The organism is Streptomyces sp. NPDC055254 (genome assembly GCF_053606025.1).
Map to the genome: position 1 here is coordinate 89,567 of NZ_JBSGQV010000016.1, position 51,259 is coordinate 140,825.

General features: G+C 73.1%; 47 protein-coding genes. 36 read left to right on the plus strand and 11 right to left on the minus strand.

The window, feature by feature from the left end; all coding sequences use genetic code 11:
• The first annotated feature begins 170 nt into the window (after nt 1-170).
• The 3 genes from ACWFQ8_RS17870 to ACWFQ8_RS17880 all read left to right on the plus strand — a co-directional run bounded on the left by ACWFQ8_RS17870 (nt 171) and on the right by ACWFQ8_RS17880 (nt 2,587).
• A complete protein-coding gene (locus ACWFQ8_RS17870) occupies nt 171-644 on the plus strand; it encodes a hypothetical protein (RefSeq protein ID WP_453787180.1) in 474 nt (157 codons plus the stop codon).
• A gap of 120 nt (nt 645-764) precedes the next feature.
• The gene (locus ACWFQ8_RS17875; RefSeq protein WP_453787181.1) at nt 765-1,355 is read left to right on the plus strand and encodes a hypothetical protein; all 591 of its coding nucleotides are present in this window, start codon (nt 765-767) and stop codon (nt 1,353-1,355) included.
• 233 nt (nt 1,356-1,588) lie between these two features.
• Complete coding sequence (locus ACWFQ8_RS17880) at nt 1,589-2,587, plus strand: serine/threonine-protein kinase (RefSeq protein ID WP_453787182.1); 999 nt, start codon at nt 1,589-1,591, stop codon at nt 2,585-2,587.
• Between the two features lie 10 nt (nt 2,588-2,597).
• Here ACWFQ8_RS17880 and ACWFQ8_RS17885 read toward each other — a convergent pair whose 3' ends face one another.
• Nucleotides 2,598-5,060: a SpoIIE family protein phosphatase gene (locus ACWFQ8_RS17885; RefSeq protein ID WP_453787183.1), complete on the minus strand. Its 2,463-nt coding sequence runs from the start codon at nt 5,058-5,060 to the stop codon at nt 2,598-2,600.
• A 191-nt stretch (nt 5,061-5,251) separates the two neighbouring features.
• Entirely contained in the window at nt 5,252-8,434 is a 3,183-nt protein-coding gene (locus ACWFQ8_RS17890) for a type I polyketide synthase (protein ID WP_453787184.1), read from the minus strand.
• Nucleotides 8,435-8,622: 188 nt separating this feature from the next.
• On the opposite strand from ACWFQ8_RS17890, the gene recQ reads away from it, so the two are divergent.
• From recQ to ACWFQ8_RS17945, 11 genes are all read left to right on the plus strand, one after another.
• A complete protein-coding gene (gene recQ / locus ACWFQ8_RS17895; RefSeq protein WP_453787185.1) occupies nt 8,623-10,626 on the plus strand; it encodes a DNA helicase RecQ in 2,004 nt (667 codons plus the stop codon).
• Between the two features lie 122 nt (nt 10,627-10,748).
• On the plus strand, nt 10,749-11,138 hold the full coding sequence (locus tag ACWFQ8_RS17900) for a hypothetical protein (protein ID WP_453787186.1): 390 nt from the start codon (nt 10,749-10,751) through the stop codon (nt 11,136-11,138).
• A 68-nt stretch (nt 11,139-11,206) separates the two neighbouring features.
• The gene (locus ACWFQ8_RS17905) at nt 11,207-12,172 is read left to right on the plus strand and encodes an LLM class F420-dependent oxidoreductase (RefSeq protein WP_453787187.1); all 966 of its coding nucleotides are present in this window, start codon (nt 11,207-11,209) and stop codon (nt 12,170-12,172) included.
• A gap of 13 nt (nt 12,173-12,185) precedes the next feature.
• Nucleotides 12,186-12,857 carry an HAD family hydrolase gene (locus ACWFQ8_RS17910; protein ID WP_453787188.1) on the plus strand — a complete coding sequence of 224 codons (672 nt, stop codon included), beginning with the start codon at nt 12,186-12,188 and terminating at the stop codon, nt 12,855-12,857.
• Between the two features lie 61 nt (nt 12,858-12,918).
• Nucleotides 12,919-14,022, plus strand: coding sequence for a carboxylate-amine ligase (locus ACWFQ8_RS17915; RefSeq protein WP_453787229.1), 1,104 nt, complete (start codon nt 12,919-12,921; stop codon nt 14,020-14,022).
• Nucleotides 14,023-14,102: 80 nt separating this feature from the next.
• Nucleotides 14,103-14,744 (plus strand): 2Fe-2S iron-sulfur cluster-binding protein, encoded by a 642-nt coding sequence (locus ACWFQ8_RS17920; RefSeq protein ID WP_453787189.1) that lies wholly within the window; start codon nt 14,103-14,105, stop codon nt 14,742-14,744.
• On the plus strand, nt 14,741-15,748 hold the full coding sequence (locus ACWFQ8_RS17925; protein ID WP_453787190.1) for an FAD binding domain-containing protein: 1,008 nt from the start codon (nt 14,741-14,743) through the stop codon (nt 15,746-15,748). The genes ACWFQ8_RS17920 and ACWFQ8_RS17925 overlap by 4 nt, the downstream gene beginning before the upstream one ends.
• Before the next feature lie 33 nt (nt 15,749-15,781).
• Nucleotides 15,782-17,872 (plus strand): xanthine dehydrogenase family protein molybdopterin-binding subunit, encoded by a 2,091-nt coding sequence (locus ACWFQ8_RS17930; protein WP_453787191.1) that lies wholly within the window; start codon nt 15,782-15,784, stop codon nt 17,870-17,872.
• A 171-nt stretch (nt 17,873-18,043) separates the two neighbouring features.
• Entirely contained in the window at nt 18,044-18,586 is a 543-nt protein-coding gene (locus ACWFQ8_RS17935; protein ID WP_453787192.1) for a hypothetical protein, read from the plus strand.
• A 1-nt stretch (nt 18,587) separates the two neighbouring features.
• Nucleotides 18,588-19,184 (plus strand): hypothetical protein, encoded by a 597-nt coding sequence (locus ACWFQ8_RS17940; RefSeq protein WP_453787193.1) that lies wholly within the window; start codon nt 18,588-18,590, stop codon nt 19,182-19,184.
• A gap of 180 nt (nt 19,185-19,364) precedes the next feature.
• The gene (locus tag ACWFQ8_RS17945; RefSeq protein ID WP_453787194.1) at nt 19,365-20,330 is read left to right on the plus strand and encodes a glycosyltransferase family 2 protein; all 966 of its coding nucleotides are present in this window, start codon (nt 19,365-19,367) and stop codon (nt 20,328-20,330) included.
• Nucleotides 20,331-20,337: 7 nt separating this feature from the next.
• Here the strand turns inward: ACWFQ8_RS17945 and ACWFQ8_RS17950 are convergent, their stop codons facing one another.
• The 5 genes from ACWFQ8_RS17950 to ACWFQ8_RS17970 all read right to left on the minus strand — a co-directional run bounded on the left by ACWFQ8_RS17950 (nt 20,338) and on the right by ACWFQ8_RS17970 (nt 25,529).
• Entirely contained in the window at nt 20,338-21,564 is a 1,227-nt protein-coding gene (locus ACWFQ8_RS17950; RefSeq protein ID WP_453787195.1) for a hypothetical protein, read from the minus strand.
• Between the two features lie 270 nt (nt 21,565-21,834).
• Nucleotides 21,835-22,797 (minus strand): Gfo/Idh/MocA family protein, encoded by a 963-nt coding sequence (locus tag ACWFQ8_RS17955; RefSeq protein ID WP_453787230.1) that lies wholly within the window; start codon nt 22,795-22,797, stop codon nt 21,835-21,837.
• 47 nt (nt 22,798-22,844) lie between these two features.
• Nucleotides 22,845-23,954, minus strand: a complete 1,110-nt coding sequence (locus ACWFQ8_RS17960) for a DegT/DnrJ/EryC1/StrS family aminotransferase (RefSeq protein ID WP_453787196.1) — start codon at nt 23,952-23,954, stop codon at nt 22,845-22,847.
• Between the two features lie 48 nt (nt 23,955-24,002).
• Nucleotides 24,003-24,713, minus strand: a complete 711-nt coding sequence (locus ACWFQ8_RS17965) for a class I SAM-dependent methyltransferase (RefSeq protein WP_453787197.1) — start codon at nt 24,711-24,713, stop codon at nt 24,003-24,005.
• Nucleotides 24,714-24,749: 36 nt separating this feature from the next.
• On the minus strand, nt 24,750-25,529 hold the full coding sequence (locus tag ACWFQ8_RS17970; RefSeq protein ID WP_453787198.1) for a cyclase family protein: 780 nt from the start codon (nt 25,527-25,529) through the stop codon (nt 24,750-24,752).
• Nucleotides 25,530-25,724: 195 nt separating this feature from the next.
• Between ACWFQ8_RS17970 and ACWFQ8_RS17975 the strand changes: the two genes are divergently transcribed.
• From ACWFQ8_RS17975 to ACWFQ8_RS17985, 3 genes are all read left to right on the plus strand, one after another.
• Entirely contained in the window at nt 25,725-26,162 is a 438-nt protein-coding gene (locus ACWFQ8_RS17975) for a nuclear transport factor 2 family protein (protein WP_453787199.1), read from the plus strand.
• Nucleotides 26,163-26,217: 55 nt separating this feature from the next.
• Nucleotides 26,218-27,153, plus strand: a complete 936-nt coding sequence (locus ACWFQ8_RS17980) for an NAD-dependent epimerase/dehydratase family protein (RefSeq protein ID WP_453787200.1) — start codon at nt 26,218-26,220, stop codon at nt 27,151-27,153.
• Between the two features lie 80 nt (nt 27,154-27,233).
• Entirely contained in the window at nt 27,234-27,491 is a 258-nt protein-coding gene (locus ACWFQ8_RS17985; RefSeq protein ID WP_453787201.1) for a phosphopantetheine-binding protein, read from the plus strand.
• Nucleotides 27,492-27,517: 26 nt separating this feature from the next.
• Here ACWFQ8_RS17985 and ACWFQ8_RS17990 read toward each other — a convergent pair whose 3' ends face one another.
• Nucleotides 27,518-28,237, minus strand: coding sequence for a class I SAM-dependent methyltransferase (locus ACWFQ8_RS17990; RefSeq protein ID WP_453787202.1), 720 nt, complete (start codon nt 28,235-28,237; stop codon nt 27,518-27,520).
• A 220-nt stretch (nt 28,238-28,457) separates the two neighbouring features.
• Between ACWFQ8_RS17990 and ACWFQ8_RS17995 the strand changes: the two genes are divergently transcribed.
• The 4 genes from ACWFQ8_RS17995 (at nt 28,458) to ACWFQ8_RS18010 (ending at nt 34,028) form a co-directional block, all read left to right on the plus strand.
• Entirely contained in the window at nt 28,458-29,711 is a 1,254-nt protein-coding gene (locus ACWFQ8_RS17995) for an aromatic ring-hydroxylating oxygenase subunit alpha (protein ID WP_453787203.1), read from the plus strand.
• Nucleotides 29,712-29,796: 85 nt separating this feature from the next.
• The gene (locus ACWFQ8_RS18000; protein ID WP_453787204.1) at nt 29,797-31,014 is read left to right on the plus strand and encodes a methyltransferase domain-containing protein; all 1,218 of its coding nucleotides are present in this window, start codon (nt 29,797-29,799) and stop codon (nt 31,012-31,014) included.
• A 46-nt stretch (nt 31,015-31,060) separates the two neighbouring features.
• On the plus strand, nt 31,061-32,383 hold the full coding sequence (locus ACWFQ8_RS18005) for an activator-dependent family glycosyltransferase (protein ID WP_453787205.1): 1,323 nt from the start codon (nt 31,061-31,063) through the stop codon (nt 32,381-32,383).
• Nucleotides 32,384-32,408: 25 nt separating this feature from the next.
• Nucleotides 32,409-34,028, plus strand: a complete 1,620-nt coding sequence (locus ACWFQ8_RS18010) for an FAD-binding oxidoreductase (protein WP_453787206.1) — start codon at nt 32,409-32,411, stop codon at nt 34,026-34,028.
• Between the two features lie 37 nt (nt 34,029-34,065).
• On the opposite strand, the gene ACWFQ8_RS18015 is transcribed toward ACWFQ8_RS18010, so the two are convergent.
• A complete protein-coding gene (locus ACWFQ8_RS18015) occupies nt 34,066-35,184 on the minus strand; it encodes a nucleotide disphospho-sugar-binding domain-containing protein (protein WP_453787207.1) in 1,119 nt (372 codons plus the stop codon).
• 193 nt (nt 35,185-35,377) lie between these two features.
• Between ACWFQ8_RS18015 and ACWFQ8_RS18020 the strand changes: the two genes are divergently transcribed.
• The 4 genes from ACWFQ8_RS18020 to ACWFQ8_RS18035 all read left to right on the plus strand — a co-directional run bounded on the left by ACWFQ8_RS18020 (nt 35,378) and on the right by ACWFQ8_RS18035 (nt 39,449).
• A complete protein-coding gene (locus ACWFQ8_RS18020) occupies nt 35,378-36,148 on the plus strand; it encodes an NAD-dependent epimerase/dehydratase family protein (RefSeq protein WP_453787208.1) in 771 nt (256 codons plus the stop codon).
• Nucleotides 36,145-37,380: an acyl-CoA dehydrogenase family protein gene (locus ACWFQ8_RS18025; protein WP_453787209.1), complete on the plus strand. Its 1,236-nt coding sequence runs from the start codon at nt 36,145-36,147 to the stop codon at nt 37,378-37,380. The genes ACWFQ8_RS18020 and ACWFQ8_RS18025 overlap by 4 nt, the downstream gene beginning before the upstream one ends.
• Complete coding sequence (locus ACWFQ8_RS18030) at nt 37,377-38,489, plus strand: methyltransferase (RefSeq protein WP_453787210.1); 1,113 nt, start codon at nt 37,377-37,379, stop codon at nt 38,487-38,489. Before ACWFQ8_RS18025 ends, ACWFQ8_RS18030 begins: the two co-directional genes overlap by 4 nt.
• 66 nt (nt 38,490-38,555) lie before the next feature.
• The gene (locus ACWFQ8_RS18035; protein ID WP_453787211.1) at nt 38,556-39,449 is read left to right on the plus strand and encodes an alpha/beta fold hydrolase; all 894 of its coding nucleotides are present in this window, start codon (nt 38,556-38,558) and stop codon (nt 39,447-39,449) included.
• Nucleotides 39,450-39,479: 30 nt separating this feature from the next.
• Here ACWFQ8_RS18035 and ACWFQ8_RS18040 read toward each other — a convergent pair whose 3' ends face one another.
• Together ACWFQ8_RS18040 and ACWFQ8_RS18045 are read right to left on the minus strand one after the other, a co-directional pair.
• A complete protein-coding gene (locus tag ACWFQ8_RS18040) occupies nt 39,480-40,112 on the minus strand; it encodes a mycothiol-dependent nitroreductase Rv2466c family protein (protein WP_453787212.1) in 633 nt (210 codons plus the stop codon).
• Nucleotides 40,113-40,152: 40 nt separating this feature from the next.
• Nucleotides 40,153-40,587 (minus strand): SnoaL/DnrD family polyketide biosynthesis methyl ester cyclase, encoded by a 435-nt coding sequence (locus ACWFQ8_RS18045; RefSeq protein ID WP_453787213.1) that lies wholly within the window; start codon nt 40,585-40,587, stop codon nt 40,153-40,155.
• Nucleotides 40,588-40,817: 230 nt separating this feature from the next.
• Here ACWFQ8_RS18045 and ACWFQ8_RS18050 point away from each other — a divergent pair, with 230 nt between their 5' ends.
• From ACWFQ8_RS18050 to ACWFQ8_RS18100, 11 genes are all read left to right on the plus strand, one after another.
• Nucleotides 40,818-41,168 (plus strand): antibiotic biosynthesis monooxygenase family protein, encoded by a 351-nt coding sequence (locus tag ACWFQ8_RS18050; protein WP_453787214.1) that lies wholly within the window; start codon nt 40,818-40,820, stop codon nt 41,166-41,168.
• Entirely contained in the window at nt 41,168-42,448 is a 1,281-nt protein-coding gene (locus ACWFQ8_RS18055; RefSeq protein ID WP_453787215.1) for a beta-ketoacyl-[acyl-carrier-protein] synthase family protein, read from the plus strand. Before ACWFQ8_RS18050 ends, ACWFQ8_RS18055 begins: the two co-directional genes overlap by 1 nt.
• Nucleotides 42,445-43,665: a ketosynthase chain-length factor gene (locus ACWFQ8_RS18060; protein ID WP_453787216.1), complete on the plus strand. Its 1,221-nt coding sequence runs from the start codon at nt 42,445-42,447 to the stop codon at nt 43,663-43,665. The genes ACWFQ8_RS18055 and ACWFQ8_RS18060 overlap by 4 nt, the downstream gene beginning before the upstream one ends.
• A gap of 8 nt (nt 43,666-43,673) precedes the next feature.
• On the plus strand, nt 43,674-44,459 hold the full coding sequence (locus ACWFQ8_RS18065; RefSeq protein ID WP_453787217.1) for an SDR family NAD(P)-dependent oxidoreductase: 786 nt from the start codon (nt 43,674-43,676) through the stop codon (nt 44,457-44,459).
• A gap of 31 nt (nt 44,460-44,490) precedes the next feature.
• Nucleotides 44,491-45,441, plus strand: coding sequence for an aromatase/cyclase (locus ACWFQ8_RS18070; protein ID WP_453787218.1), 951 nt, complete (start codon nt 44,491-44,493; stop codon nt 45,439-45,441).
• Nucleotides 45,441-46,778: an activator-dependent family glycosyltransferase gene (locus ACWFQ8_RS18075; RefSeq protein WP_453787219.1), complete on the plus strand. Its 1,338-nt coding sequence runs from the start codon at nt 45,441-45,443 to the stop codon at nt 46,776-46,778. Before ACWFQ8_RS18070 ends, ACWFQ8_RS18075 begins: the two co-directional genes overlap by 1 nt.
• Nucleotides 46,771-47,544, plus strand: a complete 774-nt coding sequence (locus ACWFQ8_RS18080) for an SDR family NAD(P)-dependent oxidoreductase (protein ID WP_453787220.1) — start codon at nt 46,771-46,773, stop codon at nt 47,542-47,544. The genes ACWFQ8_RS18075 and ACWFQ8_RS18080 overlap by 8 nt, the downstream gene beginning before the upstream one ends.
• A gap of 52 nt (nt 47,545-47,596) precedes the next feature.
• On the plus strand, nt 47,597-48,883 hold the full coding sequence (locus tag ACWFQ8_RS18085) for a cytochrome P450 family protein (RefSeq protein ID WP_453787221.1): 1,287 nt from the start codon (nt 47,597-47,599) through the stop codon (nt 48,881-48,883).
• Nucleotides 48,884-49,061: 178 nt separating this feature from the next.
• Nucleotides 49,062-49,946, plus strand: a complete 885-nt coding sequence (locus tag ACWFQ8_RS18090) for an ABC transporter ATP-binding protein (RefSeq protein WP_453787231.1) — start codon at nt 49,062-49,064, stop codon at nt 49,944-49,946.
• Entirely contained in the window at nt 49,943-50,797 is an 855-nt protein-coding gene (locus ACWFQ8_RS18095; RefSeq protein ID WP_453787222.1) for an ABC transporter permease, read from the plus strand. The genes ACWFQ8_RS18090 and ACWFQ8_RS18095 overlap by 4 nt, the downstream gene beginning before the upstream one ends.
• Nucleotides 50,798-50,822: 25 nt before the next feature.
• On the plus strand, nt 50,823-51,191 hold the full coding sequence (locus ACWFQ8_RS18100; RefSeq protein WP_453787223.1) for a helix-turn-helix transcriptional regulator: 369 nt from the start codon (nt 50,823-50,825) through the stop codon (nt 51,189-51,191).
• Nucleotides 51,192-51,259 lie beyond the last annotated feature (68 nt).

Here is a 51,259-nt window from a genome sequence, read left to right on the forward strand (position 1 = left end):
CTGGGTGGGGGGGGGGGCGGGGGGGGGGGGGGGGGGGCGGGGGGCGCCAGATATTTCTCCGCGCGCCGCTTCCCCGGCGGGGTTGTTGCCCTCCCCACCACCCCCCCCCGGCCCCCCACCCCCTCAGCGCCCCCATCGACACTCTTGGCTCACGGATACGGAGAACCCCCATGTTCACAAGCACCTGGCAGCGTCCGATCGTCCTGGTCGCGGCCTCCCTGGCCCTGGTCACCGGTACCGCGTGCGCCGCGCAGGCGTCGGAGCCGCAGGCTCCGGCGGGCAGCACGTCCCCGGTCCTGTCCGGCTCGCCCTCCCACTGCGTCGGCTTCGGCCGGGGCGGCGAAGGCGGCAAGGGCGGCGAGGGCGGCAAGGGCGGCGAGTCCGGTAAGCCCGGCGAACCCGGCAAGCCCGGCGGGGTGGGGTGCTTCCGCTTCGAGGACCTGCCCGACAAGACCAAGGCGGAGCTGACGGCCGTGGACAAGGTGCAGATCGTGATGGCTGTACTGGCCGACGACTCGGACGGGATGAAGAAGAAGATCGCCGACAAGTACAAGATCTCCACCGACGAGATCGACACCTGGAAGCAGCAGTACACCGAGGGCGACTGGTGCGCCCTGATGGGAACCGGGCTCCCCTTCTGCTGAGGAGCGCGGCGGGCGGCAGGAGCTGAAGGACCGAACAACGAGGCCGGCGGGCCGGCAGTCCGCCCACCGGCCTCGTTTTCCGTAAATCTGGGCGTCAATTTCTCGGCAAGGGAGAATCTCATGCGTGTGCGATCTTGGAAGTTCCGTCTCGGTTTCGTCATCTCGACGACGCTGATCGGCGGGGGCGCGATGGTCCCCGCCGCCACCGCGGCGCCGGCCCCGGCGGCAGTGAGCCAGGCGGCCCCGGCGCTCGGCGGCCAGCAGCAGGGACCCGCACCCGGCGGTGGTGACAGCCGCCCGGCCGGCAACCGGTTCGGCAGCGGCTCGGTACTGGGCGGCGTGAAGGTCGGCAACGGCAGCGTCCGCGTCGGCGACAAGGTCTGTGCGGGCAAGTGCGACGGGTCGGTCAACGGCACCAACGGCGGCAAGGGCGGCATCTGCGCCGGACTGTGCGGGGGCAGCGCCAACGGCGGCACCGGCACCACCGGCCGGCCCGGCGGCACCGGCGGTACCGGCGGCAACGGCGGGGTCTGCGCCGGGGTGTGCCACGGCAGTGCCAACGGCGGCACCGGCGGCACCGGCGGGAACGCGCCGGCCGCGGGGGGCGACGGAGGCAAGGGCGGCACCGGCGGCACCGGCGGAATCTGCGTCGGCGTCGGTTGCCAGACCGGCGGGCAGGGCGGCCGCGGCGGCACCGGCGGCCTCGGCTGACCGGCCACCCGGGCCGCCACCGGCCGGGGCCCCGGAGGTCCCCGTGCGCACACCGCGCACGGGGACCTCCCACGACATCGGGCCCCGCCGCCGGCACCGCACGCGGACGGGCACGCGCAGGGACCACTGGATAGACTTTCAAAGGATGGAGCCGTCATGACCGGCACCTTCGCCCACGGGCACCGCGACGGCGCCGAGCCGCCGCCCGGCCGGCCCGGTGAGAGAGGCCCCTGATGGGCACGGCATCGAACCTGAGCCTGTACGCGGGCCGGCCTTCCGGCCTGATCGGCAAGCAGATCGCGGGCTACCGGGTCGAGCGGATGATCGGCCGCGGCGGCATGGCCGTCGTCTACTGCGCGAAGGACCTGAGGCTGGACCGTACGGTCGCGCTCAAGCTGATCGCTCCGGAACGCGCCCGCGACGACACCTTCCGGCGCCGCTTCACCCACGAGTCGCGCGTGGCAGCCAAGATCGACCACCCGCACATCGTCCCGATCTTCGAGGCCGGTGAGACCGACGGCGTCCTCTACATCGCCATGCGCTACGTTTCCGGCCTTGACCTGCGCGGCCTGCTGGACCGCGACGGCCCGCTCCCCGTCGCGACCGCCCTGCGCATCGCCGCCCAGGTGGCGTCCGCGCTCGACGCCGCACACGAGCACGATCTGGTGCACCGGGACGTGAAACCCGCCAACATCCTCGTCGCCGCGGGCACCGACAGCGACCACCCCGAGCACGTCTACCTCACCGACTTCGGCCTGACGAAGAAGTCGCTGTCGCTCAGCGGCTTCACCACGGCCGGAGAATTCGTCGGCACCCTCGACTACATGGCGCCGGAGCAGATCACCGGCCGACCGGTGGACGGCAGGTGCGATCTGTACAGCCTCGCCTGCGTGGTCTACGAATCCCTCACCGGCGGACCGCCGTTCGAGCGGGACGAGGACGTGGCCCTGTTGTGGGCGCACCAGTACGACCAGGCGCCTCCCGTGACCGAGCGGCGGCCGGAGGTCCCGCATGCCGCCGCCGACGTCCTGGCCAAGGCCCTGGCGAAGGTCCCCGAGGACCGCTACGGCTCCTGCCTGGAGTTCGTCGCGGCCCTGCGCGCCGCCACCGGGAACGGCGTCGCCCCGCACGGTCCGCCCCTGCGCCCTCCGGGTGCGGGGAGCGCCGTGCCGCCACCGGAGCCGCCGGCCTGGGCCCGGCCGGTCTTCGGCCCGCCGTCCACCTGGACGTAGAGCGGACGTATCAGAAGTCGACGAGGGACTGCTCGGCCCAGATGGTCTTGCCGACCGGCGCGTGCCGGGTACCCCAGCGCTGGGCCAGCTGGGCCACCAGGAGCAGGCCCCGCCCACCCTCGTCGAAGATCCGGGCCCGCCGCATGTGCGGGGCGGTGCTGCTCGCGTCGGAGACCTCGCAGATCAGGGTGCTCTTCTCGTGGATCAGTCGCAGTTGGACGGGCGGCTCGCCGTAGCGGATGGCGTTGGTGACCAGTTCGCTGACCAGCAGCTCGGTGACGAAAGAGGCCTCGTCGAGACCCCACTCGGTCAGCTGCTCGGTCGTCCGCCGACGGGCCAGCGAGACCACGGAGGGGTCGGACGGCAGGTCCCAGACGACGACCTTGTCGGCGTGGAGGGCCCGGGTCCGGGCGACGAGGAGGGCGACGTCGTCCTCGGGCGGGTGCGTCAGCAGAGCCGTCAGGACACGGTCGCAGACCGTTTCCAGCGTGGAGGACGGCCGGCTGAGCGCGGCGAACATGCTGTCCAGGGCCTCGTCGATGTCGTGCTCGCGGGCCTGCAGCAGACCGTCGGTGTAGAGGGCGAGGACGCTGCCCTCGGCCAGTTCCACCTCGGCGGTCTCGAAGGGCAGGCCGCCCAGCCCCAGCGGGGGGCCGGCCGGGACGTCCAGCAGGTACACCGCGCCCTCCGGGGAGACCACGGCGGGCGGCGGATGGCCGGCCCGGGCGACGGTGCAGCGGCGGGTCACCGGGTCGTAGACCACGTACAGGCAGGTGGTGCCGATGCCCCCGACGGATTCCCCGGCGGCGTCCTGGTCCGACTCGTCGGCGGACAGGTGGATGATCAGGTCGTCGAGATGGGTGAGCAACTCGTCGGGCGGCAGGTCGACATCGGCCAGCGTGCGTACCGCGGTACGCAGCCGCCCCATGGTGGCGGCGGCCCGGATGCCGTGTCCGACGACGTCGCCCACGACCAGGGCCACCCGGGCGCCGGACAGCGGGATCACGTCGAACCAGTCGCCGCCCACGCCGGCCGCGGTACCGGCGGGCAGGTAGCGGGAGGCGATCTCCAACGCCGCGTGATCGGGCAGCGTGTGCGGAAGCAGGCTGCGCTGCAACGTCATCGTGCTGGTGTGCTCCCGCGGCTGCTGCCTGCGCGCGGTGTGCAGGCCCACGGCCACGCGGGCCGCGAGCTCCTCGGCCCGCCACAGGTCCTCCTGCCGGAAGGGCTCCGCCCGCCGGTGACGGCCGAGGAGGGCCACGCCGTACGTGGTCCCGCCGGCCCGCAGCGGCACCAGCAGCACCGCGTGTGTCCCGTGCTCGCCGATCCAGGCGGCCTCGGGGTCCTGGGCCGCCCATGCGAGAACGGCCGGGTCACTCGTCCCGTACACGGTGCCGCGGCCCACGGCGAGGCAGGCCGCGGGAGGCGACTGCGGCGGATACACGGTCGTCCCGCCGACCGACACCCGGGACTCGGGGCTTCCTGCCAGGACCGACCGCATTGCGGTACGGCACACGGTGACCGGCCCCGCCGGGATGCCCGGGGCCGGCGCGTCGCCGCGCGGGGGAGGCTCCAGCAGATCGACGACCGCGAAGTCGGCGAGCTCGGGGACGGCGGCGTCGACCAGCCCCTGCGGCGTGAGGGCGCTGTCCGGACCGCCGGCCGGGGCGTGGTCCGGGGCGGCGGCTCCGGCGAGGTCCGGCAGGAGCAGCCGCTGCCCGACCTCGCCGCCCGCGGCATCGGCCCGGCTCCGGTCGTGCGCGGTCAGGCACACGGCCCGCACCCGGCCGTCCGGGTCCCGCAAGGGGGCCAGTGACGCCGCCCAGCCGTGCCCCGGGGCCGCGTCCGCGGCGCGGACGAAGGAGTCCACGTACTGCGGCTCACCGGTCTCCAGTACCAGGCGCATCCTGCGCTCGGTCTCGTCGCTCACGGGATCCGGCGCGATGTCGGTCAGGCGCAGCCCGCGCACCTCGGCCTCCGCGAGGGCGAGCGTCCGCTCCATGCCGGCGTTCGCCCGCACCAGCCGCAGGTCCGCGTCGAAGACGGCCAGGAAGCAGGGGGACTGGGTGAACGCCCATCGCTCCAGGAGTTCGCCGTCCGCCGCGGCGGGGCGGCCCGGCACGGCGGACACCACGAACCACTTGGTGGCACCGCCGGTGGATGTCCAGCGGTGCGCGAGGAGCCCCACCTCCAGGCGCCGGCCGTCCTGGTGCCGCAGGGCCACGGTGCCGCTCCAGCGCGCCTGCCCGGGCGGGGTCCGCCGTACGGTGTCGCCGGCGCCGTCGGCGAGCAGACGCCCGGCGGGCAGCCCCACGACCTCGGAGGGCGGGTAGCCGAGCAGGCGACGGGCGTCGTCGCTCCACTCGGTCACGATGCCCTGCCCGCTGATGGTGGCCGTGGCCGTGTACGCCGGCTCGTCAGGGGCGTTCGCGTCCGTCGGCCGCTCATCAGGAGAGGTGGGAAGTCGCTCCATCGCCGTTCATCTCGCCCTCGCTAGTCCTTCGCCGCTGCTCCACGGCAGCCCGCACGGCCAGGGGTCCTCTGACAAGCATGATCCGGCCGGGCAGTGAGCACCAACGCAGTGCCGTCCCCGCGGGCGCGGCCGAGGGCCGGGTCGGGCCGCGGGGGCCGCGTCCAGGCACCGGAGCGCGTGCTCCAGCGCGCTCACGGTGTGCCGGATCTGGTCGGGCGAGTGCGCGCGGGTGACGACGGAGCGCGCTCGCCGGTGGCTACTTCGGGCGGAGGCGGCTCGACGGGGGCGGAGGAAACGGCAGTCCCGGCGGGGGCTACGGGGGCGGCGGGTGCCGCGGGCGGTACGGCGGGCTCCCCGTGGAGCGCCTCGGTGAGCCGGGTCATCAGCGCGACCTGCTGCTGGATCAGCCGGAGCAGGTCGTTCATCGGGTCGGACGCCGCGCCGTTCATCGGGTCGGACGCCGCGCCGTTCGTGGGGTTCCGCATCGAGGTCTCCTCGGGACGTGTGGGCGGGGGCGGGACGCAAAGGGAGGAAGGGGCGGCGGGGGCCTTCGGCACGGGGCGCCCGCCGGGGACCCGGTAGGAACGGGTGTCGAGCTTCGCCACCGGCAGGTCCAGCAGACGGCGGTCCTCCTCGGGGACCAGGGCGCGCGGGTCGACCGGGGCACCCAGGACGGCGAGCCGGGCGAGGGCCAGGACGAGGCCGCGCCCGTTGTCCGGCGCCGGGCCAGTGACGGGGACGAGGTGCAGGTCGACGCGGCCGGCGAGGCTGCGGCGGACCGAGCTGAGGAGCGAGCCGCCGCCGGTCACTTGGAGGAAGACGCGGGCCCCCTGGCCGTAGGCGACGGCGACGGCGTCGGCGAAGTGGACGGGAGTCGACGCGTGCCGGGCCCACAGCTCGCGCAGCCGGGCGGCGTCGGTGCAGACCTCGGCGTTCACCGTCGAGACGAACGGCAGGACCGGGCTGCTGACGGGGTGGGCGGCGAGGTCCGCGCGCACGGCTTCCTCGGCGGAGGCCAGCCGCGGCGAGTGGAAGGCGCCCGACACGTCGAGCGCGACCGTGACGATCCCGGCGTCGGCGCAGGCCCGCCGCATGGCGGCGAGCCCGTGCGGCGTGCCGCTGACCACGACCTGGTGGGGCTGGTTGAAGCAGGCGAGCCACACGTCGTCGATGCCGTTGCTGAGCCGGCGGCAGGTCTCCTTGTCGCTCTGCACGGCGAGCATCCCGCCCCGCAGGCCGTTCTCGGCCTGCCGCAGGGCCGCGCCCCGGCGGACCAGCAGCTGGATGGTGTCCTCGCCGGTGAGCGCTCCGGCCGCCGAGGCCGCGGCGAACTCGCCGACGCTGTGGCCCAGCGCGAGGTCGGGCGTGACCCCGCACTCGGCGAGGAGCCGGGTGGCGGCCAGTTGGACGATACCGAGCAGGGGCTGGCACAGGTCCGTGGCGGCGAGCCGCCGCCCGATCTCCTCCCGTGCGTCGCCCCGGGCGGTCGCGGACTCGCCGTAGAGCAGGTCGGCGAGGTCGACGCCGGTGTCCTGCCGGGCCACGGCGGCGAGCGCGGCGACGGCCGCCCGGAATCCGGGGAACCTCTCGTGGAGGTCCCGCATCGTGCCCGGCAGCCGGCTGCCCTGACCGGGGAAGAGGAAGGCGATGCGGCGCTGCGCGGGGGGCAGGGGAGCGTCCGCGGCGAAGGCGCCGTCGCCCAGATCGCCCCCGGGGCCGTCGCCGAGTTCGCGTCCGGCGCAGTCGCCGAGCTGCCGGTGGGCGTGGCGCAGCCGCTGCGTGAACTCGTCCGTGTCGCGGGCCACGATCGCGAGCCGGGACGTCAGCGGTTCCCGCCCGCCGAGGGTGTGGGCCAGGGCCGCGAGCGGCACCCGGGGTGCGTGGTCCAGCGCGTCGAGCACCTCCCCGATGTGCCGGTCCAGCAGCTCGCGGCTGCCGGCCGAGAGCAGGACGAGCTGGGGCCCGGCGCTCTCGGTACGCACCGGGAAACGGCCGGCGGCCGGGGCGGGCCGCTCCTCCAGGACGACGTGGACGTGGGTGCCGCCGAAACCGAACGAGCTGACGGCGGCGCGCCGCGGGGCGCCGCCACCGGGCCAGGGCCGCACGGTGTCGGCGAAGCGCAGGCCGGCCGCGGAGACGCCCAGGTCGGGGTGCGGGGTGGTGTCCGGCTGGGGCACGATCGTGCGGTGGTGGACGACCAGGGCCGTCTTGATCAGCCCCGCGATGCCCGCCGCGGACAGGGAATGCCCGATCAGGGCCTTGCCCGAGGCGAGGTAGCACAGACCGGGGTCCTCGTCCGGGTGCTCGGTGCGCAGCCGGCGCAGCGCCTCCACCTCGGCCCGGTCGCCGACGGCGGTGCCGGTGCCGTGGGCCTCGAGGAAGCCCACGGACGAGGGGGCGAGTCCCGCGTCGTCGTAGGCGCGGCGCATGGCCCGCACCTGGCCTTCGGCGGTCGGGGCGAGCGGCCCGGGGGAGGCGCCGTCGTGGGCCGTGCCGATGCCCCTGATCACGGCGTAGACGCGGTCGCCTTCGGCGAGCGCGTCGGCGAGCGGCCGTACGACGACGGCGCCGGCGCCCTCGCCGAGGACGAAGCCGTCGGCCTCCTCGTCGAAGGGCCGGCACACCCCGGCGGCGGACAGGGCGCGGATCCTGGCGAAGCCGACCAGGGTGTCGGGGGTGAGGTCGACGTACACGCCGCCCACGACGGCGATCGTGCAACTGCCCTGGCGCAGGTGCGCGATCGCCTGGTCGAGGGCGACGAGCGAGCCGGAGCAGGCGGCGTCGACGGCGAAGCTGGGACCGCCGAGGTCGAACTGTCGGCTGACGGTGCCGGCGGCCGTGTCGAGGAGGCTCCCGGTCAGGGCGAAGGCCGGCGGGGCGGCGAAGGGTTCCGCCGGGTCCTCGGCGGCGCCCGGGCCCTCGCTCCCGTCGGCCGCCCGGGACCCGTCGGCAGGGGCGACGGCCCGGACGGCGGCCCTCATCAGGTCCTTGTGGCCGGACAGCGACATGCCGACGAAGACCCCGGTGTTCTCCCGGTCGAAGTCCCCGCGGCCCAGCCCCGCGTCGTCGAGGGCCTCACGCGCGACGTCGAGCATCAGGCGGTGCTGCGGGTCCATGGCCCGGGCGCGAGCGGGCGGCACCCCGTAGTGCCGGGCGTCGAAGCGGTCCACGTCCGGGAGGAAGGCGACCCGGTCGGTGTACGAGGCACGAGGTGCCGACGGGCCGCCCGGTTCGGGGAGGGTCTCGTGGTGTCGGCGCTCCGCCGGGACCGGGGAGAACTGCCGCTGCCCGCTCAGCAGGAGCTTCCAGTAGGCGCGGATGTCAGGGGCCCCGGGAAAGCGGCAGCCGAGTCCGGTGATGGCGATGTCACTCATGGGGGCTCCCTCGTCGTCGTGACCCGGGCGGACGGCTCCCGCTGAACGGTCGGATTCCACCGTGCCCGGCGCGGCGGGAGGGACGTAGTCCCGGCTGTTCGTCACTTGACAGGCGCCGGCGCGGCTGCCCGTCCACAGGCCCGGGCCGGTGGAGCCGGGGTGTCGGCGGGTGCCGATAGGCTTCGTGGATGGCCCTTCCCGACGCTTCCCCCGAGATCTCCGACGCTTCGCGAGTACTGCACCGCGTGTTCGGGTACAGCTCCTTCCGCGGCGAGCAGCAAGAGATCATCGAGCAGGTCGTGGGCGGCGGCGACGCTCTCGTGCTGATGCCGACCGGCGGCGGCAAGTCGCTCTGCTACCAGATCCCGGCGCTGGTCAGAGAAGGCACGGGCGTCGTGATCTCGCCGCTCATCGCGCTGATGCAGGACCAGGTGAACGCGCTCACCGCCCTCGGCGTGCGGGCCGGATTCCTCAACTCGACGCAGGACCCGTACGAGCGGCGGGCCGTCGAGGAGGCCTTCCTCGCCGACGAGCTCGACCTGCTCTACCTCGCTCCCGAGCGGCTGCGCACGGAGGGTACCCAGCGGCTGCTCGACCGGGGGAAGGTCTCGCTCTTCGCCATCGACGAGGCGCACTGCGTCGCCCAGTGGGGCCACGACTTCCGCCCCGACTACCTCGCGCTGTCCATGCTGCACGAGCGCTGGCCGAAGGTGCCGCGGATCGCGCTGACGGCGACGGCCACCGAGGCCACCCACGCCGAGATCGTGGCGCGGCTCGGCCTGGAGGACGCCAGGCACTTCGTCGCCAGCTTCGACCGGCCGAACATCCAGTACCGCATCGTCGCCAAGGACAATCCGCTCAAGCAGCTGCTGGAGCTGATCCGGACCGAGCACGACGGGGACGCCGGAGTGGTCTACTGCCTCTCGCGGGCCTCGGTGGAGAAGACCGCGGCGTTCCTGGTGGAGCAGGGCATCGACGCCGTGGCCTACCACGCCGGCATGGACGCCCGTACGCGTGCGGCGAACCAGGCGCGCTTCCTGCGGGAGGACGGGGTCGTGGTGGTGGCCACGATCGCCTTCGGCATGGGCATCGACAAGCCGGACGTCCGTTTCGTGGCCCACCTCGACCTGCCGAAGTCGGTCGAGGGCTACTACCAGGAAACGGGCCGGGCCGGCCGCGACGGCGAACCGGCCACCGCCTGGTTGGCCTACGGCCTGCAGGACGTGGTCCAGCAGCGCAAGCTCATCGACGGCTCCGAGGGCGACGAGGCGCACCGCCGGTCGCTGGGCATGCACCTGGACGCCATGCTCGCGCTGTGCGAGACGGTGAACTGCCGCCGTACGCGGCTGCTCGCGTACTTCGGGCAGTCGGGCGAGCCGTGCGGCAACTGCGACACGTGCCTCACCCCGGCCGAGTCCTGGGACGGGACGGTCGCCGCGCAGAAACTGCTGTCCACCGTGTGGCGCCTCGCGAAGGAACGACGCCAGAAGTTCGGCGCCGGACAGGTCATCGACATCCTCCAGGGGAAGAAGACGGCCAAGGTCATCCAGTTCGACCACGACGGGCTGTCCGTGTTCGGCGTCGGTGCGGAGCTGAGCACCGCGCAGTGGCGCGGGGTCGTGCGCCAGCTGCTGGCGCAGGGGCTGCTCGCGGTGGAGGGCGACTACGGGACGCTCGTGCTCACGGACGCCAGCGGCGAGGTGCTGGCAGGGCGCCGCAGCGTCTCGATGCGCAAGGAGAAGGCGGCCGTCGGCTCGCCCCGCAGGGAGTCCGGGTCGCGCTCCGGGAAGGGCGCCCGCGTCCCGGTCGACCTCCCGGCCGGGGCCGAACCGGTCTTCCTGGCCCTGCGCGCCTGGCGGGCGGAGACGGCGCGCGAGCAGGGCGTACCGGCGTACGTCGTCTTCCACGACGCGACGCTGCGGGAGATCGCGACCCGCCTCCCCGCCACGGTGGAGGAGCTGGCCACCATCGGCGGAGTCGGCGAGGCCAAGCTCACCAAGTACGGCCGGGGCATCCTGGACACCCTGACGCAGCGCGACCCCGCCGACCCCGCGCCCGCCCCGGCCCCCGCGGTCGTCCCCGCGCCGGCATCGGCGCCCGCGTCGGCGGCACGCCACGCGGACCCGGATCCGGACGAACCGCCCTTCGACCCGGACGACGAGTCGGTCCCGCCGTGGGACGACCGGCAGTAGCCGGTCCGCAGGCCCTTCCGGACCCCGCGCCCGCCCGGGCGCCGTCCCGCGTCGCCCGTCCGGCCCGCGATCGCGTGACCGGGCGCTGTCTGGACCGGCGCCCTCGGGGCAGGCGGGTGGGCATGACGGATTCGGATGCAAAGACGCCCAGCAGCTACTACGTCACCGTGCGCGGTGAGCGGTTCACCTGTGGAGAGGTCACCGGCCTCGGCCCCCAGGGCGACCTCGGCCTGCCCGGGCAGGAACTCACCCTCACCCTGGACGACTGCGTCCTCACCGATGTGCCGAGCGCGCAGGAGTGGGCCCTGTCGGCCGAGGGTTCGGTCATGCCGCGCCATGTCAAGATCGAGGAGGTGGAGGCCGGGGCGGGCACCGCGCGCACCACCTGGTACCTCCACGACGCGCGGCCGCAGAGCGTCGCGGACTGCAGCGCGACGGCGTCCAACCACGAGACGCGCATCGGACGGCTGGTCGTGCACGCCGGGAGGATCGCGCCCACCCTGCCCGAGTGAGGTCCGCCTTCCGGGTGACGCCCGGACGCGGAGGGTTTCGCGCGCGCCGGAACGGTTAGGCGGGCCATATGGTGCGAATCGGATACACGATGATGACCGAGCAGGCCGGCCCCCGTGAGCTGGTGTCCCACGTGGTGGGGGCGGAGCGGGCCGGGTTCGACTTCTCGGTCATCTCGGACCACTCCTTCCCCTGGCTGGCCTCGCAGGGACACGCTCCCTACGCCTGGAGCGTTCTCGGCGCCGCCGCCCAGGCGACGTCGCGGATCCCGCTCATGACGTACGTGACCTGCCCGACCTTCCGCTACCACCCCGCCGTGATCGCGCAGAAGGCGGCCACCCTCCAGATCCTGTCCGAGGGCCGGTTCCGGCTCGGGCTGGGCTCGGGCGAGAACCTGAACGAGCACATCATCGGCGCGGGCTGGCCCGCCGCCCACGTACGCCTGGAGATGCTGGAAGAGGCAGTCGAGATCATCCGGCGGATGTTCACCGGCGAGTACGTGAGCCACCACGGAGCCCACTTCGACGTCGAGAACGCCAAGCTCTGGGACCTCCCGGACGAGCCGCCGCCGCTCGGGATCGCCGTCTCCGGGGCCCGTTCCTGCGAGCTCGCCGGACGCCTCGGGGACCTCGTCATCGCCACGGAGCCGAAACCGGAGCTCCTGCGGCAGTTCGACGCGCACGGCGGCGCCGGCAAGCCGCGGGTGGGCCAGCTCCCCGTCTGCTACGACCCCGACCGGGGCGCCGCGGTCACCCGGGCGCACGACCAGTTCCGCTGGGCGCTCGGCGGCTGGAAGGTCAACGCCGAGCTGCCCGGCCCCGCCTCCTTCGACCAGGCCGCGCAGTTCACCCGGCCCGAGGACGTCGCCGAGGCCGTCCCGTGCGGCGACGACGTGGACGAGTTCGTCGACGCCGTACGCCCCTACGCGGAGGCGGGCTTCACCGAGATCGCCCTGGTCCAGATCGGCGGCGGCCACCAGGAGCCGTACCTGGAGTGGGCCGAGGCGAAGCTGCTGCCCGCCCTGCGGAACCTGTGAGGACGTCCCCGCCATGAACCGCGCCGCCCTGTTCGATGTCGACGGTACGCTCACCGACACCAACCACCTCCACGTCACGTGCTGGTGGGAGGCCCTGCGCCAGGCGGGGCACCGCGTGCCCATGCACGCGGTGCACCGGGCCATCGGCCTGCCCGGTGAGGACCTCCTCGCCCACCTCCTCGGCGAGGACCGCGACCGCTCCGCCGACGAGCGCATGAGCGCCGCCCACGACACCCTGTACGCGACGTACTTCGACCGGTTCCTCGCCTTCGACGGGGCCGCGGACCTGCTGCGGGCGCTCGCGGGGGCCGGCTGGAAGGTCCTCCTCGTCACCTCGGCCCAGGACCGGGAGCTGGCCGCCCTGCGCAAAGCCATCGACGCGGACGACGCCCTCACCGACACCGCGACCTCCGACGACGTCGAGCGGGGCAAGCCCGCCCCCGATCCCGTCCTGCACGCCCTCGAACTGGCGCACGTACCGCCCGGGCGCGCGCTGTTCGTCGGGGACTCGGTCTGGGACATGAAGGCGGCCACCCGCGCCGGTGTGACCCCTGTCGGCCTGCTGTGCGGCGGTATCCCCCGGGCGGACCTGGAGGATGCGGGAGCCGTCGCCGTCCACAGCGACCCGGCCGATCTCCTGGCCGGGCTGGGCGACGGCCCGTTCTCCCGGGTGCCGGGTGCCTGAATCCGCCGCCGGCGTACACCGAAAGGCGCGTGACCATGACCGGTCCGGGTAGCCGCAGATGGTGATCACGCTGGGTGTCGAAGAAGAGTACCTGCTGGTGGACCAGGCCACAGGGCTTCCCGCACCACTCGTGGAGAAGGTGCGCCGCACGGCGGGGCGCGGGCTCCTCGCGGAGCGCGCCGAGGTCCAGGACGAGCTGCTGCAGGCCCAGATCGAAGTGGCCACGCCGGTGTGCTCGACCCTGGAGGAGGTGGGGGGCCACCTGCTGCGCCTGCGCCACGCGCTGGCGTCGGCCGCGGAGGCGAACGGCTGCCGGATCGCGGCCACCGGCGCGGCCCCCCTGCGGGGAGCCGGGCCCGTCCCCGTGACACCGAGGCCCCGCTACCTGCGGATGGAGGGGGAGGCCCGGCAGCTGGTGGACGAGCACCTGATCTGCGGCATGCACGTCCACGTCGCGATTCCCGACAAAGAGACAGGCGTCGCGGTGCTGAACCGGATCAACGGGTGGCTGCCGACCCTGCTGGCCATGTCCGCCAACTCACCCCTGTGGGACGGGCGGGACACCGGCTTCGCGAGCTGGCGCACCATCGTGTTCGGCCGCTGGCCCGTCAGTGGTCCGCCGCCGCTCTTCGCCGACGCCCGCGACTACGAACGGCGCCTGGACGCACTGGTGGAGTCCGCAGTGATCGCCGACCGGGGCCAGGCGTACTGGCAGGCACGGCTGTCCGACCACTACCCGACCGTCGAAGTGCGCTGCCCGGACGTCCAGCTCCGGGCCGACGACGCCGTGATGCTCGCCGGGATCGTCCGCGCGCTGGTCGCCACGGCGATCGCCGAGGAGGAGGCCGGCGCCCCACCCCCCGCGCCCCCGTGCGCGCCGGAGCTGCTGCGGGCCGGCCACTGGCACGCGGCCCGGCACGGCCTGAACAGCACGCTGGTCGATCCGGACGGCCGCCCCCGCAGCAGCGGCGACGTGCTGTGCTCGCTCCTGCGGCACATCACCCCCGCCCTGGAGGAGGCCGGCGACCTGCGGCAGACCAGCGCCCTCGTGCACCGGCTCCTGCGCGAGGGCACGCCCGCCGACCGCCAGCGGCGCGCCCTGGCCGAGGGCGGAGTGCCGGGACTCGTTTCCCTGCTCACCGGCGCCACCGCGGCCGATGCCTGAGGCGGGCCCGGGCCCGGCGGCCCGGGATGCCGGAGCGGTCGGTATGGCCCAGGCTGTGCACGAGACGGGACGGCGGCCCGATGCGGGCACGGACGGAGGACACGGTGGCGAGTGACGCTGACCCCCGGCAGGACGAGCCCGCCGCCGCGGCGCCCGGCGCGGCGGACGAAGCGGCAACGGTTCCGAGCTCCCGCGTCACCCTGCGGGTCAACGGAACGGCCCACGTCCTGCGGCTGGACCACCGCGTCACGCTGCTCGACGCCCTGCGGGGGCACCTGGAGCTGACCGGAGCGAAGAAGGGCTGCGACCACGGCCAGTGCGGCGCCTGCACGGTGCTCGTCGACGGGCGGCGGGCCAACAGCTGCCTGCTGCTCGCGGTGGCCCAGGACGGCGCCGACATCACCACGGTGGAAGGACTGGCGAGCGGCGGGGGCGGCGACGACGGAACGGGCGACGGCCTGCACCCGCTGCAACGGGCCTTCCTGCGCCGGGACGCCTTCCAGTGCGGCTTCTGCACGCCGGGCCAGCTCTGCTCCGCCGTCGGAGCGATCGAGGAGGCCGCCGCCGGCCATCCCTCGCACGCCACCCCCGCCGAATCCCTGGCCGAACCGGGCCCCGTCGCACTGACGGCCGCGGAGATCAGGGAGCGCCTCAGCGGCAACCTGTGCCGCTGCGGCGCCTACCCCCGCATCGTCGACGCCGTGACGGACGTGATCGCGTGAAGCCCTTCGCCTACACGAGGGCCACCTCCCTCCAGCAGGCCGCCGCCGCTCACGCCGGCCGGCCGGACGCCCGCTACCTCGGCGGCGGCACCAACCTCGTCGACCTCATGAAACTGGGCGTCGAGACCCCCTCCCACCTCGTCGACCTCTCCCGGCTCCCGCTGCACGAGGTGGAGGAGCGGCCCGACGGGACACTGCGCGTCGGCGCCGCGGCCCGCAACAGTGACGTGGCCGCGCACCCCCTCGTACGGGCGCGCTACCCCGCCCTCTCCCAGGCGCTGCTGGCCGGCGCCTCCGGACAGCTGCGCAACGTCGCGACGACGGGCGGCAACCTGCTCCAGCGCACCCGGTGCCCGTACTTCCAGGACGTCTCCAAGCCCTGCAACAAGCGTGAACCCGGCTCCGGATGCGGCGCCCTGGACGGCGTCCACCGCGACCACGCCGTCCTGGGCCACTCCGAGCGGTGCGTCGCCACGAACCCCTCCGACATGGCGGTGGCCCTGGCCGCGTACGACGCCGCCGTCGAGCTGTACGGGGCCGAGGGCACCCGCACGGTCGCGGCCACCGCATTCCACCGGTTGCCCGGAGACCACCCCGAGCAGGACACCGTCATCCGCGCCGGGGAGATCGTCACCGCGGTCCTCCTGCCGGCCGCCGCCCCCGGCGCGGCCTCGCTCTACCGCAAAGCCCGCGACCGGGCCTCGTACGCCTTCGCCCTGGCCTCCGTCGCGGCCGTCCTGGAGCTGGACGACGGCCGCGTACGGCACGTCGCCCTCGCCTTCGGAGGCCTCGCCCACCGGCCGTGGCGGGCCGCCACCGCCGAGGCCCGGCTGGTCGGCGCCGAACCCACGGCCGCCGCCGTGCGGGAGGCCGTCCGGGCGGAGCTCGCGCAGGCCCGGCCCCTGCGCGACAACGCGTACAAGGTTCCCCTGGCCGGACGCCTCGCGTGCGACGCGCTCGCCACGCTGGTCCGGCGCGCGGACGCGCCCCCCGCCGCCCCCTGACGGACGGCCCCGATCACCACGAGGAGCACACCCATGCGGTACGCGGCACTCGGTACCCCCGCCGACCGGGCAGAGGGACCGCAGAAGGTCACGGGCGTCGCACGGTACGCGGGCGACCACGCCCCGCCCGGCCGCCTCCACGCCCGGCCCGTGCCCGCGACCGTCGCCCGCGGCCGCGTCACCGCCGTGGACGCACGGGCCGCCCTGGCGCTCCCGGGCGTGCTCGACGTCCTCACCCCCTACAACGCCCCCCGGCTCGGCCCCTCCGACGACCCCACGCTCCAGGTGCTCCAGGACACCGCGGTGCCGCACCGGGGCTGGTACGTGGCGCTGGTCGTCGCGCAGTCCCCGGAAGCCGCTCGCGCCGCCGCCGCCGCGGTGCGCATCAGCTACGCGACCGAGGAGCACGACACCGGCCTGCGCACCGACCATCCCGGCGCCTACACCCCCGAGGAGGCCAACGGGGGGTACCCCGCCCACCGGGAGCGGGGCGACCCGGACGCCGCCTTCGCCGCCGCGCCCGTACGGGTGGACTGCGCGTACACGGTCCCGCCGCTGCACAACCACCCCATGGAACCGCACGCGGCCACCGCCGAGTGGGACGCCGGGCGCGGCCGTCTCACCGTGCACGACTCCAGCCAGGGAGCCGGGCCGGTCCGCTCCGCCCTGGCCTCCCTCTTCGACCTCCCCGAGGAACGGATCACGGTGGTGTCCGAGCACGTGGGCGGGGGCTTCGGCTCCAAGGGCACGCCGCGCCCGCACGTGGTCCTCGCCGTGATGGCCGCCCGCCACACGGGCCGACCGGTCACGCTCGCCCTGCCCCGGCGCCAGCTGCCCACCGCCGTCGGACACCGCGCCCCCACCCTCCACCGCGTACGCCTCGGCGCCCGCGCCGACGGCACCCTCACGGCGCTCACCCACGAGGTGACCACCCACACCTCCCGGGTCAGGGAGTTCGTCGAACAGGCCGCCGTACCCGGCCGCGTCATGTACGCCGTCGCCGACAGCCGCACCACCCATCGGGCCGTCGCCCTGGACGTGCCCACGCCCTCCTGGATGCGCGCCCCCGGGGAAGCCCCCGGCATGTACGCGCTCGAATCGGCCATGGACGAACTGGCCGACGCCCTCGGTCTCGACCCCGTCGAGCTGCGCATCCGCAACGAACCCGCCGAGGAACCCGACAGCGGCCGCCCCTTCAGCAGCCGCCACCTCGTGGAATGCCTGCGCGAGGGCGCCGACCGCTTCGGCTGGGCGTCGCTGCGCACACCGCGCCGGGACGGGCCGCTGCTGTGCGGGACGGGGGTGGCCGCCGCCACGTACCCGTACCTCGTGGCCCCCTCCACCGCCCGGGTCCACGCCCGGCCCGACGGCACCCATCTCGTCGAGGTCGACGCCACCGACATCGGGACCGGCGCGCGCACCGTCCTCGCCCAGGTGGCCGCCGACGCGCTCGGGGTCCCGCTGGAGGCGGTGACCGTGGCCGTCGGCCACACCGGGCTGCCGCCGGCCTCCCTCGCGGGTGGTTCGAGCGGAACCGCCTCCTGGGGCTGGGCGGTGCACGACGCCTGCACCGCGCTGGTGGCCCGCCTCGCCCGCCACCACGGCCCGCTCCCCGACGCGGGACTCTCCGCGTCCGCGGACACCGCCCAGTCGACGGCGCAGAAGTCCCCGTACGCCCGCCACGCGTTCGGCGCCCACTTCGCCGACGTCCGGGTCGACACGGTCACCGGCGAGGTACGCGTCCGCCGCCTGCTCGGCGTGTTCGCCACCGGTCACATCCTCAACCCGGTGACGGCCCGGTCCCAGTTCGTCGGCGCCATGGTCATGGGCCTCGGGATGGCGCTGACCGAGCACAGCACGGTCGACCCCGTCCACGGGGACTTCGCGGAGAGCGACCTGGCCGCCTACCACGTGCCCGTGAACGCGGACGTCCCCGACATCGAGGCCCACTGGATCGACGAGCACGACAAGCACCTCAACCCCATGGGCAGCAAGGGCATCGGCGAGCTCGGGATCGTCGGCACGGCGGCCGCGATCGGCAACGCCGTCTGCCACGCCACGGGGCGGCGCCTGCGGAGCCTGCCCCTGACGCCCGACCGCGTCCTGGCGGCCCTCGACGTCTGAGTGCCGTTGCCGGAAGGGTGGGCCGTGCCGGGCGTCGCAACCCGGTGGACCTTGCCGGTCACAGCACCGGGTACATCGGAGCCGAGCCCTCCGCTTGAGCCGTGTCCGGCCGGGTAGGCGCCGCGCAGACGCGTGAACGTATCCGACGAGGCCCCGGGACGGAGGCCAGCCATGTCAACCAGCACGCTCATCGTCCTCATCGTTGTCGCAGCGGTCGTTGTGATCGCGCTCGCTGTAGCACTGCGGACGACCACGCGCCGGCGGCACCTGCAGGACAAGTTCGGACCCGAGTACGACCGCACGGTCGAGGCGGAGGGCGGCCGGACGGCCGCCGAGCGCGAACTGCGCGCCCGCGAGGAACGGCACGACAAGCTGGAGATCAAGCAACTGCCCCGGGAACGGCGCGACCTGTACGCCGGCGAGTGGAGCACTGTCCAGGAGCATTTCGTGGACCGGCCGGAAGGCTCCGTGCAGGAGGCGGACGAACTGGTGTCGCGCCTGATGCGCGAGCGCGGGTACCCCACGGACGACTACCACGGCGCGCTGCGCGACCTGTCGGTCGAGCACGGCCGCACCCTGGAGCACTACCGGGCCGCCCACGACGTCAAGGTGCGCACCGCCGATCACCGGACGACCACCGAAGAACTCCGCGGAGCGATGGTGCACTACCGCGCTCTGTTCGACGATCTGCTGAGCGACCAGAGGAGCCGTTGAGATGCGCAGCCACGCAAGCGACGACGAACGGGCCGGCGCCGCCGGCCTCACGACGGAGGACATCGCCAACCCGACGCCCACCTCGGACGCCCGTACGGACCCCGCGGCGGACGCCGGTACGGACACTGGTACGGACACTGGTACGGACACCGGTACGAGGGGATTCGGCGACGGATCGGACGACGCCCGGACGACGCCCGTGTACCCGGGGGAGGCCACCTGGGACACGGCCACCGACGAGGACGGGAACGAGATCGTCGGGAGCCGCGAGGACAGCCCCACGGACCGCGCCGCGGACGTCGGCCCGGCCGACACCGGCCGCGGCGTCGACGAGCCGCTGCTCGGCGCGCAGGACACCGCGGACTACCGCAGGAGCTGGAGCGAGATCCAGGGGCGTTTCGTCGACGATCCGCAGGAGGCGGTCAGGTCCGCGGACGCGCTCGTCGCCGAGGTGATGCAGACCCTGGCCCGCACCTTCTCCGACCACAAGCAGGGGCTGGAGGGCCAGTGGAGCCAGGGTGAGCAGGTCGCGACCGAAGACCTGCGGCTGGCGCTCCAGCGCTACCGGTCGTTCTTCAACCGCCTTCTGAACACCTGACTCCTCCCGGCCCCGCCACGGCGGCGGAGCCGGCCCCGCGGCCCGGCGGCCGCGGGTCCGGCCCCTCCGCCGTGGCGGGGTCAGCTGCGGGCGCGCCGGGCCGGTCGTGGGTCCAGCCCCGCGTGTCGCCGCAGCCTCCTGCGGCCTGTCTCCCCGCCGGCTCCGGGCCGTTCCCGCATCATGAGTGCTGTGTATGACACGTGGAGGGGACCGGTCGTGCTGTCGATCGTGGTGCCCGTCTTCAACGAGGAGGAGGTCCTGTCCGCCCTGGCGGCGCGGCTGCGACCGATCCTGGACGGGTGCGGCGAACCGTACGAGGTCCTCGCCGTCGACGACGGCTCGACCGACCGGACCCCCGACCTGCTGGAGGACGTGCGCACCGCCTGGCCCGAGCTGCGCGTCGTGACCCTCCGCCGCAACAGCGGCCACCAGGCCGCCCTCACCGCCGGCCTGCACCGCGCCCGCGGAGCCTATGTGGTCAGCATCGACGCGGACCTCCAGGACCCGCCGGAGCTCGTCCCCGACATGCTGGCCCTGGCCCGGGCGGACGGTCTGGACATCGTCTACGGCGTCCGCACCGACCGCTCCACCGACACCGGTTTCAAGCGCCGCACGGCCGGGGCCTACTACTGGCTGATGCGCCGCCTGGCCGGATCCTTCGTCCCGGCCCAGGCGGGCGACTTCCGGCTGCTGTCCCGGCCCGTCGTGGAGACCCTCAAGACCCTCCCCGACCAGGGGCAGATCTACCGCCTGCTCATCCCCTCGCTCGGCTTCCCCAGCGGCCGCATCACCTACCAGCGCGAAGAGCGGGCGGCCGGCGCCACCAAGTACCCCCTGCACAAGATGATCCTGTTGGCGCTGGACAGCGTCACCAGCTTCTCGGCGCTCCCGCTGCGCCTGGCCACGGCGATCGGCGCCCTCAGCCTGCTCGTCTGCCTCGCGTTCTTCGTCTGGGCGCTCACCGTCCACATCACGGGAAACACCCTGCCCGGCTGGACCTCCTTGATGATCACGGTCCTGTTCTTCGGCGCCGTCCAGCTCTTCTGCGTGGGCATGCTCGGCGAGTACGTCGCCCGCATCTACACCGCCGTCCAGGGCCGGCCCACCTATTTCATCGCCCGGGACACGGACGAGGAGAAGCGGTGAAGCCCGGCTACACCAGCACTCCGGCGAAGAACATCGCCGCCAGGAGGGCGTACTGGACCGCGCAGGCGGCCAGCAGCGGTACCTGGACCCACCGGGGCATCCGCGCGACCAGGACGAGCGCGACGAACATCTGCGCGTGATTGCGGTACCACGACATCTGCGCACCGGCGAAGAACGGCAGCAGGAAGATCGCCACGGTCAGGATCAGGGCGGCCCACTCCTCGACGTCGAGGCTACGGCGGCGGACGAGGAGGACCGCGGCCGTCACCAGGACCAGCAGGATGAACGCGATGTTCAGCCAGAGCTGGGTCCGGTGCGCGGCCAGACCGTGCTCCACCAGCCACGTCATGTCGCCCTTGGGCTTGTACCAGTCGCTGAACGGGAACTGGAAGGCCTTCCGCATCTCGTCGAACGGCTGGCGCAGGTCACCCTGCTTGTAGCTGGACTCCTGGATGGTCTCGTACGCGTCCCAGCGGTCCGTCGCCTGCCACATCAGCCATTTCGCCCACAGGACGCCGCAGCCGGCGAGGGCCGCGGACGCGCCCGCTTTGAGGCACCGCCGGGGCCAGGTGTCCTTCTGCCACGCGAAGAACGCGCTCAGGAGCAGCATGCCGACAGCCACGGCCCCCACGAGATGGCAGGAGGCCGCCACGAAGCCACCGGCGGCTGCGAGCGCCCAGGAGCCGCGCTTGAGTCCGACCACGCACACGAGCAGCGCCAGCGTCCCCATGGCGATCGGGAACGTCGCGTGGAAGTAGATACCGCCGGGGAACACCGTGCCGACGGCGAGGGTGAGGCCCGTCGCCCACGTCAGCCGGGAGCCGAGCAGCCACCACAGCACCGCGAACATGCCCAGCAGGCAGAGCTCGGTGACGACGACCGCGGATATCTCGTAGGAGAGCCCGGTGGCGGACACCGCCCGCACCGACATGGGATACCCGGGGAACCATGCGACGTTTCCGCACATGACGTCGGGAAAGTTCTCGTAGCGCTCCCGGCACCAGAACATCTCGTAGCCGGTCTTGGCGATGGAGAGGTAGTGGGCGGAATCCCATCGCTGGCGGCCGCCCGTGGACCAGAAGGCCACCTTGGAGCCGTCGCCGGCCACGGACAGCTTCGCGATCAGCCAGGTGATGAGGTTCGCGACCACCCAGGCGGCGAAGGGCGGCAGCAGGCCGTGGCGCCAGTCGCGCCGGGTCGGCCGGGCGGGCGCCACCGCGGCGGAGTCGGACATCAGGCGCCGGCGTGATCGGTGCGGCCGAGACCTCGCGGGGCGGCATCCGGAAGTGCTCCGCAGCCAGGTGCGGAAGGTCTCGTGGGTGCGCGCATGGGCGAGGTGCCTTTCGGAGCGGGACGATCAAGGGCGAGAACGCTTCCCGCAGGGTATTCCAGGACGGCTCCGCGCTGTCGCCTCCCCAAGGTCGGCGCCGGGAGAGTCGCGGGTCGCGGGTCGCGGGTCGCGGGTCGCGGGTCCCGGGTCCCGGGCCGCCCGGGCCGGGGCCGGTCAACCGGTGACGATCCTGGCGACCTTCCGGACGTCCTCGACCAGCCGGGCCTGGAGCAGCGATTCGGCTTCGCCGACCGGGCCGTCCCCGCCGCGGAGGACGGCGGCGGTGAACGCGGCCAGCGCGTTGCGCACCTGATCGTCCGCGGGCATCGCCAGCTCGGTCAGCCGGTCCTGCTGCTGGAGCCGGACCACCGGCTTCAGCGGCTCCGGCGGGGTGTACGCCCGCTCCACCGATATCCGCCCCTCGCGGCCCCACAGCGCGTAGCGCGACCGGTACGAGTGCCGGAAGCCGAACTCCAGCTGCGCCGCGACGCCGTCGGGGGCGCACAGCAGGGCCGTACCGGCCACGTCCACGCCGGTCGCGGCATCCACCCGCAGGGTGGCCGCCAGCACCTCGGGCTCGCCGACCAGGTACATCTGCGCCGTCCGCAGCGGGTAGACACCGACGTCCAGCAGGGCGCCCCCGCCGAGCGAGGGGACGTACCGAAAGCCCGTGGGATCCAGCGGCGGCACGCCGAACGAGCCGGACAGCACCTCCAGTTCGCCGATGGCGCCCGCGTCGACGAGCGACCGGACCCCGGCGTGCTGGGAGTGGTGCAGGAACATGAAGTTCTCGGCGAGGATCCGGCGGCGCCGCCGCGCCAGCCCCATCAGCTCGACGGCCTCCGCGTGGGTCGTGCACAGCGGCTTCTCGCACAGCACGTGCTTGCCCGCCTCCAGCGCCTCGGCCACCAGCTCGAAGTGGAGCGCGGGCGGGAGGGGGACGTACACCGCGTCGATGTCGTCCCGCTCCAGCAGCGCCCGGTAGCCCTTGACGCCGGCGCACCCGAACCGGGCCGCGGTGCGTTCCGCCTTCGCGGCGTCCCGGCTGGCCACCGCGACCAGCTCGGCCGAATCGGCCGCCGCGATGGCCGGGAGCATTCGGCGCAGCGCGATGTCCGCGCAGCCGACGACGCCCATGCGGACCCGGTGGCCCCCGGCGCCGCCCCGCCCCGTGGGGACAGGACTCACAGCGTCCCCAGGACGTCGTGGAGCGCGCCGATCACCTTGTCCTGCACCGCCGGGTCGAGGGAGGGGTACATGGGCAGGGAGAAGATCTCGCCGGCCGCCGACTCGGTGACCGGCAGGGACCCCCTGGCGTATCCGAGGTGGGAGAAGCCCGTCATGGTGTGGACCGGCCACGGGTAGCTCACGTTCAGCACGATGTCGTAGCTCTTCAGCGCCTCGATGATGTCGTCCCGCCGCGGATGGCGCACGACGTAGACGTAGTAGACGTGGTCGTTGCCCGGCGCGATCGACGGCAGCACCAGATCGGTGCCGGCGAGTCCCTCGGCGTATCTGCGCGCCACCGCGCGCCGGCCCTCGACGTACGCGTCGAGCCGGCGCAGCTTGCGGCGCAGGATCTCCGCGTGCAGCTCGTCCAGGCGGCTGTTGTGCCCCGGCGTCCGGACGACGTAGTAGCGCTCCTCCATGCCGTAGTACCGCAGCCGCCGCAGGCCGGCGTCCACCTGCGGGTCCGAGGTGATGACGGCGCCGCCGTCGCCGTACGCCCCGAGGACCTTGGTGGGGTAGAAGGAGAACCCCGCCGCGGCCCCCCACGTGCCCGCGAGCCGCCCGCCCCGGCGGGCGCCGTGGGCCTGCGCGCAGTCCTCGAAGACGAGCAGGCCGTGCTCGTCCGCCACCGCCCGCAGCGCCGTCATGTCGACGCACTGTCCGTACAGGTGCACCGGGAGAAGGCACTTGGTGCGCGGGGTGACGGCGGCGGCCACCTGCTCGACGTCCATGAGGTACGTGTCGGGGTGGACGTCGACGAAGACGGGTGTCGCCCCCACCGAGTCGATGGCCACCACGGTCGGCGCCGCGGTGTTCGAGACGGTGATCACCTCGTCGCCGGGGCCCACTCCGATCGCCTGGAGCCCCAACTTGATCGCATTGGTGCCGTTGTCGACGCCCACCGCGTGCCCGACGCCGTGGTAGGCGGCGAACTCCTCCTCGAAACCGCGCCCGCTGGCGCCGAGCACCAGCTGTCCCGACCGCAGCACGGTCTCGATCGCGTCGTGGATGTCATCGCGCTCGTTCTCGTACTCGCGCAGGTAGTCCCATACGTAAGTGGTCATGGCTGAGTCACTGTCTCCGCTCGTCTCCGGCACGCGCCTGGCTGGGTCCTACTGCCGTACACCGACGAACAGACCGCGGCCGGTCGGGTCGCCGGGGAGGAACTCGACGGTGCACCCCGCGTCGGTGAACGCGGCGAGGTACTCGTCCTTGGTGAACAGGGTGAGGACGTCGACCTCGGTGAACTCCTTGATCCCGTCGCGGTCGCCGACCAGGAACCGCACCTCCATCCTGGTCGCGCGGCCCTGGAGGGTCGAGTGCGAGATCCGGGCCACGGTACGGCCGTCCTCCCGGCCGAGGTCACCCGCGACGTAGCCCTCGACGTGGTCCTCGGGGAACCACCAGGGCTCGATGACGAGCACCCCTCCGGGGCGCAGGTGCCCGGCCATCGACCGCACCGCGTCCCGCATGTCGGACACGGTGCCCAGGTAGCCGATGGCGCAGAACATGCACACGACCGCGTCGAAGGTGCGGCCGAGGTCGAAGGCGCGCATGTCGCCGGGGTGCACCGTCACTTCCGGCAGCCGCTGATGGGCCAGCTCCCGCATGGGCTCGGCGATCTCCAGGCCCTCGGTGTGCTCGAACAGCGTCCCGAAGGTCTCCAGATGCGCCCCGGTCCCGCACGCCACGTCGAGCAGGGAATCCGCCCCCGGACACCGCGACCGCACCAGTGCCGTGACGTAGGCGGCCTCCGACGGCCAGTTCTTGCCCCGGCTGCGGTAGAAGATCTCGTAGACCTCCGCCAGCTCCTGTCCGTACATCTGCTCTCCTGTCGGTGTCGGTCGAAGGGGGCCCGGTCACTCGTCGACCATGGCGACCGCCCTGGTCCAGCCCGCGCCCGCGCCCGCGATCTTCACGGGGAAGCACACGACGGTGAACCCGTACGGCGCGGGCAGGGCGTCGAGGTTCGCCAGCCGCTCGATCTGGCAGTACTCCCGGTCGCGGCCGACGAAGTGGGCCGGCCACAGCACCGAGCGGTCGCCCGTGCGCCGGTACCGTTCGATGATGTCGGTGAACGGGGCGTCCAGACTGAACGCGTCCGTCCCGATGACCCGCACCCCCAGGTCCAGCAGCAGGGACACGGCCGGCCCGTCCAGCCCGGCGAACTCGGTGAAGTACTCCGGGGTGCCCTCCCGCGCCGAGGCGCCGGTGTGCAGCAGGACGATGTCCATCGGAGCCGGGGTGCGGCCGATCCGCTCGAACTCCTTCTCCAGCCGCTCCGCGCCGACGACACCGGTCGGTGCGTCGGTGAGGTCGAGGACGATCCCCGGCCTGCAGAACCACTCCAGCGGCATCCGGTCGATGTGCCGGGGGACGCCGTCGCCGTACCCGGCCCGGGAGCCGTAGTGCGACGGCGCGTCGACGTGCGTGCCGGTGTGCGAGGTCAGGGTGATCCGGTCGAGCGACAGGAACTCCCCGTCGGGCAGCTCGTCCGGATCGAACGCGAGCCCGAAGTGCGTCCGCATCTCCGCGCTCATGTGCTCCGCCCCCTGGCGGGGGGTCAGTACCTCGTGCACCACGGGATCCGGTTCGTGGGCCGCGGCGTCCACCGCCGATGACAGGTCGATCAACCGCACCCGGACCTCCTCCGTACCGCACCGCTCGCGCTGACGAGCCAGATGCTGCTCGGCCCGGACGGAGAAGCGCTCAAGCCTCGCTCGGCTCCCGCGCGCCGCGTTCGAGCCGATGTCGAAGGACGTCGGGAATGGTTCGCGGGTGCCGCCCGTTCGGACCCACCCGAACGGGGCGAACGTGAGGAGGACGCGGTGGCAATGCCGATGGGAACCCCGTCGTCGGTCGAGTCCCTGTATGCCGAAGTGCAGCAGTTCTACGCCCACCACATGCACCTGCTGGACGACGGCGACGGCGAGGGCTGGGCCCTGACCTTCACCGAGGACGGATCGTTCGCGCCGCCCTCGCTACCGGAACCCGTCGTCGGCCGGACCGCCCTGGCCGCGGGGGTCAACAAGGCCGCCGCGGCCCTGGCCGAGGCCGGCGAGGTGCACAGGCACCTGCTCGGCATGGTGTCGGTCCGGCCCGGCGAGGACGGGGAGCTCAGCGTCCGTTCGTACGCGCAGATCATCGCCACGCCCCGCGGCGGCAGCCCCCGGCTCCATCTGATGTGCGTGTGCGACGACGTGCTGGTGCGGGTGGACGGCGAACTGCTGGTGCGTGAACGCCGGGTCACCCGTGACGACCGGCAACCGTGACACCGCCGCGGGGGAGAGCCGCGGCGACCGAGGGCGGCGAGGAAGGGAGGACGGCGTGGTGACCTCGCGTGACGCGAGCCGGACCGGCACGGTCGCCGTGCTGGGCGCGACCGGCAGCATCGGACGACAGGTGAGCGCGGCGTTCTCGGACGCGGGACACGAGGTGCTGGGCGTGGCCCGGCGGCCCGCCCCGCACACCGCCGGCCGCCCCTTCGCCCCGCTTGACCTCGCGGCGGCGTCCCCAGGGGAGATCACCGAGCTCCTGGCCTCGCGGAACGTGCAGGTCGTGGTCAACGCCACGGGCGGATGGGCGGTGACGGAGGAGGCGATGCACCGGGCCCATGTGCGGCTGGTGGACCGTGTGCTCGCCGGCGTCGCCGCGCTGCCGACGCGCCCCCGCTTCGTGCAGGTCGGCAGCATCCACGAGTACGGTTTCGTGCCGACCGGCACCAGCATCGACGAGTCGGTGGCGCCGGATCCGAGCACCCCGTACGCCCGGACCAAACTGGCCGGCTCGCAGGCCGTGCTGGAGGCGGCCCGCGCCGGTGACGTCGACGGGGTCGTCCTGCGCGCGGTCAACGTGTGCGGACCCCACCCGTCGGAGGCGAGCTTCCTGGGCACGGTGCTGCACCGGCTGCGCGCCGTGACACCGGGGGCGCGGCTGGAGCTGATGATCGCGGATGCCGCCCGCGACTACATCGACGTACGCGACGTCGCCTCGGCGGTCCTGCGGGCCGCCGGAGCGGGGTCCCCCGGCGCGGTGTTCAACATCGGGCGCGGCGAGACGCCGACGATGCGCGACCTGGTGACGACCCTGGTCGAGGTGGCCGGATTCCCGCCCGAGACGATCGAGGAGACCGGCGGGGCGGTGGAGAGCAAGGGCGGCGGCTGGACCAAGGCCGACATCCGGCACGCGGAACGGGTGCTGGGCTGGCGCCCGGCCATCGCTCTGCGCGACTCCCTGCGCGACATGTGGGAGGCGGCGCCCTGATGGCCGGCCGCCCCCGGCGCTCGGCGGCGAGCGCATCCTTCCCCACGAGCAGAGAGCCCACGAGCAGAGAGGTGGATGTGATGAGTGAACTGACCCTGCCGGTCCTGGTCGAGATCTTCCGGGAGTGCGCCGGCGAGGCCGAGGAGGTCGACCTGGACGCGGAGGGCGTCGGTGACGTCGAGCTGAAGGTCCTCGGGTACGACTCCCTCGCCCTGCTGGAGGCGATCAGCCAGGTCGAGGTGAAGTACTCGATCGGCATGCCGGACGCGGAGACCCGGATCAAGACCTTGAACCAGTTCCTCGACGAGGCCCACGAGCAACTCGACCGCAGGCCCTGAACCGCCGCCCGCCCCCGTCCGCCGGGTCAGCCGGCGGACGGGACGCCGACGAAGAGGCCGCGGCCGGCGGGCTCGACGGGGATGTAGTCGACGCCGAAACCGGCGGCCGTGAACGCCGCCTCGTACTGCTCCCGGGTGAACAGGCCGATCAGGTGCGTCTCGTGGAAGTGCCGTACGCCCGACGCGGTGTCGGCGACCAGGTAGTGCACGTTCATCCGGGACGCGGCCCCCTCGCGTACGGAGTGGGAGACCCGGGACACGGTCCGTTCCCCGTCCGTCGCCGTGGCGCCGGCGACATGACCGTGCCGGTACGTCTCGGGGAACCACCACGGGTCGACGGCCAGCACCCCGCCCGGCGTCAGGTGCCGTGCGAACCGGCGCAGCGCGTCGGCCAGCGCGGACTCCGTCAGCAGATAGCCGATCGAGCCGAACATGCACGTGATGACGTCGTAGGTGCGGCCGAGGTCGAAGTCCCGCATGTCCCCCACGTGTACCGGGACGTGCGGCAGCGCCGCCCGCGCGAACCGGGCCATCGGCTCGGACAGCTCCAGCCCGGCCACCTCGTCGAACAGCCCGTCGAAGCAGCGCAGATGCGCCCCGGTCCCGCACGCCACGTCGAGCAGGGTGGCGGCGTCCGGCCTGCGCTCGCGCACCTGCCGCTCCACCTCTGCCGCCTCCTGGAGGTAGTCCTTGCCGCGGCTGCGGTGGATCAGCTCGTAGATCTCGGCGAGTTCGGCTCCGTACACGGCGACCTCATTCGTTGCGCGCCTGGCGGGGACATGGGTCCGGAAGCACCGATCGTCGGGCCCCTTGCTAGAGGAACGTCGGAGACCGGCTGGACGCGCGGGGGCCGGGGGCCCGTCGGGGGTGCGGGCCGAGCTGTCGAGCGGGGTTCGAATCCCCCCTGCCACGGTGGGGGCACCACGTACCCGCGGCACAGGTTGGAGTCCCACCGTGAGCACAGGCGTGAGCACAGACCGGACCGCCGGCGCGAAGCACCCGGGCACGGCGCGCCCCGGCCACGGCAGTGCGGTCGACGGCACGCGCGACGGCACGGACGACAGCGCCGCGTCGCCGTCCGGTGAGGTCGCCGCACTGCTGGAGGAACTGCGCCGCTACCTGGACCGGGCACCCCAACTGAGCCTGCCACCACGCGCGTTCACCTCGCCCGAGCTCTACGAGCTGGAACGCACCCGCGTCTTCGGGCGCTCCTGGGTGCTCATCGCCCACCGCGACGAGCTCGCCGAGCCGAACAGCTACGTCTCGGTCGACATCGCGGGCGAGCAGGTGGTGGTCACCCGCGACGCGGCCGGTGCGCTGCACGGGATGTCACCGATCTGCCGGCACCGGATGATGCCGCTCGTCGAGCCCGGCGCCGCCGGCCGGGCCGACTCCTTCACCTGTCCCTACCACCTGTGGAGGTACGGACTCGACGGCCGACTCATCGGCGCGACCCACATGCGCAAGAACCCGGACTTCGACCCCGGCAGCTGCCGGCTGCCCGCCTTCGCGGTCGAGGAGTGGCACGGCTTCGTGTACGTGAACCTCGACGCGGCCGCGGCGCCCCTCGCCCCCGAACTGGGCCGGATCTCCGCGGACCTGGCCAACTACCGGCTCGACGGCATGGCCCAGCTCGGGTCCTGGAGCGAGGAGTGGGCCTGCAACTGGAAGGTCGCCGTCGAGAACGCCCACGAGAACTACCACGTGATGGGCTTCCACCCGCAGACCCTCCAGCCGTCGACGCCGGGCGGGTCCGACACGGACCTACGGGTCGACTCCCCGTGGGGGCTGCGCCTGCTCGTCCCGTTCACCGAGCCGCAGGAGACCCGCTCCCTGCCGCTGACCGACGCGGAGAAGTCCCATCTGTACGGCGTCTTCGTCTTCCCCGCGGCGAGCCTTGCCGCGGCCGGCGAGATGGTCATCTGGCTCAGCCTCGTCCCGCGGACGATCGACCGGACGCTGGTCCGCGGCGGGATCCTCGTGCCGCGGGCCGCGCTGGAGGGCGCCGACCTCGACGAGATGCGCCGGCAGGCCGAATCGTACGCGGGCATGATCAACAGCGAGGACCGCAACGGACTCGAAGCCGTCCAGCGCGCGGTGGGGTCCCGCTTCGCGGCGCGCGGCCATCTCAGCCCCAAGGAACCGGGCGTCGTGGCCTTCTACCAGAACCTGGCCCGGGCCCTGCTGCGCACCGACGGCGACTGGCCGGGAGGGCTGTGAGGCCCCGTGCCGGGCACATCCGCCCCCGCACACCCTGACGATCGCCCCTTCGCCCATCCGCTACTCAAGGAAGAGGACATCCACCGTGCCCAGTTGTCGAATCTGCGGCGGTCGGCTGCACGAGTTCATGGACTTCGGACAGCAACCGCTCTCCAGCGGGCTCCTTGAGCCCGAGTACCTCGGCGACGAGTTCTTCTTCCGGCTCGCCGTCGGGGTCTGCGGCGAGTGCACCATGGTCCAGCTCGTCGAAGAAGTGCCGCGCCATCTGATGTTCAACAGCCACTACCCCTACCTGTCGTCCGGATCCTCCGTCATGCGCGGGCATTTCGAGGCGACCGCGCAGCACTTCCTGGAGACCGAGCTCACCGGGAAGGACGCCTTCCTGGTCGAGCTGGGCTGCAACGACGGCGTCATGCTCCGCGTCCTGGCCGAGGCAGGAGTCCGGCACCTCGGCGTCGAACCGTCGCAGAGCGTGGCCGACATCGCGCGGCGCCAGGGCATCCGAGTGGCCACCGAATTCTTCCAGGAGTCGACCGCGGACGAGATCCGCAAGGCCGAGGGGCACGCGCAGGTCATCTTCGCGGCCAACACGATCTGCCACATCCCCTACCTGGACTCGATCTTCCGCGGAGTGGACGCACTGCTCGCGCCGGACGGGGTGTTCGTCTTCGAGGACCCGTACCTCGCCGACATCGTCGACCTCGCCTCCTTCGACCAGATCTACGACGAGCACTACTACTTCTTCTCCGCCTCCTCCGTGAGCGCCATGGTCGAGCGGTTCGGCTTCGAACTGGTCGACGTGGAACGGCTTCCCGTGCACGGCGGCGAGGTCCGGTACACCATCGCCCGCTCGGGGCGGCGCACCCCCTCGCCCGCGGTCGCCGCACTGCTGGCGCAGGAGCAGCGGCGCGCACTGTCGGACCTCGCGACCCTGCAGGCCTTCGTGAGCCGCGTGGAAAGGGCCCGGGACGAGCTGGTCGCGCTCCTCCGCGGGCTGCGGGACGAGGGCCGTACGGTCGTCGGCTACGGGGCCACCGCCAAGAGCGCCACGGTCGCCAACTACTGCGGCATCGGGCCCGAGCTCATCTCGTTCATCTCCGACACCACGCCGAACAAGCAGGGACGACTGACGCCGGGCTCGCACATCCCGGTCCGGTCCCGGGCGGATTTCGAGAACCCGTACCCGGACTACGCCGTGCTGTTCGCCTGGAACCACGCCGAGGAGATCATCGCCAAGGAACAGCGGTTCCGCGCCTCCGGCGGCAAGTGGATCCTCTACGTCCCGGACGTCCGCGTGCTGTGAGCACCCGCGCTCCCGCTACGACCACGCCGGCCGAGGAAGGTGCCCCATGCGGGTCCTGTTCACCACCCACACAGCGAAGTCCCATCTGTTCGCGCAGGTCCCGCTGGCGTGGGCGCTGCGGGCCGCGGGCCACGAGGTCCACATGGCCGGCCAGCCCGATCTCGCCGCCGACATCACGGGCACCGGTCTGACCGCCGTGGCGGCCGGCGCCCCGCTCGACCAGGCGGCGCAGATGGAGTCGTACGAACAGCACGACGAGGCGGAATCCCGCGACGGGGCCGGGGGCGCGGACGACTACCGTGCGGTGGCCGAGCGGTTCGCGTACTGGACGGACATGACGGAGATCCGCCCGGAGAAGCTGTCGTACGCGTACATGCACGGGGTCTTCACCGCCATGGCCACCCAGGTCTTCCAGCAGTACTCCGCGCCCGCGATGGTCGACGACCTGGTGCGCCACGCCCGGTGGTGGCGGCCGGACCTGGTCGTCTGGGACCCGCTCACCTTCGCGGGTCCCGTCGCCGCCCGGGTCAGCGGCGCGGCCCACGTCCGGCTGCTGTTCGGCCTGGACCTCATCGGCCGGATGCGGGCGTCCTACCTGGACGCGGTGCGCCGGCTGCCCCCGGGGCAGCGGGAGGACCCGATGGAGGAGTGGCTGGGCTGGACCATGCGGCGCTACGGCGGGGAGTTCAGCGAGGACCTGGTCGTCGGGCAGCGCACCATCGACCCGCTGCCGCCCTCCCTGCGCTTCCTGGACGGCCCGGACCGCGTACCGATGCGGCTCGTGACCCACAACGGCAGCTCCGTCCTCCCTGACTGGCTGCGCGAGCCGCCGCGCCGCAAGCGGATCTGCCTGACCCTCGGGGTCTCGCACCGCGAGCTGCTCGGCGCCGACCGGGTGCCGCTCGGGGAGGTGCTCGCGGCCCTGGCCGGAGCGGACGCCGAGGTGGTGGCCACCTTGAACAAGGCCCAGCTCGCGTCCGTCACCGAGGTGCCGGACAACGTCCGCGTCGTGGACTTCGTCCCCCTGGAGGCCCTGCTCCCCAGCTGCTCCGCAGTGATCCACCACGGCGGGGCGGGCACCTTCAACACCGCGTTGAGCTGCGGGGTGCCCCAGCTGATCCTGCCCGACGGGGTGTGGGACACCGACCACAAGGCACGCCTGCTGGAGGAGCGCGGAGCGGGCATCCGCGTCGCGGAACCGGAGCGGGCCGATGCCGCGACGCTGCGCGCTCTGCTCGGGCGGCTGCTGGAGGAACCCTCCTTCGCCCGCGCCGCCGCCCGGCTGCGCCAGGAGTCCAGGGGCATGCCCGCGCCCGGCGACGTCGTACCCGTCCTCGAACGGCTCGCAGCGGCGCACAAGACCGAGTGACAGCAACGAAAAAGGGGGAGTGGCGATGAAGGATGTATCGCGCCGCGGTTTCATCGCGGGCGGCGTCGCGGCCGGCGGTGCCGCGGCATTCGCAGGAGCCGGCACGGGAGCGGCGGCGGCGGACACCAGGGTCGGCGGCGGCTTTCCCCCGCCCCCGGCCAAGGACATCCGCCCGGCCGATCCCCGGTACGAGGAGCTGGTCGCACGGGGCTACAACGGGCGCTTCTCCGCCCGGCCGGAGTCCGTACGCCTCGTCCACCGCGCCGACCAGGTGGTCGCCGCGCTGGACGACGCCCTGCGGACGGGCAAACGGATCGTCGTGCGCAGTGGCGGACACTGCTTCGAGAACTTCGTCGACGACCCGGACGTCCAGATCGTCGTCGACGTCTCCGAGATGAAGTCCGTCTACTACGACCCCAAGCACCAGGCCTTCGCCATCGAGTCCGGCGCGACGCTGGGTGAGGTGTACCGCACCCTCTACCTGGGCTGGGGCGTGACGGTACCGGCGGGTGCGTGCCCCTCCGTCGGCGCCGGCGGTCACATCGTGGGCGGCGGGTACGGGGGGCTCTCGCGCCACCACGGCTTCGTCGCGGACCACCTCTACGGCGTCGAGGTGGTCGTCGCCGACCGCGGCGGCCGGGCCCGCACCGTCCTGGCCACCCGGGACCCCGCCGACCCCCACCACGATCTCTGGTGGGCCCACACCGGCGGAGGGGGCGGGAACTTCGGCATCGTCACCCGCTATCTGATGCGCTCGCCCGGGGTACGCCTCGGCGACCCCACGACCCTCCTGCCCAAGCCCCCGCCGACGATCCGGTCCGTCACCATCGGCTGGTCGTGGGCCGACATGACCGAGGCCGCGTTCGTGCGGATCCTGCGCAACCACGGCACCTGGCACGAGAAGGAGTCCGGCACCGGCTCCCGCTACGCACCGCTCAGCAGCTGGTTCATCCTCAACCACCGGGCGAACGGCCGGTTCACCCTCGTCGCCAACGTGGACGGCTCCCTCCCGCACGGCACGAAGCTGCTCGGCGAGTACGTCACCGCGATCACGGCGGACACCGGGGTGCGCCACGAGACGGAGGAGGCCACCGCGCTGTGGATGAAGTCCACGCTGACCGTGGACCCCTACGCCGGCGGCCGGTACCCGTTCAAGTCCAAGGCCGCGCTCCTGCGCACTCCCTGGTCCGAGACGCAGATCCGGACCATCCACCGCTATCTGAGCCGGACCGACGGCGAGCACCAGGCGTCCACCGTGTACCTGTCCACCCTGGGCGGCAGGATCAACACGGTCCCGGCCGCCGCGACGGCGACCCCGCACCGCGACTCGCTCTTCAGCGCCTCGTACGAGACCTCCTGGTGGCCCGGCGTGCCCGGCGACGCGCAACTGGCCTGGGTGCGCGAGCTGTACCGGGACGTGTACGCCGACACCGGCGGAGTCCCCGTACCCGGCGCGGCCAACGGCGGGGCCTACATCAACTACCCGGACGTCGACCTCGCCGACCCCCGGTGGAACACCTCCGGGGTCCCCTGGCACACCTTCTACTACCGGGACAACTACCCCAGGCTCCAGCAGGTCAAGGCGCGGTGGGACCCGGGGAACGTGTTCCGCCACGCGCTGTCCGTGCGGCCGCCGGGCCGCTGACGCGCTCCGGCGCCCGCGACCCGCCCGGCCGGTCCCCTCACACCAGGGACTCCAGGCGTCCGACGAGCGCGGCGGGGGACGGCATCGCCGCCGCCTCGTCGCGCACCTCGGCCGCGGCCGCCCGCAGCCCCTCGTCGTGCAGCAGGGCATGGAACTCGGCCGTCCCGATCGTCTCGGCCGATGCCCCGATCGCGATGCCCCGCTCGACCACCGCGCGCTCGTTGTCCTTCTGGTCCGGGCTGAGCGGCATCACGCACTGGGGCACGCCCGCGGCCATCGCTACCGCCGAGGTGCCCGACCCGCCGTGGTGGATGAGCCCCTGGCAGGTCCGCAACAGGGGACCGAGGGACAGCCAGTCCACCGTCCGCACATTGGACGGCAGTTCACCCAGGAGCGACGGGTCGCCGCCGCCGAGGGTGACGACGAACTCCGCGTCGGTGTCCGCCGCCGCGGCGACGAGGGGTGCCAGCACGGCGAGGCCGCCCCACAGACCGGCGATCGACCCGAGCGTGACGGCGATCCTCGGCCGCCCCGGCGGCTCCAGGAGCCAGCCGGGCAGCTCGCCGTTGCCGTTGAAGGGCACGTAGCGGACCGGGACGTCGTCGTCCGCGCGCACCCGCTGCGGAAGCAGCTCCAGCAGGCTGGGCGGTATCGAGTTGAGCCGGAGACCGGGCGCCGGCTCCGATGCGACGCCGTGCCGCAGGTAGTGCTCCTTCATGTGGTCGCGCATCAGGTCGCCGATGCGCGGGGCGCTGTCGGCCGGACCGGTGACCACCGACACGGCGGGCACGCCGATCGCCCGCGCCACCAGCGGGCCGGCTCCCTGGAGCGGTGAGTGGACGACCAGATCCGGTGACCAGGCACGGGCGACCTCCACCACCCGGTCGACGGTGACGCCCGAGACCCTGGCGAAGAGCGCGGCGACGAACTCGTCCCCGCCGTCGACGCTGAAGTCGATCTCCTCGGGCCGGAACACCGTGGCGTAGTCGAGCCCCGGGGTCACATCGACGACGTTCACGCCCGCGGCGGCCACCGCGTCGACGTCGCCGCCCTGGGCGTACAGCACGTCGTGACCCGCCGCGGTCAGCGCGTGCGCCAAGGGGACACACGGGAAGATGTGCCCCAGGCCTGGGGAGTTGACGAACAGTACGCGCATGGGGACTCCTCGCCTCATGAGAGGGATGGGGTGGTGCTGCCACCCTGCACCGCAGTCCTTGAAGGCGCGCGGAGCCCGGGTGAACGGACTTCCCTCGCGCGCCTCGGTCCGCCGTCCGCCACCTTTCGAGCGTCTCTCGACATCCCGCTGCGAGGGTCGGTGCCCCCAGCGAGTCGAAGGGCGGCCTTGTCAGATGGAGATCATCGGGAACGGGTTCCTCGCACGGCACCTCGCACCGCTCTCGGCCGCGCACCCCGCAGCGACCGTGCTGGCAGCGGGCGTGCCGACGCACCCGCTGCCCGACGCGGAGCACCGGCGTGAGACCGCGCTCGTCGACGACACGATCCGGCGGTGCCTGCGGCGCGACCGGATGCTCGTGTTCTTCTCCACCGTCAGCATGTACGGCGGAGCGGGTGGCCCGGGCGACGAGGACGGGCCGCAGGTCGCCTCAACCCGCTACGGCCAGCACAAGCTGGACCTGGAACGGTTGGTCCAGGCCTCCGGGGTGCGCCACCTCATCCTGCGGCTCGGCTATGTGACGGGCCCGGACGAACCCGGCTTCCGCCTGCTCGCGGCGCTCATCGCCCAGGTCCTGGCCGGCCGGGTACGGGTCCAGCGCGGAGCGCGCCGGGACATGGTCCACGTGGCGGACTTCACCGCTGTCGTGGACGCCCTGCTGCGCACCGGGGTGCACGACGAGACGGTGAACGTCGCCTCCGGAGACTGCGTGGAGGTGGCCGCCGTCGTGCGGTACCTCGAACGGCGGCTCGGCACCACGGCCCACTGGCAGGTCACCGACGACAGCATCGAGCACTGCCCCTCGGTCCGCAAACTCCGGCGGCTCGTGCCCGAGGTCGACCGGCTGGGATTCGGGCCGGGATACCACCGGTCCGCCATCGACCGCTACCTGGCGGCCACGCGCCCCGAGGGCTCCATCCGGAGGGAAAGGACGGAAACGCCATGACGGAACACGCCACTGGCACGGCCGCGGCGAAGTCGGGGGACCTCACGGAGCCGCACACACCCGAGGGCCATGCGCTGCTGGAGGTACTGGGCAGACACCTGCCGCGCCTGGCGGCGGGCGCGACCGGGCACGACCGCGACGGCACGTTCCCCCTGGACACCGTCCACCGCATGGGCGCCGACGGCGTACTCGGCGCGACCGTCCCGCGGGAGTTCGGCGGACTGGGCGTGAGCAGCGTCCACGACGTGTGCCTCGCCGTGAAACGGATCGCCGAGTCCGACGCGTCCGTCGCCCTGTCGCTGCACATGCAGTTCAGCCGCGGGATCACCATGTCGTACGAGCGCGAGCACGGCACCGCGACCGGGCGCGCCCTGGCCGAGCGGCTGCTGCGCCTGATGGGCACGGAAGGGGCGCTGATCAGCGGCGCCCTCAAGGACGCCGGCGTCACCACCGAGCTGGTGCCCGCGGACGACGGCGGCTGGCGGCTGACCGGGCGCAAGATCCTGGTCAGCATGGCCCCCTTCGCCACCCACGTCGTCGTCGCGGCCCGGACCCGTCCCACCTCCGGCCCCCCGCTGCTCGCCTCCGCCTTCCTGCCCACCGACACCCCCGGCCTGAAGGCGCCGGACCACTGGAACGGCATGGGCATGCGGGCCTCCGCCAGTACCGAGGTCGTCTTCCAGGCCTGTCCCGTTCCCGCGACCGACGTCTTCCTGCGCGGACCGGTCGGCGTCCGCAACGACGCCGCGATGGCGGGCCAGACCGTCAGCTCGATCGGTCTGCTCGGGGTGTACGCCGGGATCGCGCAGGCGGCACGCGACTTCGCCGTCGCGGACATCACCCGGCGCGGCGGACAGCCGGCGGCCGCCGTCCGCACCCTGGTGGCCGAGCTCGATGTGAAGCTGTACGCGCTGCGCACGGCCCTCGCGGCGGCACTGACCAACGCCGACCACTACGCGCACCGGGCGGCGATCGACCCCCACGAGCGCGGCCGGCTGATGATGGCTCCCTTCCAGTACGCGAAGCTCGTCGTCAACCGCACGGCGGCGAGCATCGTCGAGGACTGCATGACCCTGGTGGGCGGGGCGTCGTTCACCACGGACCACCCCCTGTCCCGGCACTACCGCGACGTCCGCGCGGGCTGGTTCATGCAGCCCTTCACCTACGCCGACGCCGTCGACCACCTGAGCGCGTACGCGCTCGGCACCGACCGGGAAGGCAGCGCGTCGTGACCGGTACGAGCGGCGGTACGAGCGGCGGCACGAACGGCTCGACCGATGGCGGAACCGACGGCGGCGTCGGCGGGCAGGAGCGGGCCGTCGACACCCTGGTGCGGATGTCGAACCTGGTGACCCCGATGGCACTGCGGGTCGCGGCCACCCTGCGGCTGGTCGACCACCTGCGTGCGGGCGCCACCGGCCCCGAGGCCCTCGCCGAGGCCACCGGAGCGGACCCGGACGCGCTGGCGCGGCTGATGCGCCACCTGGCGGCGGCCGGGGTGCTGCAGGAGACCGGACCCGGCCGCTACGCGCCGACGCGCATCGGGGACCTGCTCGCCGACGACGATCCCTCGCGGCAGCGTTCCTGGCTCGACCTGGACCAGGCCGTGGGGCGCGCGGACCTGACGTTCCTCGACCTGCGCGAGGCGGTCCGTACCGGGCGGCCGCAGTACGAGGAGCGGTACGGCAAGCCGTTCTGGACGGACCTGTCCGAGGACGAGGGGCTCGGGGCGTCCTTCGACTCCCTGATGGCGGCGCGGGAGGACACGGCCTTCGCCGCGCCCGTCGCCGCCTACGACTGGAGCCGGGCCCGGCACGTGCTGGACGTCGGCGGCGCGCCCGGCGGCCTCCTCGACGCGATCCTGCGGGCCGCGCCCGAGGCGCGCGGCACCCTGCTGGACCTGCCGGGAGCGGCGCGGCGGGCGCGCGAGCGCATCGCGGCGGCCGGGACGGACGGCCGCATCGACGTCGTAGGCGGTGACTTCTTCGACGAACTCCCGGTGACCGCCGATGTCGTGGTGCTGTCGTTCGTCCTCCTCAACTGGTCCGACGCCGACGCGCTGCGAATCCTGGGGCGCTGCCGTGACGCCCTGCGGCCCGGGGGCCGGATCGTCCTGCTGGAGCGGGCCGAGGCGCCGGCCGGCGGGACGCGGACCTCGGACCTGTACTTCAGCGTGCTCGACATGCGCATGCTCGTGTTCCTCGGCGGCAGGGTCCGCACCGACCGCGAGTGGGCCGACCTGGCCGACGCCGCCGGGCTCGGCGTCGTCTCCAGGACCGGGCCCCTGGTGTCGCCCAACGTGCCCCTGGACTCCTGCCTCTGGGAGCTCGCCCCGCGCTGAGCCCGTCCGCGCATCACCACCGCCGATCCACGGGACCTGGGTCCCGGAGCCGAGAGGAGTGCCGAAATGGCACAACGTGTCGTCACGTCGAAGGACGCGCAGCTGTGGAGCGAGGACTTCGGCGACCGGGCCGACCCCGCCCTGCTGCTGGTGGCGGGCGGGAACCTGACCGCGATGAGCTGGCCCGTCGAGTTCGTCGAACGGCTCGCCGCCGGCGGGCTGCACGTGATCCGCTACGACCACTGGGGGGTGGGCCGCTCCACGGTCTGGGACCCTGCCGAGCGCCCGTACGGCTATCTCCGACTGGCCGCCGACGCCGTCGCCGTGCTCGACGGCTGGGACATCGAGCGGGCCCACTTCGTCGGCATGTCGATGGGCGCGGTCCTGTGCCAGCTGGTCGCACTCGACCACCCGCAGCGGATGCTGAGCATGTCGCTGATGCTCGGGGGAGCACTGGACGTGGACTTCCCCGGCAACATCCGGCGCGCCCTCGCCGGGGAGCCCTCGGTCGACGGCCTCCCCCTGCCGCAGGAACGGTTCCTCGAAGCGCTCGCCGTCATGAACGAGGACGTGAGCGGCCCGGAGGAGGAACTGGGGCGGCGGGTGCGCCGGTGGAAGCTGTTCTCCGGGGACCGGGTCGCCTTCGACGAGGCCGACTTCCGGCGGTGGGAACAGCAGGCCATCGACCACTCGGGCTCCCTGAGCGAGCCGCAGGTGCACTACGCGGTCCAGCCGCCGCCGCGCGAGCGCGCCGCCGAGCTGCGCGGCGTCCGGGTCCCCACGCAGGTGATCCAGGCGACACAGGACCCGATCGCGCCGCCGCCGCACGGACGCCACCTCGCCGATCAGATCCCGGGCGCGGACCTGGTGGAGATCGAGGGCATGGGACACGCGCTGCCGGCCTCGGTGCACCGCCCGCTCGCCGAGGCCGTGCTCCGGCACGTGCACCGGCGGGGGTGAGCGGGGTGAGCCCCGGACCGGGGTGCCGCGTCAGTCGGCCAGGTCGAACCGGGGCTCCTCGGTCCGGGTGCGCTTGACCTCGTAGAAGCCGGGGACACCGGCCATCAGCAGAAGGCCGTCCCACAACTGCCCCGCCGTCTCCCCGGTGGGGGCGGGGGAGACGACCGGCCCGAAGAAGCCCACCCGTTCGCCGCCGGACCCGGCGACCGACACCACGGGGGTGCCGACGTCGCCGCCGGCCAGGGCGACGGCCTGCGCGTGCGAGGAGCGGACGGCCTCGTCGTAGGCGGTGGACCCGGCGACCTCCGCGATCTCCTCCGGCAGCCCGGCGTCCGCCAGGGCCGCCGTCAGGTTCCCCCAGTCGTTCTGCAGGTGGAAGCGGTTGCCCATCGCCGTGAAGAGGTCACCGAGGGCCTGCTGACCGAACTGCTCCGCCACTGCGGCGCACACCCGCACCGGCGCCCACATGTAGTCCTCCCACTCGCCCTCGGGGTTGTCGTCCCGGTGCTCGTTGAGCACCGACAGGCTCATCACCCGCCAGTGGACGTCCACGGGCCGTACCTTGGTGACCTCCACCATCCACCGCGAGGTGATCCACGTGTACGGGCAGACGGGGTCGAACCAGAAATCGACGGTCCGCCGTTCGGTCATCTGATCGGTCATCTGATCGGCTCCTCGCACGGTCTCGTTCCACGGGCTCGTTCTAGGGGCGCCAGCCGTCCGGCTCGGGCCACGGCTCGCCGAGCTGGCGGTACGTGCTCTGGTACTCCGGCCAGTCCCGATGGTCCCTGATCTTGCCGTCGACGACGCGCAGCAAATGGATCTGCTCCCCGGAGAAGCGGCGGCCGGTCGGTGCGAAGCCCACCATCGGACCGACCTGCCGGCCGTAGAGGACCAGGTACGCCCGTACCCAGTCGCCCCGCTCCTCGATCTTGACCTCCTCCAGGTGCGCGTCCTCGGAGAAGGTCATCCGCACCCAGGCTACCGCCATCGCGAACGCCTGGGGGCCCTCTCCGATCCCGTGCTCGATCGTGGCCGGATTCAGGTACTCCGGGTGGATGAACTCGTGGACGTCGTCGGTCTCGCCCGTGTTGTACGCCTTGATCATCCGCCGTACGGCTTCGAGGTTCTGACTCACAGGGGGCCTCCCGGCTCTCGGTGCGGCTCGTTGCCGACGAGCATCCCAGCACCACGATCGTCAGCGGATCGACGATCGCTCGACCTCCTGCTCCACGGCGGCTCGACCTCCCGCCCGGCTGCTAAGGGCGCTGCTTCCAGGGGGTGTTGAGCGGGCTGCGAGAGTCGGCGCCCACGTTGGACGACGCCACATCGTCAAAGCCCGACGGCGGAGCTGAAAAGAGGCGTGAGATGCAGCCCAACGACCTTGGTCCCACAGGAAGCGGGGTGGTCGCCTTCATCAACAGATTCACCGTGCGGGCCTCGCCGGAGGAGTTCGAGAAGGCCTTCGCCGAGGCGGGAAGGCACCTGGCGGACCGGGACGGATTCCTGCGGTACACCCTGCACCAGCACGCCGAGGACCCCACCCGCTGGGTCAACGTCGCCCACTGGCGCGACGCCGACGCCTTCCGCGCGGCGGTGGGCACGGCGGCCTTCCCGCAGCACGTCGCGCGGTTGCGCGAGCTCAGCACGAGCGAGCCCGGCCTGTACGTCCCCCGGCAGTACGTGTCGGCGGAGCGGGCAGCGGGGGAGTCCCGCTGATGGCCGCGCCCTCGGGCCGCCGGGTCGTCATCACCGGCATCGGCGTGGTCGCTCCCAACGCCGTGGGGCGCAAGCCCTTCTGGGAGGCCCTGACCGCCGGGCGCACGGCCACGAGGAGGATCAGCTTCTTCGACCCCAGCCCCTACCGCTCGCAGATCGCGGCCGAGGTCGACTTCGACCCGCTGGCCGAGGGGCTGACTCCGCAGCAGATCCGGCGGATGGACCGCGCCGCGCAGTTCGCCGTGGTGAGTGCCCGGGAGGGTGTCGCCGACAGCGGTCTGGACCCCGCCGAACTGGACCCCGCCCGGACCGGTGTCGCCATCGGCAGCGCCGTGGGCTGCACCATGAGCCTGGAGGAGGAGTACTCCGTCGTCAGCGACGGCGGTCGGCACTGGCACGTGGACGGCTCCTACGCCGGGCGGCACCTCTTCGACTACTTCGTTCCGAGCTCGATCGCCGCCGAGGTCGCCCGCGACGTCGGGGCCGAGGGCCCCGTGTCGCTGATCTCGACCGGCTGCACCTCCGGCCTGGACTCCGTAGGGCACGCGGTGGAGCTGGTACGGGACGGCGCGGTGGACGTGATGGTGGCCGGCGCCACCGACGCCCCGATCTCGCCGATCACCGTGGCCTGCTTCGACGCGATCAAGGCGACCTCACCGCGCAACGACGAACCGGGGAGCGCGTCGCGCCCCTTCGACCGCAGCCGGAACGGGTTCGTCCTCGGCGAGGGCGCGGCGGTCTTCGTCCTGGAGGAGCTCGAACACGCCCGCCGGCGCGGTGCCCACGTGTACGCGGAGATCAGCGGGTTCGCCTCCCGCTCCAACGCCTTCCACATGACCGGACTGCGCCCGGACGGCCGGGAGATGGCCGAGGCCATCCGCGTGGCCATGCGGCGGGCCGCGGTCTCACCGCACGACATCGACTACGTCAACGCCCACGGCTCGGGCACCCTCCAGAACGACCGGCACGAGACGGCGGCCTTCAAGAGGAGCCTGGGCGAGGACGCCTACCGGGTGCCCGTCAGCGGCATCAAATCGATGATCGGGCACTCTCTGGGCGCGATCGGCTCGCTGGAGATCGCGGCCTGCGCGCTGACCATCGAGCACGACACCATCGCGCCCACCGCCAATCTGCACGAGCCCGATCCCGAGTGCGACCTCGACTACGTGCCGTTGACGGCACGCGAGCAGCGCGTGGACACCGTACTCACCGTGGGCAGCGGCTTCGGGGGCTTCCAGAGCGCGATGGTGCTGCGGAGTCCGGAGAGGGCGGCGGCATGACACCCACCGCTGTGATCACGGGTATGGGCGTCATCGCGCCGACCGGCCTGGGCGCCGCCTCCCACTGGAGCAGCACCCTGGCGGGGCGGGCCGCGATCGGCCCGATCACCCGCTTCGACCCGGAGCGCTACCCCAGCCGCCTGGCCGGTGAGATCGCGGATTTCGATCCGCAGGAGCACGGCATAGCGAACCGGCTGCTCCCGCAGACCGACCACATGACCCGGCTGGCGCTCGTGGCCGCCGAGTGGGCGATCAAGGACGCGGGGGTGGAGCCCGACGCGCTGCCGGAGTACGGCATCGGCGTCGTCACCGCCAGCTCCGCCGGCGGATTCGCCTTCGGCCACCGGGAACTGCACAACCTCTGGAGCAAAGGCCCGGAGCACGTCAGCGCCTACCAGTCCTTCGCGTGGTTCTACGCGGTCAACACCGGGCAGATCTCCATCCGGCACGGGCTGCGCGGACCGGGCGGCGTGGTCGTCACCGAACAGGCCGGCGGGCTGGACGCCCTGGCCAAGGCCCGGCGACAGCTGCGCGACGGGGTCCGGATGGTGATCGCCGGCGGCGTCGACGGCTCACCCTCGCCCTGGGGCTGGGTCGCACAGCTGGCGGGCGGCCGAATCAGCACCGTGAACGACCCGGGGCGGGCCTACCTGCCCTTCGACGCGGACGCCTGCGGCTACGTACCGGGCGAGGGCGGCGCGTTGTTCGTGCTGGAGTCCCCGGAGTCGGCACGCGCCCGGGGCGTACGCACTTGGTACGCGGAGATCGCCGGACAGGCGTCCACGTTCGACCCGGCGCCCGGGACGGGCCGACCGTCCACCCTGCGGCGCGCCGCCGAACTCGCCCTCGAAGAGGCGGGACTGGAACCGGGCGACATCGACGTGGTGTTCGCCGATGCGGCGGGCACCCCCGAACTCGACCGCGCCGAGGCCGAGGCCGTCCGCGAGGTCTTCGGCCCGCACGGCGTACCGGTGACGGCGCCCAAGACCATGACCGGACGGCTCGGCGCCGGCGGAGCGGCACTGGACCTGGCGACGGCCGTGCTGTCCATCCGCGACGGGGTGATCCCGCCGACGGCGAACGTCCGGCGGCCGGTGGCCGCGTACGGGATCGACCTGGTCCGCGCCCCGCGCACCGTACCCGTGTCCGCCGCGCTCGTACTGGCCAGGGGGCACGGCGGCTTCAACGCGGCCGCGGTCGTGACCCGACAACGATGAGGAGAGACATGTCCACTCCAGACGACCGGCACGCCGTGGTCACCGGTGCCACCAGCGGCATCGGGCTCGCGGTCACGACGATGCTGTGCCGGCTCGGGCAGCGCGTGTTCCTCTGCGCCCGCGACCCCGAGAACGTAGAACGCACCGTCGAGCGGCTCCGCGACAAGGGGTACGACGTCGCCGGCCAGGCGTGCGACGTACGCTCCACCGAGCAGGTCGGCGCCTTCGTCCGGGCCGCCGTCGACCGGTACGGCCCGGTGGACGTGCTGGTGAACAACGCCGGCCGCAGCGGCGGAGGTCCCACCGCGCAGATCACCGACGAGCTGTGGCTCGACGTCATGGACACCAACCTCAACAGTGTGCTCCGGGTGACCCGTGAGGCGCTCACCACGGGCGGCATGCTCGACCGCGGCACGGGCCGGATCATCAACATCGCCTCGACCGGCGGCAAGCAGGGCGTGGTGCTGGGCGCCCCGTACTCCGCGTCCAAGCACGGCGTCGTCGGATTCACCAAGGCGCTGGGCCTGGAGCTGGCCAAGACCGGCATCACCGTGAACGCGGTCTGCCCGGGCTACGTGGAGACGCCGATGGCCGAGCGGGTGCGGCAGGGCTACGCCGCGGCCTGGGACATCACGGAGGAGGCCGTACGGGAACGGTTCGAGGCCAAGATCCCGCTCGGCAGGTACACCACCCCGGAGGAGGTCTCCGGCCTCGTCGGCTACCTCGTCACCGACCAGGCCGCCCCCGTCACGGCGCAGGCGATCAACGTCTGCGGCGGACTGGGCACCTACTGACGGCCCGTCCGAGGACCAGGAGACCCGCAAGATGACGAACAACCACCGAACCGAGCACCGCGTCCTCGTGGAGGCACCCGCGCGCACCGTCTTCGGCCTGATCGCGGACGTCGACGCGTGGCCGCGGGTCTTTCCCCCGACCGTGCACGTGGAGGTCCTCGAACGGACCTCCGGCGAGGAGCGCATCCGGATCTGGGCGACCGCCAACGACTCCGTCAAGACGTGGACCTCGCGCCGCGTCCTCGACGCCGGAGGGCTACGGGTGAGCTTCCGCCAGGAGGTGTCCCAGCCGCCGGTCGCCGCGATGGGCGGCGAATGGATCATCGAAGCGCAGTCGGATTCCCGGACCCTGGTCCGCCTGACGCACGACTTCCGGGCCGTCGACGACGACCCGGCGGGCGTGGAGTGGATCACCAGGGCCGTCGACCGCAACAGCGACGCGGAACTCGACGCCCTGCGACGGGCCGCGGAGGCGCCCGGGGCCGGGGCCGGCGACCTCTCGTTGCAGTTCGACGACGTGGTCGAAGTGGCCGGCGACCCCGCCGACGTCTACGACTTCCTCTACGACGCGGGGCAGTGGCAGGAGCGCCTGCCCCACGTGAACCGGGTCCGCCTGGAGGAGAGCACCCCGAACCTCCAGCTGCTGGAGATGGACACGCTCACCCCGAACGGCGACGTCCACACGACGACATCGGTACGCGTCTGCTTCCCCGCCGCCGCCATCGTCTACAAGCAGCTGCGGACACCCGCGCTGATGACCGTCCACAACGGGCGCTGGCGGATCGAGAAGAGCGCGTCCGGCTGCACCGTCACCTCGACGCACACCGTCGTACTCGAACGCGACGCGGTCGCTGCGGTCCTCGGTGACGGCGCCACCGTCCAGGACGCCCGCACCTTCGTCCGCGACGCGCTCGGCCGCAACAGCACGGCGACGATGCTGCTCGCCAAGGAGTACGCCGAGCGAGCGGCACGGGAGCGCTGATGCGCGTTCTGTTCACCACCTTCGGCGCCCGCAACCACGTCCACGCCCAGGTGGCGCTGGCCTGGGCGCTGCGCGTCGCCGGGCACGAGGTCTGCGTGGCCAGCCACCCCGACCTCGGGGACGTGATCGCCCGCACCGGCCTGACCGCGGTCCCGGTCGGCCGGGAACTCAACGAGGACCAGGTGATGGAGGAGCTGCGGGAGCGCGAGGACGCCTCCCGCGACACCTACGACGACGACGCCCCCGACGCCCAGTTGCTGCTGGCGATGGACGAACTGCGTCCGGAGAAGTTGAGCTACGACCACATGCACGGCGTGTTCACCGCGATGACCTCGGCGGTCTTCCAGAACTACTCGTCGACCGAGATGATCGACGACCTGGTGGACTTCGCCCGCGGCTGGCGCCCCGACCTGGTGATCTGGGACCCGCTGACCTTCGCCGGAGCCGTCGCCGCCCGGGTCACCGGCGCGGCGCACGCCCGGCTGATGTTCGGCCTGGACCTGGTCGGCCGGATGCGCGAGAGCTATCTGGCCGAGGTGCGCGGGCGGCCCGCGGCCTTGCGCGAGGACCCCTTGCGGGAGTGGCTGGGCTGGGTGATGGAGCGCTACGGCGGCGCCTTCACCGAGGACCTGGTGACGGGCCAGTGGACCGTCGACCCGGTGCCGACCTCCCTGCGGCTCCCGGTGGACCTGCCGTACGTGCCCGTCCGCTGCGTCGCCTACAACGGCAGGGGCAGCATTCCGCCCTGGCTGCACGGGGCGCCCGAACGCCCCCGGGTGTGCCTGACGCTCGGGGTGTCGCACCGTGAGGTGATGGGCGGCGACCAGGCGTCCATCGGCGAGCTGATCGACGCGGTCGCCGGACTGGACGTCGAGGTGGTCGCCACCCTGAACGCCCGCCAGCTGCGCGAGGTCACCCGCCTTCCCGCCAATGTCCGCACCGTCGACTTCGTCCCGATGGACGCGCTGCTGCCGAGCTGCTCGGCCGTCATCAACCACGGCGGGTCCGGCACGGTCCACACGGCACTCCTGTACGGCGTCCCGCAGATCCTGGTGCCCGGCACCATGTGGGACAACGCGATCCGCGCGGACCTCGTGGAGCGGGCGGGCGCCGGCCTGCGCCTGGACGCGCAGACCCTGACCGCCGACGCCCTGCGCGACGCGCTCACGCGCGTACTGACGGAGCCGTCGTTCGCCGCCGCGGCCGGCCGACTGCGCCGCGAGACGCTGGCCACTCCCTCCCCCCGGGACATCGTCCCGGTACTGGAGTCGCTCACCGCCGAACACCGGCGCCACGGAGCCACGGGACCCGACGCACCTGCGAGGAACCATGACTGACACAGCCCCCCTGCCCTCCGCCCCGCGGTCGGTCGTGGTGACCGGAGGCGGCTCCGGCATAGGCCGGGCCACCGCACGCGCCTTCGCCGACGAGGGCGCGGCCGTACTCGTCGTCGGCCGCACGCCCGCCGACCTCGCCGACACGGCCAAGGGGTACGACACGATCAGGACGCTCGCCGTCGACCTCACCGGGGCCGACGCGCCCCGGGAGGTCGTGGACACCGCGGTGCGCGAACTGGGAGGGATCGACGTCCTGGTGAACAACGCGGCGGCCCTGGGCCACCGCGCCCTCGCCGACGCCGACCCGCGGCAGGTGGCCACCCAGCTCGGTACGAACCTCGCCGTCCCCGTGCTCCTCACCCGGTGCGCGCTCGACGCGCTGGCCGCCGAAGGCGGCGGCACCGTGGTGAACATCAGCTCGTCCGGTGCGCGCGGCTCCCGGGCCTGGCCGGGCAACAGCGTGTACGGCGCCGCCAAGGCCGCGCTCGACTTCCTCACCCGCAGCTGGGCGGTCGAACTGGCACCGCGCGGCATCCGGGTCGTCGGCGTCGCCCCCGGGCTGGTCGACTCCGGTTTCGCGCGACGGGCCGGCATGTCGCCGGAGCAGTACGAAGGGATGCTCCACCACGTCGGCGCCCTGACGCCCCAGGGCCGCGTCGGCACCCCCGAGGAGATCGCCTGGTGGGTCACGCACCTCACCCGGCCCGGAGCGCGCTACCTGACCGGCGCCGTACTGCCGGTCGACGGCGGGCTCTCCCTGACATGACCCACATCGGGACCGCGCACCAGCAGGCCCCCGGAGAATCGGAGTTGCGCACATGGCGACCATGACCGAGAGCGAACTGGGCCGTGTGCTGCTCACGCACCGCGGCGTCCAGTGGATCATCGGCACGAAGGACGACCCGTACGCCCTTCTGGTGCGGGCGGCCGACGACGATCCGCACCGGCTCGGCGAACGGGTCCGGGAACGCGGTCCGCTGTACTGGAGCAGCGCCGAGGCGTGGGTGACGGCCCGCCACGAGGTCGCCGCGGCCGCGCTCGGCGACCGGCGGCTGAGCGTCCGCCACCCCGACGCGGACGCGCCCGCCGCGGACGGAGAGGGCGAGCAGCGGGAGCCCATGCCGTGGGAGGTGCCCGCGCTGCGCGAGATCCTCCCCTTCGGTGAGGTCTTCCTGACGGCCGGCCGGGCGGACTGCGAGCGCGTGCGCGAGCTGCTCGAACCGCTGCTCGGCGCGAAGGCCCTGGAGCGGTGGCGCCCCGCGGTCGAGCGGGCGCAGCGGCGCGCCCTCGCCGCCGCGGGCGCCGGGTTCGACCTCCGCACGGACCTCGCGGATCCGTTCGCCGCCGACGTCGTTCGGGAGATCCTCGGCGTACCGGACGAGGACCGCGACCGCTTCGCCGCCCTGTGCCGGGGCGCCGCGGGCGTCCTGGACGCCACCGTGTGCTCGCCGCACCTGCGTACGGCACACGAGCTGATCGCCTCCGTCGCAGGCATGCGGTCCCTGCTCACCGACCTGATCGCGCGGCGGCGCGAGCACCCCGGGGACGATCTCGTCAGCGCCCTGCTGGCGACGACGCACGACGACGAAGCGCGGTCGGTGTGCATGCTGCTGGCCCTCGTCGGGTCCGAGCTGTCCGCGACCCTGTTCTGCGACGCGGTGGCGGCCCTGCTCGACCACCCCGCCGTGTGGCGGTCGTTGTGCGAGGACCCGGATCTCGCGCCGGCGGTGGTCGAGGAGACGCTGCGGTACGCCCCGCCCCTGCGGCTCGTCCCCCTGTACGCGCACGAGGACCTCGAACTGGCCGGGACCGCCGTCGCGGCCGGCAGCCAGGTCGTGGTGGCGGTCGAGGCGGCCGAGCGGGACCCCGCTGTCCAGGAGGATCCCTCCGTCTTCGACCCGGCCGGGAGGCGGTCCGGGGAGCGGCTCGCCTTCGCCGAGGGCCTGCCCACGTCGCTGCTCGCCCCGCTGGTGCGCTTTCAGACCGAGGTCGCGCTGCGCGTCCTGGCGGCGGATGCGCCCGCCGTGCGGCGGGGCGGCCCCGTACTGCGGCGTTTGCGGTCCGGGGTCACCGGAGCCGTCATCGAGCTGCCGCTCACCGTCTGAGCTCTCTCGCCGTGCGACTTGTACAGGTCGTAGTAGAGATACTATCTTTGATCTAAGAGGTCTGATCGAAAGGTAGGGGCCTATGGCAGAGTTAAGCGATCTGCGCGAGACGCGTCAGGCTGAGGGTGCGCCGGACGGCTCGGCAGGTGAACGGGTGATCGACATCCGTGGACTGCGCATGCGGTACGGGTCCAAGGACGTGCTGAACGGGGTCGACTTCAGCGTCCGCCGGGGTGAGGTCCTCGCTCTGCTGGGGCCGAACGGCGCCGGAAAGACCACGACCATCGAGATCATGGAGGGGTTCCGCACGCGTTCGGCGGGCGAGGTCAGCGTGCTCGGCGTCGATCCGGCCAAGGGCGACGAGCAGTGGCGCGCGAGGCTGGGCATCGTGCTCCAGTCATGGCGCGACCACGGCAAGTGGAAGGTCCGGGAGCTGCTGGTCCAGCTGGGCGACTTCTACCGGCCCTATTCCACGGCCGAGCGGCCCCGGCCGCGGAACGTGGACGAGCTGATCGCCATGGTCAGCCTGGAGGACCAGGCGGACCAGAAGATCGGGTCCCTGTCCGGCGGCCAGCGCCGCCGCCTCGATGTCGCGATCGGCATCGTCGGACGGCCGGAGGTGCTGTTCCTGGACGAGCCCACGGTCGGCTTCGACCCCAAGGCGCGCCGGGACTTCCACGACGTGGTGCACCGGCTCTCCGACCTGGAGGACACCACGATCCTGCTCACGACGCACGACCTGGACGAGGCCGAGAAGCTCTCCGACCGCATTCTGATCCTCGCCGGGGGCCAGATCGTCGCGGACGGCAGCGCCGATCAGCTCGCCCGGCAGACGTCGGGCCAGGCAGAGGTCCGCTGGAGCGTGAACGGCGAGCAGTTCGTCCACGCCACCCCCGACGCCAGCACGTTCGTCCACGAGCTGTTCAAGCAGCACGGGGACCGGGTCCGCGACCTCGAAGTGCGCCGGGCCAGCCTGGAGGACACGTACATGACCATGGTCCGGCAGCACGAGTCCGGCCGGTCCGAAGAGGCGATCGCCGCGTTCCGGGAGGCAGGCCGGTGAATCCCACCCTGTACGCCGTACGGCTCGGACTGCGGCGCGGCTGGACCGAGTTCCGGCAGAGCCTGACCACGCCCGGCGACATCATCTACTACCTCTTCCTCGGGGGCGTCTTCCTCGGGGTGCTGTTCTTCATGCGGAACTCGACCGTGGAGGGCACCGACCTCTCGCTGGCGACGCTGTCCATGCCGAGCATGATCGGCGGGCTTCTGGCCTTCCAGGCACTGGGCGGCGCGGCGTTCGCGCTGGCGGCCGAGCGGGAGGACGGCACGCTGCTGCGGGCCAGGACCGTACCGCAGGGCCTCGTCGGCTACATCGCCGGCCGGGTCCTGGGGATCGCGCTGAGCACCCTGCTCACGCTGGTCATCATCCTGGTGCCCAGCGTGTTCCTCTTCGACGACCTGATGACCGGGGACCCCGCCAAGTGGCTGAACCTGCTGTGGGTACTGCTCCTCGGGCTGCTCGCCACCCTGCCGATCGGCCTGATCATCGGGGCGATGGTGAAGAACCCGCGCGGCGCGAACACGTGGGGCATCTTCCCGACGATGGGTCTGATGGCGATCTCGGGTATTTTCTATCCGATCACCTCGCTGGCGGGATGGCTCCAGAGCATCGCGCAGGTCTTCCCCGTGTACTGGGTCGGACTGGGCACCCGCGCCGCGCTGCTGCCCGATGCGGCGGTCGCGGTCGAGCTGGGCGACTCCTGGCGCAGGCCCATGACCGCGGTCGTGCTGCTCGCCTGGGCCGTCGTCGCGCTGGTGATCGCACCGAGGGTCCTGAGCCGTACGGTGCGCGGCGAGACGGGATCCAAGGTCGAGGCTCGGCAGCAGGAGGCATTGAAGCGCGTTGGGTGACAAGGAATCCGGCAGGAAGCGCGGTGTGGCGCGCCGGAGCACGTCGGAGCCGGAGCCGGAGGCCGGGACGCTGGACCCCCGGCCCGGCACCGGCGCGTCCGCGGCCGCCTGGCGGGCCACCGGTGAGCAAGGGCGTACGCGGGGCGGCGCCGGGGCCGAGACGGTCCACAACCGCATCGCCGTGCTCCGGGTCGAGCGCGCCATCACCCGCAGGCAGCTCGCCGACGCCCTCGGAGTGCACTACCAGACGGTGGGCTATCTGGAGCGCGGCGAGTACAGCCCCAGCCTGCACCTGGCCCTGAGGATCGCGGAGTACTTCGAGGTCCCGGTCGAGGTGATCTTCTCGACCAGCCCGTTCCCCCGGATCGGGAGCGCTCCGCCCCCCTCGGCATGAGAAACGCCGCGGCCGCCGGGGGACGGCCCCCGCGGCCGCGGCGCGCGCCCACCCACCGGGGGCGCAAC

Coding starts and splice junctions, on each gene's coding strand:
- ACWFQ8_RS17870 (WP_453787180.1), top strand. CDS start 171: ATGTTCACAAGCACCTGGCAGCGTCCGATCGTCCTGGTCGCGGCCTCC.
- ACWFQ8_RS17875 (WP_453787181.1), top strand. CDS start 765: ATGCGTGTGCGATCTTGGAAGTTCCGTCTCGGTTTCGTCATCTCGACG.
- ACWFQ8_RS17880 (WP_453787182.1), top strand. CDS start 1,589: ATGGGCACGGCATCGAACCTGAGCCTGTACGCGGGCCGGCCTTCCGGC.
- ACWFQ8_RS17885 (WP_453787183.1), bottom strand. CDS start 5,060: ATGGAGCGACTTCCCACCTCTCCTGATGAGCGGCCGACGGACGCGAAC.
- ACWFQ8_RS17890 (WP_453787184.1), bottom strand. CDS start 8,434: ATGAGTGACATCGCCATCACCGGACTCGGCTGCCGCTTTCCCGGGGCC.
- recQ (WP_453787185.1), top strand. CDS start 8,623: ATGGCCCTTCCCGACGCTTCCCCCGAGATCTCCGACGCTTCGCGAGTA.
- ACWFQ8_RS17900 (WP_453787186.1), top strand. CDS start 10,749: ATGACGGATTCGGATGCAAAGACGCCCAGCAGCTACTACGTCACCGTG.
- ACWFQ8_RS17905 (WP_453787187.1), top strand. CDS start 11,207: ATGGTGCGAATCGGATACACGATGATGACCGAGCAGGCCGGCCCCCGT.
- ACWFQ8_RS17910 (WP_453787188.1), top strand. CDS start 12,186: ATGAACCGCGCCGCCCTGTTCGATGTCGACGGTACGCTCACCGACACC.
- ACWFQ8_RS17920 (WP_453787189.1), top strand. CDS start 14,103: ATGCGGGCACGGACGGAGGACACGGTGGCGAGTGACGCTGACCCCCGG.
- ACWFQ8_RS17930 (WP_453787191.1), top strand. CDS start 15,782: ATGCGGTACGCGGCACTCGGTACCCCCGCCGACCGGGCAGAGGGACCG.
- ACWFQ8_RS17935 (WP_453787192.1), top strand. CDS start 18,044: ATGTCAACCAGCACGCTCATCGTCCTCATCGTTGTCGCAGCGGTCGTT.
- ACWFQ8_RS17940 (WP_453787193.1), top strand. CDS start 18,588: ATGCGCAGCCACGCAAGCGACGACGAACGGGCCGGCGCCGCCGGCCTC.
- ACWFQ8_RS17945 (WP_453787194.1), top strand. CDS start 19,365: ATGAGTGCTGTGTATGACACGTGGAGGGGACCGGTCGTGCTGTCGATC.
- ACWFQ8_RS17950 (WP_453787195.1), bottom strand. CDS start 21,564: ATGTCCGACTCCGCCGCGGTGGCGCCCGCCCGGCCGACCCGGCGCGAC.
- ACWFQ8_RS17955 (WP_453787230.1), bottom strand. CDS start 22,797: ATGGGCGTCGTCGGCTGCGCGGACATCGCGCTGCGCCGAATGCTCCCG.
- ACWFQ8_RS17960 (WP_453787196.1), bottom strand. CDS start 23,954: ATGACCACTTACGTATGGGACTACCTGCGCGAGTACGAGAACGAGCGC.
- ACWFQ8_RS17965 (WP_453787197.1), bottom strand. CDS start 24,713: ATGTACGGACAGGAGCTGGCGGAGGTCTACGAGATCTTCTACCGCAGC.
- ACWFQ8_RS17975 (WP_453787199.1), top strand. CDS start 25,725: ATGCCGATGGGAACCCCGTCGTCGGTCGAGTCCCTGTATGCCGAAGTG.
- ACWFQ8_RS17985 (WP_453787201.1), top strand. CDS start 27,234: ATGAGTGAACTGACCCTGCCGGTCCTGGTCGAGATCTTCCGGGAGTGC.
- ACWFQ8_RS18005 (WP_453787205.1), top strand. CDS start 31,061: ATGCGGGTCCTGTTCACCACCCACACAGCGAAGTCCCATCTGTTCGCG.
- ACWFQ8_RS18010 (WP_453787206.1), top strand. CDS start 32,409: ATGAAGGATGTATCGCGCCGCGGTTTCATCGCGGGCGGCGTCGCGGCC.
- ACWFQ8_RS18015 (WP_453787207.1), bottom strand. CDS start 35,184: ATGCGCGTACTGTTCGTCAACTCCCCAGGCCTGGGGCACATCTTCCCG.
- ACWFQ8_RS18020 (WP_453787208.1), top strand. CDS start 35,378: ATGGAGATCATCGGGAACGGGTTCCTCGCACGGCACCTCGCACCGCTC.
- ACWFQ8_RS18025 (WP_453787209.1), top strand. CDS start 36,145: ATGACGGAACACGCCACTGGCACGGCCGCGGCGAAGTCGGGGGACCTC.
- ACWFQ8_RS18035 (WP_453787211.1), top strand. CDS start 38,556: ATGGCACAACGTGTCGTCACGTCGAAGGACGCGCAGCTGTGGAGCGAG.
- ACWFQ8_RS18040 (WP_453787212.1), bottom strand. CDS start 40,112: ATGACCGATCAGATGACCGAACGGCGGACCGTCGATTTCTGGTTCGAC.
- ACWFQ8_RS18050 (WP_453787214.1), top strand. CDS start 40,818: ATGCAGCCCAACGACCTTGGTCCCACAGGAAGCGGGGTGGTCGCCTTC.
- ACWFQ8_RS18055 (WP_453787215.1), top strand. CDS start 41,168: ATGGCCGCGCCCTCGGGCCGCCGGGTCGTCATCACCGGCATCGGCGTG.
- ACWFQ8_RS18060 (WP_453787216.1), top strand. CDS start 42,445: ATGACACCCACCGCTGTGATCACGGGTATGGGCGTCATCGCGCCGACC.
- ACWFQ8_RS18065 (WP_453787217.1), top strand. CDS start 43,674: ATGTCCACTCCAGACGACCGGCACGCCGTGGTCACCGGTGCCACCAGC.
- ACWFQ8_RS18070 (WP_453787218.1), top strand. CDS start 44,491: ATGACGAACAACCACCGAACCGAGCACCGCGTCCTCGTGGAGGCACCC.
- ACWFQ8_RS18075 (WP_453787219.1), top strand. CDS start 45,441: ATGCGCGTTCTGTTCACCACCTTCGGCGCCCGCAACCACGTCCACGCC.
- ACWFQ8_RS18080 (WP_453787220.1), top strand. CDS start 46,771: ATGACTGACACAGCCCCCCTGCCCTCCGCCCCGCGGTCGGTCGTGGTG.
- ACWFQ8_RS18085 (WP_453787221.1), top strand. CDS start 47,597: ATGGCGACCATGACCGAGAGCGAACTGGGCCGTGTGCTGCTCACGCAC.
- ACWFQ8_RS18090 (WP_453787231.1), top strand. CDS start 49,062: ATGCGGTACGGGTCCAAGGACGTGCTGAACGGGGTCGACTTCAGCGTC.